At 74.7% G+C, this 57671-nt stretch carries 44 protein-coding genes (1 of these 44 running past the window's edge); 19 read left to right on the top strand and 25 right to left on the bottom strand.

From position 1 onward, the window contains the following. The first annotated feature begins 153 nt into the window (after positions 1-153). Together ACI2LW_RS18230 and ptsP are read left to right on the top strand one after the other, a co-directional pair. On the top strand, positions 154-603 hold the full coding sequence (locus tag ACI2LW_RS18230) for a PTS glucose transporter subunit IIA (protein ID WP_404732205.1): 450 nt from the start codon (positions 154-156) through the stop codon (positions 601-603). Positions 604-683: 80 nt separating this feature from the next. Then, positions 684-2354, top strand: coding sequence for a phosphoenolpyruvate--protein phosphotransferase (gene ptsP, locus ACI2LW_RS18225; RefSeq protein WP_404732204.1), 1671 nt, complete (start codon positions 684-686; stop codon positions 2352-2354). 122 nt (positions 2355-2476) lie between these two features. Here the strand turns inward: ptsP and ACI2LW_RS18220 are convergent, their stop codons facing one another. Together ACI2LW_RS18220 and ACI2LW_RS18215 are read right to left on the bottom strand one after the other, a co-directional pair. After that, a complete protein-coding gene (locus ACI2LW_RS18220; protein ID WP_404732203.1) occupies positions 2477-3376 on the bottom strand; it encodes a hypothetical protein in 900 nt (299 codons plus the stop codon). Positions 3377-3528: 152 nt separating this feature from the next. Continuing rightward, positions 3529-5496, bottom strand: a complete 1968-nt coding sequence (locus ACI2LW_RS18215) for an acetoacetate--CoA ligase (RefSeq protein WP_404732202.1) — start codon at positions 5494-5496, stop codon at positions 3529-3531. A gap of 212 nt (positions 5497-5708) precedes the next feature. Between ACI2LW_RS18215 and ACI2LW_RS18210 the strand changes: the two genes are divergently transcribed. Then, a complete protein-coding gene (locus ACI2LW_RS18210) occupies positions 5709-8075 on the top strand; it encodes a glycoside hydrolase family 31 protein (RefSeq protein ID WP_404732201.1) in 2367 nt (788 codons plus the stop codon). A 3-nt stretch (positions 8076-8078) separates the two neighbouring features. Here the strand turns inward: ACI2LW_RS18210 and ACI2LW_RS18205 are convergent, their stop codons facing one another. Then, a complete protein-coding gene (locus ACI2LW_RS18205; RefSeq protein WP_404732200.1) occupies positions 8079-8615 on the bottom strand; it encodes an NUDIX domain-containing protein in 537 nt (178 codons plus the stop codon). Positions 8616-8749: 134 nt separating this feature from the next. Then, positions 8750-9559: a M15 family metallopeptidase gene (locus ACI2LW_RS18200; protein WP_404732199.1), complete on the bottom strand. Its 810-nt coding sequence runs from the start codon at positions 9557-9559 to the stop codon at positions 8750-8752. A gap of 747 nt (positions 9560-10306) precedes the next feature. Here ACI2LW_RS18200 and glpK point away from each other — a divergent pair. Beyond that, positions 10307-11827 carry a glycerol kinase GlpK gene (gene glpK / locus ACI2LW_RS18195; RefSeq protein ID WP_404732198.1) on the top strand — a complete coding sequence of 507 codons (1521 nt, stop codon included), beginning with the start codon at positions 10307-10309 and terminating at the stop codon, positions 11825-11827. A gap of 95 nt (positions 11828-11922) precedes the next feature. Here the strand turns inward: glpK and ACI2LW_RS18190 are convergent, their stop codons facing one another. From ACI2LW_RS18190 to ACI2LW_RS18170, 5 genes are read right to left on the bottom strand one after another with little or no spacing between them, the layout of a single operon-like run. After that, a complete protein-coding gene (locus ACI2LW_RS18190; RefSeq protein WP_404732197.1) occupies positions 11923-12528 on the bottom strand; it encodes a GTP-binding protein in 606 nt (201 codons plus the stop codon). Then, positions 12509-16294: a hydantoinase B/oxoprolinase family protein gene (locus ACI2LW_RS18185; RefSeq protein WP_404732196.1), complete on the bottom strand. Its 3786-nt coding sequence runs from the start codon at positions 16292-16294 to the stop codon at positions 12509-12511. The genes ACI2LW_RS18190 and ACI2LW_RS18185 overlap by 20 nt, the downstream gene beginning before the upstream one ends. 24 nt (positions 16295-16318) lie before the next feature. After that, positions 16319-16714 (bottom strand): DUF742 domain-containing protein, encoded by a 396-nt coding sequence (locus ACI2LW_RS18180; RefSeq protein ID WP_404732195.1) that lies wholly within the window; start codon positions 16712-16714, stop codon positions 16319-16321. A gap of 9 nt (positions 16715-16723) precedes the next feature. After that, complete coding sequence (locus ACI2LW_RS18175) at positions 16724-17158, bottom strand: roadblock/LC7 domain-containing protein (protein WP_404732194.1); 435 nt, start codon at positions 17156-17158, stop codon at positions 16724-16726. Next, positions 17155-20121 carry a nitrate- and nitrite sensing domain-containing protein gene (locus ACI2LW_RS18170; protein ID WP_404732193.1) on the bottom strand — a complete coding sequence of 989 codons (2967 nt, stop codon included), beginning with the start codon at positions 20119-20121 and terminating at the stop codon, positions 17155-17157. Before ACI2LW_RS18170 ends, ACI2LW_RS18175 begins: the two co-directional genes overlap by 4 nt. A 418-nt stretch (positions 20122-20539) precedes the next feature. Between ACI2LW_RS18170 and ACI2LW_RS18165 the strand changes: the two genes are divergently transcribed. Beyond that, a complete protein-coding gene (locus tag ACI2LW_RS18165; RefSeq protein WP_404732211.1) occupies positions 20540-21013 on the top strand; it encodes a hypothetical protein in 474 nt (157 codons plus the stop codon). Between the two features lie 75 nt (positions 21014-21088). Next, entirely contained in the window at positions 21089-21922 is an 834-nt protein-coding gene (locus tag ACI2LW_RS18160; RefSeq protein WP_404732192.1) for an IclR family transcriptional regulator, read from the top strand. A 50-nt stretch (positions 21923-21972) separates the two neighbouring features. Here ACI2LW_RS18160 and ACI2LW_RS18155 read toward each other — a convergent pair whose 3' ends face one another. From ACI2LW_RS18155 to ACI2LW_RS18140, 4 genes are all read right to left on the bottom strand, one after another. Further along, the gene (locus ACI2LW_RS18155; RefSeq protein WP_404732191.1) at positions 21973-26811 is read right to left on the bottom strand and encodes a hypothetical protein; all 4839 of its coding nucleotides are present in this window, start codon (positions 26809-26811) and stop codon (positions 21973-21975) included. A 61-nt stretch (positions 26812-26872) separates the two neighbouring features. After that, positions 26873-27751, bottom strand: a complete 879-nt coding sequence (locus tag ACI2LW_RS18150) for a hypothetical protein (protein WP_404732190.1) — start codon at positions 27749-27751, stop codon at positions 26873-26875. A 160-nt stretch (positions 27752-27911) separates the two neighbouring features. Then, on the bottom strand, positions 27912-29438 hold the full coding sequence (locus ACI2LW_RS18145) for a hypothetical protein (RefSeq protein WP_404732189.1): 1527 nt from the start codon (positions 29436-29438) through the stop codon (positions 27912-27914). Positions 29439-30004: 566 nt separating this feature from the next. Next, the gene (locus tag ACI2LW_RS18140) at positions 30005-30700 is read right to left on the bottom strand and encodes a GntR family transcriptional regulator (protein ID WP_404732188.1); all 696 of its coding nucleotides are present in this window, start codon (positions 30698-30700) and stop codon (positions 30005-30007) included. A 149-nt stretch (positions 30701-30849) separates the two neighbouring features. On the opposite strand from ACI2LW_RS18140, the gene ACI2LW_RS18135 reads away from it, so the two are divergent. Genes ACI2LW_RS18135 through ACI2LW_RS18115 form a run of 5 tightly spaced genes read left to right on the top strand, consistent with a single transcriptional unit; the run spans position 30850 to position 35388 of the window. Then, entirely contained in the window at positions 30850-32169 is a 1320-nt protein-coding gene (locus ACI2LW_RS18135) for an MFS transporter (protein WP_404732187.1), read from the top strand. Continuing rightward, positions 32166-33119, top strand: coding sequence for a putative hydro-lyase (locus ACI2LW_RS18130; RefSeq protein ID WP_404732186.1), 954 nt, complete (start codon positions 32166-32168; stop codon positions 33117-33119). The genes ACI2LW_RS18135 and ACI2LW_RS18130 overlap by 4 nt, the downstream gene beginning before the upstream one ends. Positions 33120-33140: 21 nt before the next feature. Next, entirely contained in the window at positions 33141-33899 is a 759-nt protein-coding gene (locus ACI2LW_RS18125) for a LamB/YcsF family protein (RefSeq protein ID WP_404732185.1), read from the top strand. Further along, positions 33896-34522, top strand: coding sequence for a 5-oxoprolinase subunit PxpB (gene pxpB, locus ACI2LW_RS18120; protein ID WP_404732184.1), 627 nt, complete (start codon positions 33896-33898; stop codon positions 34520-34522). The genes ACI2LW_RS18125 and pxpB overlap by 4 nt, the downstream gene beginning before the upstream one ends. Continuing rightward, complete coding sequence (locus tag ACI2LW_RS18115; RefSeq protein ID WP_404732183.1) at positions 34519-35388, top strand: biotin-dependent carboxyltransferase family protein; 870 nt, start codon at positions 34519-34521, stop codon at positions 35386-35388. Before pxpB ends, ACI2LW_RS18115 begins: the two co-directional genes overlap by 4 nt. A gap of 976 nt (positions 35389-36364) precedes the next feature. Here ACI2LW_RS18115 and ACI2LW_RS18110 read toward each other — a convergent pair. Then, positions 36365-37783: a HEAT repeat domain-containing protein gene (locus ACI2LW_RS18110; RefSeq protein ID WP_404732182.1), complete on the bottom strand. Its 1419-nt coding sequence runs from the start codon at positions 37781-37783 to the stop codon at positions 36365-36367. A 323-nt stretch (positions 37784-38106) separates the two neighbouring features. Next, positions 38107-38499, bottom strand: a complete 393-nt coding sequence (locus tag ACI2LW_RS18105) for an ankyrin repeat domain-containing protein (RefSeq protein ID WP_404732181.1) — start codon at positions 38497-38499, stop codon at positions 38107-38109. A gap of 397 nt (positions 38500-38896) precedes the next feature. Here ACI2LW_RS18105 and ACI2LW_RS18100 point away from each other — a divergent pair, with 397 nt between their 5' ends. Beyond that, the gene (locus ACI2LW_RS18100; protein ID WP_313747043.1) at positions 38897-39091 is read left to right on the top strand and encodes a hypothetical protein; all 195 of its coding nucleotides are present in this window, start codon (positions 38897-38899) and stop codon (positions 39089-39091) included. 41 nt (positions 39092-39132) lie between these two features. Next, entirely contained in the window at positions 39133-40755 is a 1623-nt protein-coding gene (locus tag ACI2LW_RS18095) for a hypothetical protein (protein WP_404732180.1), read from the top strand. Positions 40756-41461: 706 nt separating this feature from the next. On the opposite strand, the gene ACI2LW_RS18090 is transcribed toward ACI2LW_RS18095, so the two are convergent. After that, a complete protein-coding gene (locus tag ACI2LW_RS18090) occupies positions 41462-42961 on the bottom strand; it encodes a PLP-dependent aminotransferase family protein (protein WP_404732179.1) in 1500 nt (499 codons plus the stop codon). Positions 42962-43061: 100 nt separating this feature from the next. Here ACI2LW_RS18090 and ACI2LW_RS18085 point away from each other — a divergent pair, with 100 nt between their 5' ends. The 4 genes from ACI2LW_RS18085 (at position 43062) to ACI2LW_RS18070 (ending at position 46569) form a co-directional block, all read left to right on the top strand. Further along, positions 43062-43715 (top strand): YitT family protein, encoded by a 654-nt coding sequence (locus ACI2LW_RS18085; protein ID WP_404732178.1) that lies wholly within the window; start codon positions 43062-43064, stop codon positions 43713-43715. Beyond that, positions 43712-44479, top strand: a complete 768-nt coding sequence (locus tag ACI2LW_RS18080) for a glycerophosphodiester phosphodiesterase (protein ID WP_404732177.1) — start codon at positions 43712-43714, stop codon at positions 44477-44479. Before ACI2LW_RS18085 ends, ACI2LW_RS18080 begins: the two co-directional genes overlap by 4 nt. Before the next feature lie 77 nt (positions 44480-44556). Next, positions 44557-45915, top strand: a complete 1359-nt coding sequence (locus ACI2LW_RS18075) for an MFS transporter (RefSeq protein WP_404732176.1) — start codon at positions 44557-44559, stop codon at positions 45913-45915. 279 nt (positions 45916-46194) lie between these two features. Further along, entirely contained in the window at positions 46195-46569 is a 375-nt protein-coding gene (locus ACI2LW_RS18070) for an RNA polymerase-binding protein RbpA (protein ID WP_003977404.1), read from the top strand. 94 nt (positions 46570-46663) lie between these two features. Here the strand turns inward: ACI2LW_RS18070 and fxsA are convergent, their stop codons facing one another. The 4 genes from fxsA to ACI2LW_RS18050 form a co-directional block, all read right to left on the bottom strand. Beyond that, positions 46664-47230: an FxsA family membrane protein gene (gene fxsA, locus ACI2LW_RS18065; protein WP_404732175.1), complete on the bottom strand. Its 567-nt coding sequence runs from the start codon at positions 47228-47230 to the stop codon at positions 46664-46666. A 98-nt stretch (positions 47231-47328) separates the two neighbouring features. Then, complete coding sequence (locus ACI2LW_RS18060) at positions 47329-48123, bottom strand: polyprenol monophosphomannose synthase (RefSeq protein ID WP_404732174.1); 795 nt, start codon at positions 48121-48123, stop codon at positions 47329-47331. A gap of 549 nt (positions 48124-48672) precedes the next feature. Next, entirely contained in the window at positions 48673-50277 is a 1605-nt protein-coding gene (locus tag ACI2LW_RS18055) for an amidohydrolase (RefSeq protein WP_404732173.1), read from the bottom strand. Between the two features lie 167 nt (positions 50278-50444). After that, positions 50445-50885 (bottom strand): Lrp/AsnC family transcriptional regulator, encoded by a 441-nt coding sequence (locus tag ACI2LW_RS18050; protein WP_404732172.1) that lies wholly within the window; start codon positions 50883-50885, stop codon positions 50445-50447. 268 nt (positions 50886-51153) lie between these two features. Between ACI2LW_RS18050 and ACI2LW_RS18045 the strand changes: the two genes are divergently transcribed. Both ACI2LW_RS18045 and ACI2LW_RS18040 read left to right on the top strand, forming a co-directional pair. Then, on the top strand, positions 51154-51588 hold the full coding sequence (locus tag ACI2LW_RS18045) for a hypothetical protein (RefSeq protein ID WP_404732171.1): 435 nt from the start codon (positions 51154-51156) through the stop codon (positions 51586-51588). Between the two features lie 224 nt (positions 51589-51812). Next, entirely contained in the window at positions 51813-52061 is a 249-nt protein-coding gene (locus ACI2LW_RS18040; protein ID WP_404732170.1) for a hypothetical protein, read from the top strand. On the opposite strand, the gene ACI2LW_RS18035 is transcribed toward ACI2LW_RS18040, so the two are convergent. From ACI2LW_RS18035 to ACI2LW_RS18015, 5 genes are all read right to left on the bottom strand, one after another. Beyond that, entirely contained in the window at positions 52024-53196 is a 1173-nt protein-coding gene (locus ACI2LW_RS18035) for an acyl-CoA dehydrogenase family protein (protein ID WP_404732169.1), read from the bottom strand. The genes ACI2LW_RS18040 and ACI2LW_RS18035 overlap by 38 nt on opposite strands. 508 nt (positions 53197-53704) lie before the next feature. Then, positions 53705-54391: a TetR/AcrR family transcriptional regulator gene (locus ACI2LW_RS18030; protein ID WP_404732168.1), complete on the bottom strand. Its 687-nt coding sequence runs from the start codon at positions 54389-54391 to the stop codon at positions 53705-53707. Between the two features lie 63 nt (positions 54392-54454). Further along, complete coding sequence (locus ACI2LW_RS18025; protein ID WP_404732167.1) at positions 54455-54595, bottom strand: SCO1431 family membrane protein; 141 nt, start codon at positions 54593-54595, stop codon at positions 54455-54457. Positions 54596-54766: 171 nt separating this feature from the next. Further along, complete coding sequence (locus ACI2LW_RS18020) at positions 54767-56149, bottom strand: peptidase C39 family protein (protein WP_404732166.1); 1383 nt, start codon at positions 56147-56149, stop codon at positions 54767-54769. 213 nt (positions 56150-56362) lie between these two features. After that, positions 56363-57671, bottom strand: partial view of an amino acid permease gene (locus tag ACI2LW_RS18015; protein WP_404732210.1) — the 3' portion only. It continues 146 nt past the right edge of the window; the window shows 1309 of its 1455 coding nt (coding positions 147-1455); its start codon lies off the right edge, out of view; it ends in the stop codon at positions 56363-56365.

The raw sequence follows: 57671 nt of genomic DNA, 5'->3' as shown, positions 1-57671 counted from the left end.
AATCACTTGCTTTGGTGGTCTAGACCACCAACGTGAGCTGTCGTAAGCTCTCGCCCGGAAGCGGTACTTACCGTTACATAACCTGCTGCCCAGTGCGCCGTCCCCGACAGCCGTGACGGCCCACATGGATCTCCACCCCTGGGAGGCTTTCCCATGACCACCGTGTCGTCCCCGCTCGCCGGACGTGCCATCGGCCTGGCGGCCGTGCCGGATCCGGTCTTCTCCGGCGCCATGGTCGGCCCCGGCACCGCGATCGACCCCGTGCGTGAGCCCTCCGAGGCCGTCGCTCCCGTGGACGGAGTCATCGTCTCGCTGCATCCGCACGCCTTCGTCGTCGTCGACGAGCAGGGGCACGGCGTCCTGACCCACCTGGGCATCGACACGGTGCAGCTCAACGGCGAGGGCTTCGACCTGCTCGTGAGCAAGGGCGACACGGTCACCCGCGGTCAGGCGGTGGTGCGCTGGAACCCCGCCGCCGTCGAGGCGGCCGGCAAGTCTCCCGTGTGCCCGGTCGTGGCCCTGGAGGCCACCGCGGAATCCCTGTCCGGGCTTCGCGTGGAGGGCGACGTGAAGGCCGGCGACAGTCTCTTCACCTGGAAGTGACAGCAACGCCGCCCGCGCCGGCGGCGACCGGAACGACCACCGCGGCGGCGGGACGCGCCGCACTATCGGAGACAGGTGAGATGGAGACAACGCTGCGAGGCGTCGGTGTGAGCCAAGGAGTGGCCATCGGCGAGGTTCGGCACATGGGAACGGCGGTGCTGGAACCGCCCGCCCGGCAGATCCCGGCGGAGGAGGCGGAGCGCGAGCAGAGCCGCGCCCGCCAGGCCGTGGAGGCCGTCGCGGCCGACCTGACGGCGCGCGGCAACCTGGCCGGCGGTGAGGCCCAGGCCGTGCTGGAGGCGCAGGCCCTGATGGCCCAGGATCCCGAGCTGATCGCGGACGTCGACCGGCGCATCGCCGTCGGCAGCACCGCGGAGCGCGCCGTGTACGACGCGTTCGCGGCCTACCGGGACCTGCTCGCGGGTGCGGGTGAGTACCTCGCGGGGCGGGTGGCCGACCTCGACGACGTACGGAACCGCATCGTCGCGCGTCTGCTCGGGGTTCCCATGCCGGGTGTTCCGGACAGCGACGAGCCGTACGTCCTGGTCGCCCGGGACCTCGCACCGGCCGACACCGCGCTGCTGGACCCGGCTCTGGTCCTGGGCTTCGTCACCGAGGAGGGCGGGCCGACCAGCCACAGCGCCATCCTGGCGCGGGCGCTGGGCGTGCCGGCCGTGGTGGCGCTGCCGGGTGCCAGTGAGCTGGCCGAGGGCACGGTGATCGCCGTGGACGGGAGCAGCGGCGAGGTCTTCGTGAATCCCAGTGACGAGAAGAAGGCGCAGCTGGCGGCCGCCGCGGCCGAGCGCAGGGCGGCGCTGGCCGCGGCGACGGGCCCGGGTGCCACCTCCGACGGTCACAAGGTGCCGTTGCTGGCGAACATCGGCGGTCCCGGGGACGTGGCGGCCGCGGTGGAGGCGGGTGCGGAGGGCGTCGGCCTGTTCCGGACCGAGTTCCTGTTCCTGGACGACAGCAAGAACGCTCCGTCCGAGGAGAAGCAGGTCGAGGCCTACCGCCCGGTGCTGGAGGCGTTCCCGGAGGGCCGGGTCGTGGTGCGCGTACTGGACGCGGGCGCGGACAAGCCGCTGGACTTCCTGACGCCGGCCGACGAGCCGAACCCGGCCCTGGGCGTACGCGGGCTGCGGACGCTGCTCGACCACCCCGAGGTGCTGCGCACTCAGCTGACGGCGCTGGCCCGGGCGGCGGAGGGGCTGCCGGTGCATCTCGAGGTCATGGCGCCGATGGTCGCCGACCGGGCGGACGCCAGGGCGTTCGCGGACGCGTGCCGTGCGGCGGGGCTGCGGGCGAAGTTCGGTGCGATGGTCGAGATTCCGTCGGCCGCGCTGCGTGCGCGCTCCATCCTTCAGGAGGTCGAGTTCCTGTCCCTGGGCACGAACGACCTGGCGCAGTACACCTTTGCCGCCGACCGGCAGGTGGGGGCGGTGTCGCGCCTGCAGGACCCGTGGCAGCCCGCGCTGCTCGACCTGGTGGCGATGGCGGCCGGGGCGGCGAAGGCCGAGGGCAAGAGCTGCGGGGTGTGCGGCGAGGCCGCGTCCGATCCGCTGCTGGCGTGTGTGCTGACGGGTCTGGGCGTCACCTCCCTGTCCATGGGCGCCGCGTCGCTGCCGTACGTCCGGGCGACGCTGGCGAAGTACACGCTGGCGCAGTGCGAGCGCGCTGCGGCCGCGGCCCGCGCCTCGGACAGCGCGGAGGGCGCGCGGGCCGCGGCCCGGGCGGTGCTGTCCGGCGAGTGACCGGCCACGGCCAGTGACCGGGCGCGGACGCGCGCCACACGGCTGACGCCGGCCCGCGAGGGGCGCCCCGCCTTCGTGTGGGGCGCCCCTCGCGGTTCCGGGTTGCCGGCCTGTGGGTGGTGTCAGTGCCGGTGGGGCGGCGGCGCGTCCTCTCCGAGGTCGGGCGGGGCCCCGTAGTCGACGCCGGACTCGGGTGGGACCAGGTCGCCGGACTCGACGTCGGTGCAGTAGGCGTCGAAGACCTCGCCGGCGGTGAGGGGATCGAGGCCGTCGCCGCGCAGGCGCCAGCCGTAGACGATGTCCGCGGTGCCGGGGGCGCTGGTGCGCATGACGAGTCCGCCGGGCCCGGAGGTGGCCAGGCCCAGGGCGAGGACCGTGGTGAATTCGAGGGCCTCGGTCTCGTCGAGCCGGGTGGCGCCGCCGTGCTCGTCGTCGGTGTCGTCCGCGTGCAGCACGGCGAGGAGGGTCTCCGGTGCGGCCGTGACGCTGCAGACCAGGTGCCGGTTGCCGGGCGGGGCGGTGTCGAGGACGCGGACGAGGAGGTCGGCCGCGCGGGCGAAGGCGGCGCGGCCGATGTCCTCGCCGCAGGAGGCGCAGGGGCCGAGCCCGGACAGCAGCGTGGAGGCGTACTCCCAGGTGGCCCGGCGGACGGCTTCGTCCACGAGGTCGGGCACGAGTTCGCTGAGGGGCCGGCCGTCGTAGGGCAGGGTGGGGCCGGTGGTGGCGATCTCGGCGGTGAAGCGGGCGCGGCTGGCCGGGGCGTCGGGATCGAGTCCGGTGCCGGCGCAGTACTCCGCGTATGCGACGGGGTCGAAGAGGGCCACCGCGGTGTGGCTGCCCTGGGCGGCCCGGACCTTGAGGAGTGCCTCCACCTGCTGGAGGTAGGCGGCGTGGTCGTCGAAGGCGAAGCTGCGGTAGCGCCGCATGGCACGGAAGTCGTGTTCGTCGGTGAGCAGGCCGATGGTGCCGGCGATCTCCCGGCGCAGTACGCGCCGCATGGTCCGGTGGTCGGTGTGCGCCATGTGTCCCCCTGTGTGCGCGGTCGATCAATGCTCACTGACAGTAACCGGGGGCACTGACAAGGGGGCCGGCGGGACGTTCCGCTCAGCGGCCCCGGACCGCGCCGGGGTGTCCGGCGGGTCCGGGGCCGCCACGGCGCCGGTTCCGGGCGGGGTCAGGCGCGCTTGCGCGCCAGGTCCTCGTAGAAGCGGAGCAGTTCGAGGTCGTCGATGGAGCCCGGGTTGACCGTCTTCTCCAGCGGGGTGCCCTGGAGGAGGCGCTTGACCGGGACCTCGATGCGCTTGCCGGTGAGGGTGTGCGGGATGCCGGGGACCTCGATGACCTCGTCGGGGACGTGGCGCGGGGAGAGCTGTTCGCGGATGGTCCGCCTGATGCGGTCCAGCAGGGCGTCGTCGAGGACGGCGCCCGGGATCAGGTGGACGAAGAGCGGCATCCAGTAGCCGCCGTCGGGCTGTTCGATGCCGACGACGAGGGTTTCCTTGATCTCCGGGAGGCGCTCGACGGCTTCGTAGATGTCGGCGGACCCCATGCGCACGCCCTGGCGGTTGAGCGTGGAGTCGGAGCGGCCGTGGATGATCACGGAGCCGCGGGAGGTGAGCGTGATCCAGTCGCCGTGCCGCCATACGCCGGGGTACATGGCGAAGTAGCTGTCGTGGTAGCGGCTGCCGTCGGGGTCGTTCCAGAAGTGGATCGGCATCGAGGGCATGGGGTTGGTGACGACGAGCTCGCCGACCTCGTCGACCAGCGGCGCACCGCTGGGGTCCCACGACTGCAGGTCGGTGCCGAGGCAGGGCGCCTGGAGCTCGCCGGTGTGGACGGGCAGGGTGGGCACGGCGCCGGCGAAGCAGGAGCACACGTCGGTGCCGCCGCTGACGGAGGCGATCCACAGGTCGTCGCGGACCTCGTCGTGCAGCCAGCGGAACCCGTCGGGCGGCAGCGGGGACCCGGTGGTGGCCACGCAGCGCACCGTGGACAGGTCGACGTCGCGGGCCGGGTGCACGTCCGCCTTGCGGCAGGCCATGACGTAAGCGGCGGAGGTGCCGAAGAAGGTGGCCCGGGTGCGTTCGGCGACCCGCCACTGGGCGCCCGTGTCGGGGTGTCCGGGGCTGCCGTCGTAGAGGATCACCGTGGTTCCGGTGAGCAGGCCGGAGACGAGGAAGTTCCACATCATCCAGCCGGTGGAGGTGTACCAGAAGAAGCGGTCGCCGGGGCCGAGGTCGCAGTGCAGTCCGAGCTGCTTGAGGTGTTCGACGAGGATGCCGCCCTGGGACTGCACGATGGCCTTGGGCAGGCCGGTGGTGCCGGAGGAGTACAGGACCCACAGGGGGTGGTCGAAGGGCACCTGTTCGAAGACCGGCTCGGCGTCGGCCGAGGTCAGGGCCTGCCACTCCAGTGCCCCCTCGGGGGCCGCGGTGCCCAGCAGCGGGATGTGGACGACGGCGCGCAGGGTGGGGAGCTCGCGGCGCAGTTCGGCGACGACTTCGCGCCGGTCGTGCTCCTTGCCCCCGTAGCGGTAGCCGTCGACGGTGAACAGCACGACCGGTTCGACCTGCTGGAAGCGGTCGAGGACGCTGCGCGCGCCGAAGTCGGGGGCGCAGGAGGTCCAGACGGCGCCGACGGCGGCGGTGGCGAGCAGGGCGACGACGGCCTGGGGGATGTTGGGGAGGTAGCCGCTGACGCGGTCTCCGGGGCGGACGCCGAGGGCGCGCAGTCCGGCGGCCAGGGAGCCGACCTGCCGGCGCAGCTCGGCCCAGGTCACGGGCCGTGGTTCGTGGGTCTCGTCGACGTGCAGGAGGGCGGGCTCGTCGGCGCGGCTGCCGGCCGCGCGCAGGGCGTGTTCGGCGTAGTTGAGGGTGGCTCCCGGGAACCACTGGGCCCCGGGCATCGAGCGGTCGCCGAGCACCTGGGTGTACGGCGTGCCGAACCGTACGTCGAACCACTCGGTGACGGCCTTCCAGAAGGTGTCGAGCTCCTGGACCGACCAGCGGTGCAGGGCCGGGTAGCCGCCCTCGGCGGGGGCTCCGTGGTGCTCGGCCGCCCAGGCCTGGAACTTCGTGATCTGTGCCTGGGCGATCCACTGGGGCTCGGGCTGCCACAGCGGCAGGGGGTTCACGGTCGACATGGTGGCTCCCGGACTGTGCGCGTCGTGTGCGTCGGTCCGCGCACGGGCTGGGGTGTGCGCGTGACGCGGCTGACACGGACGATGCCATGTGATCGACTTCTGCACCAGGGCGCACCCCACACAGTTGGTGCGGTGAAGATGTGGTCCGGACCCGGGTGAACGGCGGTTGAACGACACGTCCGGGAAGGCCCGGCAATGGCAGGGTGAGCAGCATGGACGGTCGTGACCTGGTGCGTTCGGTGAAGGCGATCGGTTCCGCGGGGGCTGCGCGGGGGGCGCGTACGGTGTGGGCCGCGTGGCGCAGGTGGCGTGCGGACGCCAAGGGGCTGGCGCCGCGCGGGGCCGAGCGGGCACGGGTGCCGGGCGTGGTGCGGGAGGCGGTCCCGGGGCCCGGGGGCGGTGTGGTGCGGTTCGACCGTTCGGAGCTGCGGATCTTGGTCGCGGTGAACGGGGCGGTGTTCTGGGGCTGGGACGGCGCCGGTCCCGAGCCGTCGTACGCGCTGGCGGGCCGCTGCCCGGAGCCGGACCCCCGCGCGGTGCTGGAGCCGGACAAGGACGGCGGCTGGCGGGTGGTGGCGGAGCGGGTGACGGTGGCCGTCTCGCGCAACGGCGCGATCGAGGTGTGCACGCCGGGGGGTGTGCCGTTGCGGCGCGATCTGCCGCCGCGGTGGTGGGAGCCGGCCGGCGGGGGCCCGGCTCGCTGGATGCAGCGCTCGGAGGTGGCGGCCGACGCGCGGTTCTTCGGGCTGGGCGGCCGACCGTCGGGGCCCCGGCTGCGCGACGGGGTGCACCGTCTGTGGAACACCGGCCCCGGGCGGGCGTCCGGGGCCGGGGAGGGGCCGCCGCACCTCACCATGCCGGTGCAGCTGGTGGTGGCCGACGCGGGCACGCACCTGGTGTTCCGGGACAACAGCTGGGACGGCGCGGTCACCCTCCGGGAGGGTGCGGAGGGGGCCGGGTCGGGTCACGACCGGCCGGGGGTGAGTGAGCTCCGGATGGAGGGCGGGCCGCTGCGCTGCTGGGTGGTCGTGGGCACTCCCGCGCGGGTGGCGCTCGTCTGGGCCTCGCTGACCGGGGCTCCGGCGGTGCCGCCGGCCTGGGCGCTGGGGCACCATCACGCGCGGTCGGCCTTCGGCAGCGAGCAGGAGGTGCGTGCCGTCGTCGCCGGCCACCACGAGCGCGGGCTGCCGCTGGACGCGGTGCACCTGGGCGCCGACCACTTCGAGGCGCACCAGGTGTTCACGGTCGACCGGGACCGTTTCCCGAAGCTTCCGGTGCTGGCCGAGGAGCTGCGCCGGGACGGGATACGGCTGGTGTCGGTCGTCGACCCGGCGGTGCGGGCGGCGGCGGGCCATGCCGTGTACGACGAGGGCACGGCGCGGGACGTGTTCGTGCGGGACGCCTCGGGGGCGGTCGTACGGGGTGTGGCGCGGCCCGGGGAGGTGGTGTTCCCGGACTTCACGGACGGGCGGGTGCGCGCGTGGTGGGGCCGGCTGTACGCGGAGCGGCTGGAGCAGGGGTTCGCCGGTTTCCGGCACGACATGGACGAGCCGACGTCCTTCGCCGCCTTCGGCGAGGCGACTCTGCCGCGTTCGGCACGGCACGCGCTGGAGGGCCGCGGTGGCGATCATCGTGAGGCGCACAATGTGTACGCGCTGTGCATGGCGCGGGCCGGCTACGAGGGGCTGCGGGCCCTGGCGCCGGAGGTGCGGCCGTTCCTGTTCTCCCGCTCGGGCTGGGCCGGCCTGCAGCGTTACGGCGGGACCTGGTCGGACGGCGTGGCCACCGGCTGGCCGGGCCTGCGGGCCTCGCTGTCGGTGGTGCTGGGGCTGGGGCTGTGCGGGGTGCCGTACTCGGGGCCGGACGTGGGCGGCTGCGACGGCACTCCCGCGCCGGAGCTGTATCTGCGCTGGTTCCAGCTGGCGTCGTATCTGCCGCTGTTCCGTACGCACGCCGCGCCGCGCGCGGGACGCCGGGAGCCGTGGGAGTTCGGGCCGGAGGTGCTCGCGCACGCGCGTGCGGCGCTGCTGGAGCGCCGGCGTCTGCTGCCGTACTTCGTGACGCTGGCGCACCTGGCGCGGCGCACCGGGGCTCCGTATGTGCGTCCGGTGTGGTGGGGCACGCCGGAGGACCGTGCGCTGCGGGACTGCGAGGACGCCTTCCTGCTGGGCGACGGCCTGCTGGTGGCGCCGGTGCTGGAGCCCGGGGCCGACCGGCGTGCGGTGCGGCTGCCGCCGGGACGCTGGTACGACACGGCGACGGAGCGGGCGTACCAGGGGCCGGGGCAGGTGGTGGTCGAGGCTCCCCTGTCCCGCATTCCGGTGCTGGCCCGGGGCGGTGCGGTGATCCCGGTCCGTGGTGACCAGGGCGGCCTGGAGCTGGAGGTGTGGGCGCCGGCCCGGGGACGTGCGGGCGGCGGGCTGGTGGTGCCGGACCCGGGCGACGGCTGGGAGGAGCCCGTGATCGAGCGCTGTGCCGTCCGGTGGCGGGACCGGCGGGTGGTCGTCGAGTGGGAGCGGGAGGGCGAGGCGGGCCATCCGCCGTACCCGGTGCGCGTACGCGGGCTGGAGCCGCGCTGAGGGTCAGACGTACCGGCCCTCGAACCAGGCGCGTGCGGCCAGTGTGTGCAGCGGGAAGGCGAGTTCCTGCGGCCGGCGCAGCAGGTGCCAGCCCTCCGTCTCGTCGGTGGCGGCGGAGGGCGGCAGGCTCTCGGCCGGGCGTTCGGGCAGCAGCCCGAAGAGCAGCAGGTGGCCGTCGGGCGAGCTCATGGCGTCGGCGAGCCGCACGTCGCGGGCCGCCGCGTCGATGCCCGTCTCCTCCTTGAGTTCGCGTACGACGGCCTGCCGCCAGTCCTCGCGGTGGTCCACATAGCCGCCGGGCAGGGCGGTCCCGCCGCGTGCGGGGGCGATGGTGCGGGTGACGACGACCAGGGCGGTGCCCTTCGTGTCGTACACCGGCTGGAGCGCCACCGCGACCGGGAGCGGGTTGCGGTAGGCCACGGTTCCGCAGGCGGGGCAGGTGCGCGGCCAGTCGGAGACGCCCTCCCCGTAGGGCGCTCCGCAACCCGAACAGTGCGAGTTCGCCACGGGGTTGGCGGCTGGGTGATGAATTTCGGACACGCGCGGACTGTATCCGATCAAAGGTGGGACGTCTTCCGTCAGACGTCCGGCGTCTGGCTCCCGGCGTCAGGGGGTCAGGCGGTCAGGCGGTCAGGCACCAAGCAGGAGGCAGCAGGCAGCAGGCAGCAGGCGGATCAGCGTCTCGCGGTGAGCGAGGCCCTGGAGACGGGGAAGTCGAAGTAGGTGTCGGGGGACGGCTCCGGCTTGAAGGTGTAGTGCCACCACTCCTCGGCCAGGTTGACGAAGCCGAGCCGCTCCAGGGTGTTCTTGAGCAGCAGGCGGTTGGCGCGCTGCCGGCCCTTGATCCTGGGGTCGAGGGTGTGGGCCAGGGTGTCGAAGCAGTCGTAGCCGGTGCCCATGTCGAGGGAGTTGTCCGGGAAGCGCTGTCCCCGGGGCGCGTAGCAGGGCACCAGGGGTTCGCCGGGCACGTAGGGGCGGGTCGGCACGGCCGGCAGCCGGACGATCGTGAGGTCCAGGGTGGAACCCCGGCTGTGGCCGGATTTCGCCGCGATGTAGCCGTCCTCGAAGAGCCGGGTCTTGTCGACGTCCGGGTAGAACTCGCCCTTCATGGACTGGTCGTCCAGGTCCCGCGCCCAGCGGACGAAGTGGTCGACGGCGCGCTGGGGGCGGTAGCAGTCGTAGACCTTCAGGGTGTAGCCCCGCCGCAGCAACTGCCGCTGCGCGCGGTGGAGGGCCTCGGCGGCGGGCCGGGTCAGGACGCACAGCGGTTCGCGGTAGCCGTCGACGCGCTCGCCGACGAAGTTGTGCGGGGTGTGGTAGCGGATCTCCTGGATGATCGTCGGGTCGACGGTGCCGAGGGCCACGAAGTCCGCCGGCGCCTTCGGCTCGGCGGCGGCCCGGGCACCGGCCGGGGCCGCGGTCACCGTCAGCAGGGTGGCGACCGTGGTGATCAGGGCGCGTACGGCATGGGGCAGACGTGTCATGGCCCCTACATGTACCGGGTACGCCCGCCGTCCGGGAAGCGGTTGCGCGAAGGCGGGCCGGACGTGGCGCGGCGGCGCGCGGCGCCGTGGGCCGGAGTCGCCCCTGCGGCTGTCACCGTTGGCGTCGGCGTCCTTGACGCTCCCTGTGCACGGGGGAACACTTCCCGTGTCGGTCGGCATCGCCGTCTCTCAGCGGCGTCACCAGGCTCGGCGTCGTGCGGCTCGTCCGCGCCCCGGCCTCTCCCCCACGGGCGATGCGGCCGTGACGGCACGCTCGTCACCGGTGCGGACAGGCACGCGGACCGCCCGTTCGGGCCGAGGACGCCGTCGTCGGCCCGGGTACGGGCGCCGGCACCGACGCCGGGGAAAGCGCACCTCGCAGGAGAACCGGGCGCACCGGCCCGGGCCGGGCCTAGGAGCCGCCATGAGCAACGCGCACACCGGCACCGGCGGGAGCACGGGTTCCGTTTCCGCTCCTGCCGTCCGGTCCGCGGTGGGCCCGGGCGGCGGTCTCCCGGCCGTTCATCTCGCGCCGGTTCAGTCCATTGTGGGCCAAACTGTTACCAGCAATGACACAACGGACACGATCGTTGCGAGTCCCGGTCCTGTCCCCGTCCCCCGGGAGTCCGGCAACGCGATCCACCCGACCCGCGACCCGGTCCCGCACCGCGCTCCGGCCGATCGGAGGGGCGCACGCGGGCGTCGACCACCACGCAGTCTTCCGACCCTCGCCAGCAAGGGGTAGCCATGACGGACAACGCCGACAAGTACGTGGCCGCAATCGACCAGGGCACCACCTCGAGCCGCTGCATCGTCTTCGACCACAGCGGCGCCATCGTCGCTGTCGACCAGCGGGAACACCGCCAGATCTTCCCCAAGCCCGGCTGGGTGGAGCACGACGCGACCGAGATCTGGTCGAAGGTGCAGGCGGTGGTGGCGGGCGCGATCGCCAAGGCCGGGCTGCGCGCCCACCAGATCAGCGCGCTCGGCATCACCAACCAGCGCGAGACGACGGTCCTGTGGGACCGCGCCACCGGCAAGCCCGTGCACAACGCGATCGTCTGGCAGGACACCCGCACCGCGGCGCTGTGCAACGAGCTGGGCGGCTCCGACGGGCAGGACCGCTTCCGTGAGCAGACCGGCCTGCCGCTGGCCAGCTACTTCTCCGGCCCCAAGGTGGCCTGGCTGCTCGACAACGTGCCCGGCCTCCGCGACCGGGCCGAGCGTGGCGAGATCGCCTTCGGCACCGTGGACTCCTGGCTCATCTGGAAGCTCACCGGCGGCACCGAGGGCGGGCAGCACGTCACCGACGTCACCAACGCCGGCCGGACCATGCTGATGAACCTCCAGACCCTCCAGTGGGACCCGTCCATCCTGTCCGCGATGAACATCCCCGAGGCCGTCCTGCCCGAGATCAAGTCCTCCTCCGAGGTGTACGGCACCGCCGTGGGCCAGCTCGCCGGCGTACCCGTGGCCTCCGCACTGGGCGACCAGCAGGCGGCCGTGTTCGGGCAGACCTGCTACGAGGTGGGCGACGCGAAGAACACCTACGGCACCGGCAGCTTCCTGCTGCTCAACACCGGCAACCGGCCGGTGCCCTCCAAGAGCGGCCTGCTCACCACCATGGGCTACAAGATCGGCGGCGAGCCCGCGGTCTACTGCCTGGAGGGCGCGATCGCCATCACCGGCGCGCTGGTGCAGTGGTTCCGCGACCAGCTCGGCATCATCCGCACCGCGGACGAGATCGAGCCGCTGGCGGCGAGCGTCCCGGACAACGGCGGCGCGTACATCGTGCCCGCGTTCTCCGGCCTGTTCGCACCGTACTGGCGTTCGGACGCGCGCGGCGTGGTCACCGGTCTGACCCGGTACGTCACCAAGGCGCACCTCGCCCGCGCGGTGCTGGAGGCGACGAGCTGGCAGACCCGCGAGGTCGTGGACGCCATGTACCAGGACTCCGGCGTGGAGCTGACGAGCCTGCGGGTCGACGGCGGCATGACCAAGAACAACCTGCTCATGCAGCACCAGGCCGATGTCCTCGGCGTGCCGGTGATCCGCCCCAAGGTGTCCGAGACCACCTGCCTGGGTGCCGCCTACGCGGCCGGGCTCGCCACGGGCGTGTGGAACGACCTCGACGAGCTCAAGGCGCACTGGCAGAAAGACGCCGAGTGGACCCCGGCCATGGAGCCCTCGGTGCGCGAACGCGAGTACCGCAACTGGCGCAAGGCCGTGGAGAAGAGCTTCGGCTGGCTGGAGGACGGCGAGGAGTAGCCGCTCGGGCGCGGCACGGCCGGGCACGGGCGGGGACGCGGCCGTGCCCGCCCCGTGCCGCGCGGCCGTCCGGTGGCGGCGGTGGAGTGCCGGCGTCAGGTGGTGACGGCCTCGCGGGGGCCGGCCGCCCGGGCCATCGCGTGCTGGACGACCCCGACGAGCACCTCCTTCACCGACTCGCGGTCGCGGGCGTCGCACAGCAGGACCGGTACGCCCTCGTCGAGGTCGAGGGCCTGCCGGACGTCCTCGGCCGGATAGCGGGCGGCGCCGTCGAAGCAGTTGACGCCGACCAGGAAGGGGATCGAGCGCCGCTCGAAGTAGTCGACCGCGGCGAAGCAGTCCTCCAGGCGGCGGGTGTCGGCCAGGACGACGGCGCCGAGCGCGCCCTCGGCCAGCTCGTCCCACATGAACCAGAACCGCTCCTGTCCGGGCGTGCCGAACAGGTACAGCACCAGGTCCTCGCGCAGCGTGATCCGGCCGAAGTCCATGGCCACCGTGGTGGTGTGCTTGCCCTCCACGCCGCTGAGGTCGTCGACCGGGCGTCCGGCCTCGGTCAGCAGTTCCTCGGTGCGCAGCGGCCTGATCTCGCTGACCGCGCCCACCAGCGTCGTCTTGCCCACGCCGAAGCCGCCGGCCACGAGGATCTTGAGCGTGACGGGCTCGACCGGGGGCTTGCCGCGCTCAGAACGCCCGAAGATCATCGGTCTTCTCTTCTCCTGCTCGATCGGGCCCTGCTTGATCGGGTCCCGCCTGGTCGGGTGGTGCTTGTCCGGGTTCTGCTCGATCGGGTCGCGGCGGCGCCGGTTCCGCACGATCGGGTCGCGGCGGTGCCGGTTCCGCTTGTCCCGGCCGTTCCCGCCCGGCTTCCGGGGGCTCGGGCGGCGGTGGGCCGTAGCCTCCGCCGCCGGGGGTCTCGACGACCAGGACGTCGCCGGGCGCGACCTCGGCGGAGTCGCTGCCACCCAGCTCGAGCACCGTGCCGTCCGCGCGCTCCACCCGGCCCGTGCCCAGGGCGCCCGGCTCGCCGCCCGCCATGCCGTACGGCGGCACCCTGCGGTGCTGGCACAGCGTGGAGACGGTCATGGCCTCGAGGAACCGGATGCGCCGCACGGCGCCGTCGCCGCCCCGCCACCGTCCGGCGCCGCCGCTGCCGCGGCGGACGGCGAACTCCTCCAGCCGCACCGGAAGCCGCCATTCGAGGACCTCGGGGTCCGTCAGCCGGGAGTTGGTCATGTGGGTCTGGACGACACTCGCGCCGCAGAAGCCGTCGCCCGCTCCCGAGCCGGAGGCGAGGGTCTCGTAGTACTGGTGGCGCTCGTTGCCGAAGGTGATGTTGTTCATCGTCCCCGAGCCCTCCGCCTGGACGCCGAGCGCCGCGTACAGGGCTCCGGTGATCGCCTGCGAGGTCTCCACGTTGCCCGCGACGACGGCGGCCGGCGGCCTCGGACTGAGCATGGAGCCGGGCGGCACGACGATCCTCAGAGGGCGCAGACAGCCGTCGTTGAGCGGGATGTCGTCGGCGACCAGGGTGCGGAAGACGTACAGCACGGCCGCGTTGACGACGGAGAACGGCGCGTTGAAGTTGGTCGGCAGCTGCGGTGAGGTGCCGGTGAAGTCGATCGTCGCCGAGCGGTGCGCGTGGTCCACCCGGACCCGGACCCGGATGACGGCGCCCGAGTCGGTCTCGTAGGCGTACTCGCCGTCCTCGAGCACGTCGATGACCCGCCGGACGGCCTCCTCGGCGTTGTCCTGGACGTGCTTCATGTAGGCCTGCACGACGTCGAGGCCGAATTCCTCGATCATGCGGGCGACCTCGTCGGCCCCCTTGCGGTTGGCGGCGATCTGGGCCCGCAGGTCGGCCAGGTTGGTGTCGGGGCTGCGCGAGGGGTACGGCGCCCCGGTGAGCAGCTCGCGGGTCTCCCGCTCGCGCAGCCGGCCGTTCTCGGCGAGCAGCCAGTTGTCGAAGAGGACGCCCTCCTCCTCGATGGTGCGGCTGCCCGCGGGCATGGAGCCCGGCGCGATGCCGCCGATCTCGGCGTGGTGGCCGCGGGAGGCGACGTAGAACAGGATGCGGTCGCCGTGGGTGCCGCTGGTGTCGAAGACGGGGGTGATGACGGTGACGTCCGGCAGGTGCGTGCCGCCGTGGTACGGGTCGTTGACGGCGTAGCTGTCGCCCGGCCGCATCGTGGCGCCGCGGCGGCGGATGACCTCCTTGACGCTGGTGCCCATGGAGCCCAGGTGCACGGGGATGTGCGGGGCGTTGGCCACCAGGTTCCCGTCCGGGTCGAACAGCGCGCAGGAGAAGTCCAGGCGCTCCTTGATGTTGACCGACTGCGCCGTGGACTCCAGCCGGGCGCCCATCTGCTCGGCGATGGACATGAAGAGGTTGTTGAAGACCTCCAGCAGGACCGGGTCCACTTCCGTGCCGACGTCGGAGCCCTCCGTGGTCGCCGCGCGTTCCATGAGGAGATGCCCGTCGTCGGTGGCCGCGGCCCGCCAGCCGTCGTCGACGACGGTCGTCGCGCCGGCCTCGGTGATGATCGCGGGGCCGGTGACGGCCGTGCCGGGGGGCAGGTCCTCCCGGCGGTGCAGCGGTACGTCGCGCCAGGCGCCGCCGGTGTGGAGGCGGACGGTCTCCGGCTCGGCGGGCCGGCCCGGGCGGGCGGCGTCGTACGGCGCGAGTGCGGACAGGTCGGGGGGATCGGTGACGCCGGTGGCCTCCACGGAGAGGGATTCGACGACGACCGGGCGGTCGAGGGTGAAGGAGTACGTGGCGCGGTGCCGTTCCTCGAACGCCTCCTTCATGGGGCCCGGGTCGGTCAGCTCGACGGTGAGGGTGGTGTCCGTGCCGTCGTAGCGGAGCTGGGCGCGGCGGGTGACGCGGATGCGTTCCGCGGGGACGTCCTCGGCGAGGAGTTCGGCGCGGGCCGCGGCCTCCAGTTCGTCGGCGGTCTTGCGGACGCCGGGCATGGCGTCCGGTTCCAGCGGGGCCTCGACGGAACGCTCGCGCATGGCGGTGGTGTCGGCGAGGCCGATGCCGAGCGCGGACAGGACGCCCGCCATCGGGGGGACGAGGACGGTGCGGATGCCGAGCGAGTCGGCGACCATGCAGGCGTGCTGGCCGCCGGCGCCGCCGAAGGTGGTCAGGGCGTAGCGGGTGACGTCGTGGCCCTTCTGCACGGAGATCCGCTTGACGGCGTTGGCGATGTTGGCGACGGCGATCCGCAGATAGCCCTCGGCGACCTGCTCGGGGGTGCGGTCGTCGCCCGTGGCGCGGTGGGTCTCGCGGGCCAGGGCGGTGAAGCGTTCCCTGACGAGGGCGTCGTCGAGCGGCTGGTCGCCGCCGGGGCCGAACACCGCGGGGAAGTGGGCGGGCTGGATGCGGCCGAGCATGACGTTGGCGTCGGTGACGGCGAGCGGGCCGCCGCCGCGGTAGCAGGCGGGCCCGGGGTCGGCGCCGGCCGAGTCGGGGCCGACGCGGTAGCGGGAGCCGTCGAAGTGCAGGACGGAGCCGCCGCCGGCGGCCACGGTGTGGATGTCCAGCATGGGCGCGCGCAGCCGCACCCCGGCGATCTGGGTGGTGAGGACGCGTTCGTAGCCGCCCGCGAAGTGGGACACGTCGGTGGAGGTGCCGCCCATGTCGAAGCCGATGACCCGGTCGAAGCCGGCGCGCTGCGACATGCGGGCCATGCCGACGATGCCGCCCGCCGGGCCGGACAGTACGGCGTCCTTGCCGCGGAACTTCCCGGCCTCGGCCAGCCCGCCGTTGGACTGCATGAACATCAGCCGCACGCCCCGGAGCTCGTCCGCGACGTGCCGTACGTAGCGGCGCAGCACGGGTGAGAGGTAGGCGTCGACGACCGCGGTGTCCCCGCGCGGCACCAGTTTCATCAGGGGGCTGACCTCGCTGGACAGCGAGATCTGCGGGAAGCCGATCCGGGCGGCCAGTTCTCCGACGGCCCGCTCGTGCGCGGGGTGCAGATGGCTGTGCAGACAGACCACGGCGACGGCGCGGATCCCGTCGTCGTACGCCTCCTGGAGCGGTCCGGCGAGCGCGTCGAGGTCGGGGGCGCGCAGCACGGTGCCGTCGGCGGCGATGCGCTCGTCGACCTCGACGACCCGCTCGTGGAGCAGTTCGGGCAGCCGGATGCGGCGGGCGAAGATGTGCGGGCGGTTCTGGTAGGCGATGCGCAGGGCGTCCCGGAAGCCGCGGGTGATCACGAGGAGGGTGCGTTCCCCCTTGCGTTCCAGCAGGGCGTTGGTGGCCACGGTGGTGCCCATGCGGACGGAGTCGATCGGGTCCGCGGCGCCGCCGAGGAGTTCGCGGACCGCGGCGACGGCCGCGTCGGCGTAGTGCGCGGGGTTGTCGGACAGCAGCTTGTGCGTGACCAGGCGACCGTCGGGACGGCGCGCCACGACGTCGGTGAAGGTGCCGCCCCGGTCGACCCAGAACTGCCAGCCTGTCATGTCACCACCCCGCTTCCGCGCCGCTCACAGCGCCCGCAGGCCGTTGATCACGTCGCGCAGGATGCTCTCGTCCGGCAGTTCGGCCGGGGGCACCGGGCGGTTGACGTGGACGTACTCCTCGTCCACGAGGTCGCCGACGAGGACGCGGACCACGCCGACGGGCAGGTCGAGTTCCGAGGCGAGTTCGGCGACGGACTGCGGGGTGTCGCGGCACAGCTCCACGATGTCCACGTGTTCCGGGGACAGCGCCGGGTCCTCCTCGGGGTCGTCCACCCGTGGTTCGGTGACGACGACCGCGATCAGGTCGAGTCGGTGCTGGGCCGCGTGGCTGGTACGGCCGCGCGTCATGGCGTACGGCCGGACCACGGGCCCGGCCTCGTCGTCGAACCAGTGGCTGCGTGCCTGACCGTCTGCGCTCATGTCATCTCACTACCCGCCGGAGGGCAGATCGGTGCGCGGAGCGGCGCCCAGATGTACGCCGACCCGCTTGACCAGGAGCGTCATCTCGTAGGCGACCTGGCCGACGTCGGAGTCGGCGTCCGACAGGACGGCGAGGCAGCTGCCGTCGCCGGCGGCCGTCACGAAGAGGAACGCCTCGTCCAGCTCGACGACCGTCTGCCGCACGGCGCCGGCCTCGAAGTGCCGGCCGACGCCCTTGGCGAGGCTGTGGAAGCCGGAGGCCACGGCGGCCAGGTGCTCGCTGTCCTCCCGGGTCAGGTCCTTGGACACGCCCGTGGGCAGCCCGTCCCCGGAGAGCACGATCGCCTTGCGGATGCTCGCCACCCGGTCCACGAGATCGTCGAGGAGCCAGTTGAGCTGGGCCTTGTCGGTGGTGGTGTGGCCGGTGGCCTTCGGTGCGGTCATCGACCGTCCCCCTTAGTCGTTCCTGGTGCTGTGCTGCCGTCCGGGGCGTCGTCGCCCGCGGCGTTCTCCTCGCGGCCGCGCTGCCAGCCGCGCTGGAGCGAGGCCATACGGCTGCGGACCTCGTCCGGGTCGCGCTCGGTGGGTCCTGTCCCGTCGTCGCCGCGCCGCTCGGGAGCCTTCTTCAGCTGCGGGGCGAGGCTGGCCTGCCGTACGCGCCGGGGCAGCCGGACGGTCTCGGAGGGACCCTCGTCGGCGCCGGGCGCCGCGCCGGGGTCGCGGCCTGGGCCGTCCGGGCCGTCCGCGCCGTCCGGGCCACGGCGACGGTCCGTTCCGCTGCGACGGTCCTGGCCGCTACGGCGGTCCTGGCCGCTGCGACGGTCCGGGCCGTCCCGGTCGTCCGGGCCCTCCCTGCCGTCCGGGACGCCCGCCGCGAGGGCGGGGCGGCGGGTGCGCTGCGGCAGGGCGGGGGCCTGCTCGGGTCCGTCGCCGGCGGCCGGGGGCCTCGGGTCGCGTCCGCCGGTGCGGCCGGCCGCGCGCCGCGCGGCCGTCTCGCCGCGGCGGCGGGCCGGCAGCGGTACGGCCGGCTCGGGGCCGGGGGCCCCGGCGGACGCGCCGGGCTCCTCGTCCGCCGCCCGGCGGCGGGAGCGGTGTTCCGTGACCGGGCGGCCGTGCGAGCTGACCAGCTTGGGGGCCCTGCGGCGGGGCAGCGGGACGGGGAGGTCCGCGTCCTCCTCGCCGTCGCCGGTCCGGGCCGCGGCGCCGGCCGCGGAGTCGTGCGGGTGCTCGGCCAGGTGCCGGGCCGCCGTCGGCGCCGGCGGTTCGGCCAGGGAGCGGCGGGGGCGGAACAGTCCGCCGCGTTCGCTGTCGTCGTCGCCGAGGGCGCCGGGGAAGTCCTCGACGGCGTCGAGGTCGACCGGGGCCTCGAGTTCCACCGGCCCGTCCAGCAGCGAGGCGGGCAGCCCGGGCAGGGGCGCGGAGGCCGGGGACAGGGCGGCCCGGCGGCTGTCCTCCCGTCCGGCCCTGGTGGCGGGCCGCTCGCGGTCGAGGCGGAAGCCGACGCCGTTGGTGTCGGGGACGTCGTCCGTGAGCAGTGCGTCGGGGATGAAGACGACGGCGGTGATGCCGCCGTACGGCGAGGGCTGGAGCGAGACCCGGACGTTCTGCCGCTGGGCGAGCCTGCTGATCACGAACAGCCCGAGCCGGTCGGTGTCGGTGAGTTCGAACTCCGGTGTCTCGGCCAGCCGCAGATTCGCGTCCAGCAGCGCCTCGGCGTTCATGCCGAGACCGCGGTCGTGGATCTCCAGGGTGAAGCCGTTGGCCACCCGTTCGCCCAGGACCTGCACCGCGGTGTGCGGCGGGGAGAAGACGGTGGCGTTCTCCAGGAGTTCGGCCACCAGGTGCGTGAGGTCGGCGACGGCCGGGCCGGTGACGGCCACCCGCGGCAGCCGGCGGACCTCGATGCGCTCGTAGTCCTCGACCTCGGCGACCGCGGCGCGCACGACGTCCATGAGCTGCACGGGCTTGCGCCACTGCCGGGAGGGCGCGGCGCCGGAGAGGATGACCAGGCCTTCGGCGTGCCGGCGCATGCGGGTGGTCAGGTGGTCCAGGCGGAACAGGTCGGCGAGTTCGTCGGTGTCCTCGGTGCGCCGCTCCATGGCGTCGAGGAGGGTGAGCTGCTTGTGCAGCAGGACCTGGCTGCGGCGGGCGAGGTTGACGAAGACCTCGGAGACGCCGGCCCTGAGCTCGGCCTGTTTGACGGCCGCCTCGACGGCGGCGCGCTGCAGGGTGTTGAGGGCCTGGCCGACCTCGCCGATCTCGGTCTTGTCGTACTCCAGGCGCGGGACCTCGGTCTCCACGTCGACCTGTTCGCCGGCGGAGAGGCGGCGCATCACGCTGGGCAGCCGGACCCCGCTGGCCTCGTGCGCCTCCAGGCGCAGCTTCCGCAGGTCCCGGATCAGGGCGCGGCCGACCCGCACGGACAGGAACAGGGAGACCAGTACGGCGATCAGACCGAGGACGCCCGCGACGGCCGCCCGGACGATGACGTCCATGGCGACGGGGCGGACCCGGTCCTGGTAGCGGTCGTTGGCCTGGTCGTCGAGGGTGGCGAGGTCGTCGAGGACGGTCGCCGCGGCGGTGTCCCAGCTCTTGGCGCTCACGCCGCGGGGTGTGCCGGAGGCGTCGGCGGCGGCCTTCTCGGCGGTGCGCAGGGGCGCGGTGGAGGCGTTCTGCCAGAAGCGTTCGTAGCGGGCGCGTTCGGCGGCGGGCAGGTACGGCAGGCTGACGCCGTACAGCAGGGTGCGCTGGGCCACGAGGTCGGAGATGTCGCGGCTCTCCTGGCGGGTGAGCCTGCCGACCACGAGGGAGGAGCCGAGCAGCGCGTCCTCGCGGGAGAGCAGTTCGCGGGCCCGGGCGAGGTTGACCAGGGCGCGGTACTGCTCGTCCAGTTCCACGTCGTCGAAGACGTGCAGGTCGGCGAGCAGGGCGTAGCAGGGGTCGATCAGGCGGTTGTAGAGGCCGAGTGCCTGGGCCCGGCCGACGGTGCCGTCCTCGACGCTGCGGCGCAGGGAGTTGATGCCGTCGAAGGTGTCCAGGGCGGCCGTCAGCCGTCCCGCGCTGCCGTTGTCGAGTGCGTCCCGGACGTCGGGGTCGCGCGCGTTCCGGCGGATGGTGGCGATGGTCCGGTCGGTGGCGGTCCGGCTGCGGCGCAGGGCGGCGAGCCCGTCGGAGGCGCGGGGGTCGGCGAGGTAGACCAGGGTCTGCCGGCGCTCCTGCTGCAGCACGCGGACGGTGTCCTCGGTGGGGTAGGCGATTCGTTCCACCATGGACGAGGCGTTGAACAGCCGGGTCGCCTGCTGTCCGGTGATCACCGCTGCGAAGGCCCAGATGGCGGTCAGCGACAGCAGCGGCACGAGCAGAAGCGCCACGATCTTCCTGCGGATGGACTTCCCGCGAAAGCGCATGGCCTCCCCCAGCTCGCCCCCGGACCGCGGGGGTACACATGTGCGTCAACAAACGGCGCGAGCCTACTACCGACTCACAGCCGACTCGAAGAGCCTTCCGGAGGCCGAACTTCCGTGACGGCGGCGAGAGATGCCGAGTTGTCCGGGCATTGCGGGAGATGGCGACCCGGAATGCACGCATGCCGGGCGGTGCGGAACAGGCCGATGAGCCGGGGCGTTTGGCCGATACTTTTCGCCGGGCGGGAATCTTCGGGATGCCTCGTTCGTCCAACTCCACGGGACATGGGGCGGAATGGGGCACTGGAGCCGTGTTCCGTACCCGTAGGGCGTAAAACAGCGCAAGCCGGGCAGGCCACTGGGGAGCCGGTTCTTCGGACACCGGGTGAGCGGTCTGCGGGCGGTGGGGAGTGACACGGTGATGGGCACGGCGGAGCGGCGTGAGACGGCCGGTGACGGCGGTACGGCCCGGCCGGCGGAGGGCGGACCGGCCGAGCGGCCCGTCCACCGGCCGCTGTGGGTCGAGGAACCGGCGCGGCGGCGACGGCTGCCCGACCCGGTGCGCGAGGCGGCCGTGCGTGCCGTACTGATCATCGCGGTCACGCTGATACAGGCGGTGGTGGCGTTCCTGTTCACCATGGCCGGTTCGTGGCTGGCCTTCCCCATGGTCCTCGGCAGCGTGGCCGGCACGGTCGTGGCCACCTGGGCGGCACTGGACGTGTGGGTGACGCGCCAGGTGTGGAACCAGCGCCACGGAGTGGTGTCGGCGCCGAGCAGTACGGCGCGGGCCCTGCGCCGGGAGCGGCGGCTGGCGCGGCGCGAGGAGCGGGCGGCCGAGCGCCGGCAGCGGCGCATACGCCGGCGGGGCGGTGCCGGACAGCTGTCGCACACCTAGCGCGGCGACCGGAAACAGCACGAGGGCCACACGCCCCGGTTCTCGCCGGCCGCGCCGGTTCGAGAGAGTGGGGGCATGACCCGCACGAAGAAGCAGCAGGGCCCGGGCGAGGAGCCGCCGGAGGGGAGAGCCGCGGGGCGAAGCGGTGCGAGTGGCGGCGGCGCGGTGCAGTCGGTGGACCGTGCCGTGAGCGTGCTGGAGATCCTCGCGCGGCGCGGCGAGGCCGGTGTCACCGAGATCGCCGGCGAGCTGGGCGTCCACAAGTCCACCGCGTTCCGGCTGCTCGGCGTCCTGGAGAACCGCGGCCTGGTGGCCCAGTCCAGGGACCGCGGCGAGTACTGCCTGGGGGCCGGGGTGCTGCGTCTGGCGGGGGCGGCCGCGATGCGGCTGGACATCTCCCAGGAGGGCGTTCCGGTCTGCCGGCGTCTGGCGGACGAGCTGGGCGAGACGGTGAACATCGCGGTCCCGGCGGAGGACGCGGCGGTCAACATCATGCAGGCCCGCGGCACCGCCTCCGTGGCCGCGCAGAACTGGCTGGGCCGGCGCACCCCGTTGCACGCCACCTCCAGCGGCAAGGTGCTGCTGGCGCACATGCCGCCCGCCCGGCGCGAGGAACTGCTCGCGGCTCCCCTGGCGCGGTTCACCGAGCACACGATCACCGACCCGCCGGCGCTGCGCGCTGAGCTGGAGGCCGTCGCCCTGCGGGGCTGCGGGACGACCGTGGAGGAGCTGGAGCCGGGGCTCGCCGCCGTGGCGGCGCCCGTGCGGGCGTACGACGGGGAGGTCATCGCCGCGATCAGCGTGTCCGGGCCGGTGTACCGGCTGGGGTGCGACCGGCTGGAGGAGCTGGCGGAGCGCACCAGGGCGGCCGGGGCCGAGCTGTCGCGCCGCATGGGCTACGGCTTCTGAACGGCGCCCCGGTCCGCGGGGCGGCGGGGCGCCGGGAGCGGCGGGGCGGCTCACGCCGGGCGCTTGAACATGCGTGTCGCCGTGATCTCGCTGTGCACCGCCTCGCCGGCCGGGGCCTGCTGGGGCAGTCCGGGCCGCAGGTGCTCCTCGACGCTGATGTACTTCAGCCCGGCCCTCAGGTCGGCGTCGTTGCGCAACCGGATGACCAGCGGGAACTCCGCGAGCGCGGTCGTGTCGAACAGGCCGGTGGTGTAGAGGAGCTGGACGCCGAGGGCGTCGGACACCGCCCGCTGGAGCTCCAGCAGATAGGTGGCGTTGGCCCGGCCGATGGGGTTGTCGAGGAACAGCGTGCCGGCGTGCCGGTGCTTGTCGCGGCCGCGGTCGTTGGACCGCAGGGCCGCCATGGTGCAGTACAGGGCGATGGCCGCGGTGAGCAGCTGGCCGCCGGAGAACACGTCGCCCATCTGTCCCACGGGGACGCGCTCGGCGCGCAGCACGGCGTCCGGCTTGAGGATCTCCACGGCCACGCCCCTGGGCTGCAGGGCGGCGGCGACCCCGCGCAGCAGCAGGGACATGCCGTCCCGGCGCAGGTCGGAGTTCTTCCGCACGGCGGCCCTGGTCGCCTCGTCGATGACGTCGCCGAGCCGTTCGGTCAGCGTGGCCTGGTCCGGTTCCTCGAAGCGGATGCGCAGGAACTCCTGCCCGGACCACTCGCCGAGGCCCTCCGGCAGCCGGGACAGGCGCTGGGCGGACCTGAGCGTGGCGAGCGCCGACTCGACCAGGCCGCGCAGCCGGTCCACGATCGAGTCGCGGTTGCGCTCCAGCTGCTCCAGTTCGTCGGTGAGGACGCGCAGCCGGGGCGCGAAGGCCTCGGCCCACCGCTGGGCGTGCTCGGGCAGGGCGGAGGCGGGCAGTTCGCGGATCTGCTGCCGGGCGGGGGTGCGGACCTGCTCGTAGCGGGTGGAGTTGGCGTGCCGTACCAGCACGTCGCTCGCCTCGCGCACGGCGGCCTCCGCGGCGGACAGGTCGGCGGCGCAGCCGCGCAGTGAGCGGCGCGACTCGGCGGCGGCCTGGCGGGCCGCGGCGGGACTGCCCGGGTAGGGCTCCGGCTCCTCCTGGTCCTCGTCGCCGGTGTGCTCGCGCAGCAGGTCGCGGAGCATGGCGGCGATCTCGTCGAAGCCGCCTGCCGCGTCCTCGGCGGCGCGGTGGCTCTCCAGCAGTTCGGTGTGCGCCTGCCGGGCCTGGGACAGCGCCTCGGTGCGGGAGGCGAGTTCGGCGGTGGCCGTGCGCAGCAGGGCCTGGGCGTGCTCGGCGTCCCGCGGCAGCATCTCCGCGGGCAGCTCGGTGTGGGCCTCGCCGTCCTCGGGCGCGTGCCGCTCGGCCTCGCCGCGCAGCCGTCCGAGCTGCTCGCTCGCGGACGACATCCGGGTCTCCAGGAGCTGCACCAGTTCCTCGGCGCGGGCGGCCGCGGCCTGCCGGGAGGGGCCGTCGGAGCCGTCGGGGGACCGCAGGAGCTGCTCGGCGCGGGTGCGGACCTTGTTGCTGAGGCGGTCCAGTTCCGCGCGGGCCGCGCTCTCGTCGCTCTCCGCGCGCGCCTGCTCGGCGCGCAGATCCGCGCCGACGCCGACCTTCTCGTACAGCTGGGAGGCGGCCCGGTAGGCCTCGCGGAGCGCGGGCAGGGACGCCGTCGGCGCGGAGTCGGCGCCGTCGGGCAGGTCGTCGGGTGCGCCGGCGATCTCGGAGCGCTCGGCGCGCAGCGCGCGGGCGGTGCGGCGGGCGTCGTCGGCGGCGCGCTGGGCGGCGCGCCGGTCCTCGTCGGCGGCCCGGGCGCGCTCCAGGCAGCTCTGGGCGCGGGCCTCCGACTCGGCCGCCTCGTCGGCGAGTTCGCGCAGCCGGGCCTGCCAGCCGGCTCGCTCGCGCAGCCGGAAGGCGAGTCCGGCGAGGGCGTCCGCGGCGCGCCGGGCCTTCTGCGCGGCCTCCTGCCGCTCGTCGCGTGCCTGGGCGGCCTCGGCGGCGGCCTCGTCGGCCTCCGCGCGGGCGGTGCGGGCCTCGGCCAGTTCGGCGTCGGTCTCCTCGGCGAAGGCGCGCGCGTCCCGCGCGGCCCGCGCCAGCTCGGTCAGGCGCCCGGCGGGGCAGCCGGTGCGCCAGGAGGCGAGCCGGGCGGCCAGTTCGCGGTCCTTGCCGAGCCGGGCGGCCAGCGCCCGGATCTCCTCGTCGCGCCGGGTCGCCCGCTCCCGCAGGGCGCGCCGCTCCTCGTCGGCGGCGTGCTCGTCGTGCATCGCCGGGTTCGGCGGCACCAGGAAGACCTGGCCGTCGCCGGGGGCGCCGGCGGCCGGGGTGGGGGCTAGCAGGGCGGCGGCCGTGCCGACGGCGACCGCGGACCGGGGCAGCAGGGCCGCGTCGGCGAGGGCCTCACGGGCGCGCGCGTGCGTGTCCGGGTCGGTGATGATCACACCGTCGACCAGTTCGGGGCGGGCGGCCAGCACGCGCGCGTGGTCGGCCGGGTCCACCGCCTGGGCGAGGTAGCGCCAGCCGGGCAGCGCGGGGATGCCGTGCTCGCCCAGGAACTCCACGGTGGCGAGCACGTCCGGGCCGGGCGGCAGCAGTCCGCCGTCGCCCAGCGCGCCGAGGATGCGGGAGTCGTCGGCGGCGGCGGTGCGCAGGTCGAACAGGTGCCGTTCGGCCGAGGAGACGGCCTCGTCGAGGAGTGCCCGCAGCTCGTCGGCGAAGCGGTCCAGGTCCTCGGGGCCCAAGGGGCCGTCGGCGGCGCGCCGGCCGGGCGCGTCGCCGGGGCCGGCCGCGGCGCCCCGGGCCGCACGGCCGCCGTCGCCGTGCGTCCGGTCGCCGCCCGTGAAGTCGCCGCCCGCGAGGTCCCCGTCCGTGAGACCGCCGGCCGCCGCGCCGGGGCCGGTTCCCGGGCCGCCGGCCGCTGTGCCCGCCTCGCCCCGGTGGCCGGGCGCGCCCGGAGCGCCCGCCGTACCGGGCGCGTCGTCCGGGCCGGTCCTGGGCGCGGGCACTCCGGGCCGTGCCGTGCCGCCGCCCGCCCCGGGCAGGCCCAGCAGCTCGGCCAGCCGCTCCTCGGCCGCCAGCGCCTCGGCGAGCCGTCGTTCGGCCTCGTAGGCCCGCTCGGCGGCGGTGGCCGCGTCCGCGGCGCGGGCCGCGGTGAGTTCGGCGCGGGACTCGGCCGAGGCCGCCTCGCGGGCGTGCTCGGCGGCCCTGCGGGCGGCCTCACGGGCCTCGTCCCAGGCGGCGACCGCCGTCTTCTCGGCGTCGCTCGCCGCCAGCGCGGCCCGCGCCGGATCGGCGTCGGGCGCGCTGTCGTCGAGCCAGCCGGCGCGGACCGCCTCGGCGGTCTCCTGCTCGACCTCGGCCAGCCGCTGGCGCAGATGGCCCGCCTCGCTGCGGGCGCGCTGGGCCTCGGTGGCCGCCGCGGTCTGGTCCCGGTAGGCCGACTCGCCGGCCTCCTGCAGCCGCGCGGAGCGCTCCTCCTCCTCGTTGGCCAGCGCCTCGGCGTTCTCCGCCGCCGCGTGCAGCGCCCGTACGAGATCGACGGCGGCCTTGGCGCGGGCGGCGAGCGCCGGGGCCGCGTCCCGTTCCGCCTCCTGGATCGCGGCCGAGACCCGGGCCACGCGGTCGGCGGCGGCGCGGTGCCGCAGCACGGCCTCGGCGGCCTGCCAGGCGGAGTGCAGGGTGCGCGCGTCGGCCAGTTCGCGCTTCTGCGCGGCGGCCGACCTCTCCGCGGCGGCCAGCGCCAGCGAGGCGTGCCGGTAGGCGAGTTCGGCGGCGATCAGCGCGCTGCGCTCGCGCGCGCCCTCGGCCTGGGTGACGGCGTGCGCGGCGGCCGTGACGCGCTGGGCGAGGTCGGCGGCCCGGGTCCGCTCCTGCGCCGCCCGGGCGGCGAGCCGGCGCGCCAGGGTGCGGGTGCGCCGCTCGGCGCCGGTGTGGATGTCACGCGCGCGGGTGCGGGCCTCGGCGGCCTCGACGATCCGGCCGAGCAGGTCCACCGAGCCGGCGGTGAAGTCGCGTTCGGCGATCAGCTCGGCACGCCGTCCCAGCTTGTTGCCGAAGCCGCTGACCAGGTCGGCGAGGCCGTCGGTGTCCCGGGTGTCGGTGACGGCGCGCAGCAGCAGGTCGGTGAAGTCGGAGTCCTTCTTCACCGCGAACAGGCCGGCCGCCTCGCCCTCGTCGGCGTTCATCTCCCGCTGGTAGCGGAAGAGTTCGGGGTCCAGCCCCAGGTCGCCGAGGTGCTCGATCCACCGGTCGTGGATCTCCTCCCAGTGCACTTCCAGGTGCGGATACGCCTTGCCCGCCTCGGTGATGGCGTCCCGGAAGCCCTTCATGGTGCGGCGGCGGCCCTGTGCGCCGGACTGGCCCTCGGCGGGGGGACGTACGGCGGTGGACTCGGCGACCGGCAGGTTGTCCAGGGTGAGTCCCGGGCCGGGCCGGAAGGAGTACCAGGCCTCGGCGAACTTGCGCGGGTCGCTGGAGACCTGGCGTCCGCGCCATTCGCTCACCTTGCCGACGACCACGCACTCGCCGGTCTGCACGTGCTGCCACTCCAGTGCCACGTGCCCGCAGTCGTCGGCGAGCAGGAACTTGCGCAGCACGCCGGAGCTCGCGCCGCCGAGGGTGTTGCGGTGCCCCGGCAGCATCACCGAGAAGATCAGTTTGAGCAGCACCGACTTGCCGCCGCCGTTCTCCAGGAACAGCACTCCGGCGGGGGCGGGCCGGCGCGGGGGTCCGGCCGGCTCCTCCGCGAAGAACTCGCCCTGGGTGGGCGCGGGGTCGGGCACCGGTTCGCCCACGCCCCGCAGGTCGAGCACGGTGTCGGCGTAGCGCGCACCGGCCGGCCCGATGGAGTAGAGGCGGACCCGGGACAGCTCGTACATGGCGGACTCTCGTCAGTCTTTTCGCAGGTTCGGCGGTGGGGGGCGCGGGGCGCCGGCGGCGTCAGGAGTGGAACGGCAGCCCGGCGTCGGCCACCAGATCCAGGTCGTCGGTGTCCTCGGCGGGCAGCAGGCTCGGCGTGCCGTCGGTGACCGGTACGACGCCCAGTTCGAGGAGTTCGGCCATGGCGGCGCTGCCCGCCATGTCGCGCACCTGGAGCTGGTAGCGGGCCGTGGTGCGGTAGGTGCCGCCGCTCTCCTCGCCGGTGCGCTGCAGGAACCCCGAGTCGGTGAGGAACGCCAGGGCCTTGGCCACGATGCCGGTGGTGGAGGCGGCCGGCCGGCGCGCGTCCTTGGTCGCGCCGGTCGCGCTGCGTCTGGTCCAGATCCGCCAGGCCGCCTCGAGCCCGGGGGCGTCGGTGGCGGGGTCGGTGTTCTCGCCCTGTTCCTCGGCGCGCTCCTCCAGCCGGCGGCAGGCCTGCCGTACGAACGCGTCGACGCCGTTGACCGTGACGCGGCCGATGTAGCCGTCGTCGGCGAGGTCCTCGGGCCGGGGGAAGGCCAGGGCGGCCACGGCGAGGTGGGCGAGCCCGTGCAGGAAGCGGTCGGCGGAGTCGGCGGCGGTACGCCGTGCGTAGTCGCCCATGCGGACGGCGAACACCGAGTCCTCGGCGGCGGTCACCGCCATGCCCGCGCGCGGGGACACCTCCAGCACGACCAGGCCGAGCCCGGCGGCGACGGCGTCCGCCAGGCGCGCGAACGCCGGGTCCTCGCGGTGGCGGCGCAGCAGTTCGGCGTACTCCTGGTCCCGGGCGGGCTGGAGCTTGGGCTGGAGCCCGAAGGCGACGAGCCGGGCCGCGTCGGCGGCGTCGGCGGGGGTGAGGGCGGCCGTGGCGGGCGCCGCGCCGGCTTCCGGCTCACTCCGGTCGGCGTGCTCGGTCACGGTCGGGGCTCCTCGGTGCGACGGTGGGGGTGCGTGGGGGTGGGGCCGGGGGGCGTGCCTTCCCCCTCCGGGCGGAGGGTCGTGCCTGCTCCCGCCGGGTGCGGGGTCGTGCCTGCCCCCGCCGGGCAGGGGATCGTGCCGTCTGTTGCCGGGGCGGGGGTCATGCCGCCTCCGTCCGGTCGGCGGCCATTCCGGCCGCGTCCAGCAGGGCGGTGCCGACGATGAGGTCGGCGCCGCCGAACTCGGGGTCGTCCAGCTCGGTCCCGTCGTCCACGGCGAACAGCAGCTTCTCCTCGCCCTGCCGGTAGGCGGTGCCCACGGGCGGGCTGGCGGCGTGCACGGCCAGCAGCGCCACCAGGTACGGCAGGTCGGCGTCCTTGCGGCGGGCCTCGGCGAGCAGCCCGGACAGCCGGCGCGGCGCGTCGGCCGGCAGGTCCAGCAGGTCCATGGCGGCGGCCAGTTGCTCCTCGCTGAACCGGCTGTCGTCCGGGGTGGCGATCAGGTCAGGTTCGGGCATCTCGGCGCCGAGGTGCTCGCGCTCCACGGGGGGCGTCAGCAGGAGGTCGACGAGGTCGCCGACCCGGACGGACACGGGTGTGCGCAGCCCGGTGCCGTGCGCGAAGAAGGCGTCCGTGACGCGGATCGCCCGCTCCAGCGGCAGGGGGAGCGTGGGGGCGAGCAGGTGGCCGTACAGGTCCGTCCCCGAGGTGGCGGCGGGGGCGGCGAAGGCCTGCCGGTCCTGTTCGGCGCGGAAGAGCGGGCCGGCCTCGAGCAGCCGGGACTGCAGCTGCGTGTGCCGCCGGATGCAGTCCTTGACGATGTCGACGAGTTCGGCCGCGCGCCGCTTGTGCTCGGGGTCCTCGCTCTCGTCGCGGGCCCTGCGGATGTTGGTGAGGATCGCGTTCTCGTGGCGGTAGCGGTCGGCGACGTGGTCGAGGGCCTCGGCGATCATGTCGGGCACGGCGTTCAGCCAGTCCACCGCGCGGACGTTGCGCCGGGTGGCCTCCAGGGCTCTGCGCAGGGTCTCCGAGTACTGCACGGTGCGGTAGCGGGCCTGCTCGGCGGCGAGCTGGGCGTCGGCGAGCCGGCCGCGGCTGATGAGCACCTCGAGCTTGACCTCGGCGGCGATCTGCGCGCTGGTGACGTCGGTGTCCAGGGCGCCCACGAGGACGTTGACCGCCTCGTCGGTCGTGCGCAGGTAGACGCCCCCGCCGGGGCCGGGCACCTCCTCGATCAGCTTGAAGTCGTAGTCCCGGCGGACGTACGTGCCGTCCGGGGCGAACGTGCCGTAGACCGCGCGGAAGCCGCGGTCCACGCTGCCGACGTTGATCAGGTTCTCCAGCACCCAGCGGGCGACGCGCTCGTGCTCGGCCACCGGCCGCCGCGGGGCCTGGGCGGCGACGCGCGGGATGAGCCGGGCCACGATCTGGTCGTGGTCGGCGCCGGTGTCGAAGTCCATGTTGAGCGTGACGAGGTCGATGGCGGCGAGGGCGACCTCCGCCATGCCGTACACCGAGTACTCACCGGCGAGGTTCGCCTTGCGGGCGTCGAGGTCGTGCAGCGGCGCGGTGCAGGCGAGCGCGCGCAGCCGCCGCGCCAGCCCCTCGTCGGCGGCCGGCCCCGGAGCGGGGCGCGGCCCCGCGCTGAGCTGGGGCGGAACGCTGTCCGTGGATGCGGGCGAAGTCACGGTGCACAGACTAGGTCCTCGGTACGACAACGGCCCAAACGGCACAGACGCACCCCCCGCGCCGCCGGGCCGCCACACGCCCCCGGCCGGCGCGCGGCGGCGTGCCGGGCCCGGCCGGCGCGGCGGCCCGGGCCGCGGGAGGGCGCGGCGGACGGGGCCGGCCCCGTCGAGGCCCGCCTCCCGCCGCCGCGAGACAACGGGGGGCGAGACAACGGGGGGCGAGACGACGGGGGGCGAGACGACGGGGGGCGAGACGGCGGGGGTGAGACGGCGGGGGCGAGACGGCGGGGGCGAGACGGCGGGGGTGAGACGGCGGAGGCGAAGCAGCAGGGCGACCTGGTCCGGCCGCGCATCCGCCACACCGTGCCGAGGGGCCTGGGGTGTGCGCCCGCCACACCGTGCCGAGGGGCCTCGGGGCGTGGGCCCGCCACATCGTGCCGAGGGGCCTCGGGGCGTGGGCCCGCCACATCGTGCCGGTGGGCCCGGCCGCCGTCCCCGCACCCGCCCGGGGCGAACCCCGCCCCGCCGGGCGCGCCCCGGCCGCGCCCGGCGCCTGGCGCGTCGCCCTACCCGTCCTCCCCCACCCGGCGCCGGTACACCTCCACGATCCGTTCCAGCGAGTCGTCCAGGTAGACCTCGAGCAGGTGCTCGGCCCCGGCCCGGTCGCCCGTGCCCAGGGCGCGCAGGATCCGCTCGTTGCGGGCGAGGTAGGGCTCGTGCAGCCGGCGGGGGTCGTCCACGACGTGGAAGGCGAGGCGGAGTTCGGCGAAGACGCTGCGCATCAGCTCGTCGGTGCGCTCGCTGCCCGCGAGCGCCACCAGCTCCCGGTGGAAGTGGATGTTGGCCGTACCCAGCCCTTTCCAGTCACCTTCGCGCGCGGCCCGGCGGCCCTCGGCCACGGCCTCGGCGAGGCGGTCGAGGGCGTACGGCGGCTCGCCCAGGCCGCGCACCACGGCGCACTCGACGAGGCGCCGGGTGCGGTAGATGTCCTCGACGTCCTCGACGGTCAGCACCCGGACGAAGACGCCGCGGTTCAGCTCGTGGACGAGCAGCCTCTCGTGGGTGAGCAGCCGGAACGCCTCGCGCAGCGTGTTGCGTGAGACGCCGAGCGCCCCGCCGATGCCGTCCTCAGACAGCCGGGTGCCGGGCGGGAAGTAGCCCTCGGCGATGCGGCTTCTGAGGATGTCCGAGACCCGCTCGGCCGTGCTGGTGCGGCCCAGCAGGGCGCGGTCGTCGGCCAGTGGCGTCAGCTGCTCTGCCATGCCCGGAATTCAACCGCAGTCAGGAGAACGAGACAACAGGGGTATTGAAGGATCGTTCAACGATCCTCTACCTTCTGGTCACCGCACGGCTCAGCACGGATCAGCACGGCTCAGTCCCAGCACCCTCCGTCCTCATCTGCGAGGTGCCCATGAGCACGACCCCTCCGCCCCAGGCCCTGACCTCCGGCCCCCGGTCCCCGCATGACGAACGCGCCGCGGGCGACGGCGCGTTCGGCTGGCTGCGGGCTCTCGACCCGCGCGGCCGCCGCGCCTTCGCGGGCGCGTTCGGCGGCTATGCGCTGGACTCGTACGACTACTTCACGCTCCCCCTGAGCATGGTGGCGCTGGCCGCGTACTTCGGCCTGGACAGCGGCCAGACCGGCCTGTTCACCACGGTCACCCTGGTCGTCTCCGCGATCGGCGGGGCCGTCGCCGGCGTGATCGCGGACCGGGTCGGCCGGGTCCGCGCCCTGATGATCACCGTGACCACGTACGCGGTCTTCACGGTCGCCTGCGGCTTCGCGCCCACCTACGAGACGCTGCTGGTCTTCCGCGCCCTGCAGGGCCTCGGGTTCGGCGGCGAGTGGGCGGTCGGCGCGATCCTGGTCGCCGAGTACGCGAGCGCGCGCCACCGCGGCCGTACGCTCGGGGCGGTCCAGAGCTCCTGGGCGGTCGGCTGGGCGCTGGCCGCGGTCGTCTACACGGTGGTGTTCTCCGTGGCCGGCGACGACCTGGCCTGGCGCGTGATGTTCTGGACCGGCGCGCTGCCCGCGCTGCTGGTGGTGTGGCTGCGGCGCCGCGTGCACGACGCGCCCGAGGCGACGGCGGCGCGGGAGCAGAGCGCCGAGCGGGGCTCCTTCGCGGCCATCTTCCGGCCGGGCAGGGCGGGTTCACCGGCTCTGCTGCGGACGACGCTCTTCGCGGGGCTGCTCTCCACCGGCGTGCAGGGCGGCTACTACACGCTGGCGACCTGGGTGCCGACGTACCTGAAGACGGAGCGGGGCCTGTCGGTCGTCGGGACCGGCTCCTATCTGACGCTGCTCATCTCCGGTGCCTTCGCGGGCTATCTGACGGGCGGCCACCTCACGGACCGGCTGGGCCGGCGGCGCAACATCTGGCTGTTCGCCCTGCTGTCGGCGGTCTGCATCCTGGCGTACGCCCACATCCCCAGCGGCGCCGACACCCTGCTGCTGGTCCTGGGCTTCCCGCTCGGGTTCTGCATGTCGGCCATCTTCAGCGGCTTCGGCTCCTACCTGAGCGAGCTGTACCCGACGCAGGTGCGCGGCACCGGCCAGGGCTTCACCTACAACACCGGCCGCGCGGTGGGCGCCGTGTTCCCGACCCTGGTGGGCTTCCTCGCCGACAGCTGGGGCGTGGGCGGCGCGCTGGTCTTCGGCGCGATCGGCTACGGCATCGCGGCCCTGGCGCTGCTCGGACTGCCGGAGACGCGCGGGAAGGAGCTCGCGTGAACCCCGCGGACACCACCGTGACCGCCGGCCGCAGGCCGTCCCGCCCCGACGGCCGCCCGTCCCGGCCCGGCGGCCGCCCCACGGCTGCCGCCTCCGACCGCCCCGCACCCGCCACGAACCGCCGTCCCGCTCTCCGTGGCGCGGACCGGCCGGTCCTCCTCGCCGACGAGCACGCGCACGCGTGGAGCCCCGGCGCGGCCCGGCGCCGCTTCCGGGACGGGCTGACCGGACCCACCGCCGGGGTCGCCGCCGGCCACACCCAGGCGAACCTCATCGCGGTCCCCGCCGACTGGGCGTACGACATGCTGCTGTTCTGCCAGCGCAACCCCAAGCCGTGTCCGGTCCTGGACGTCACGGACGCCGGCTGTGCGACCACCGTCCTCGCCGAGGGCGCGGACCTGCGCACCGACCTGCCGCGCTACCGGGTCTGGCGGGACGGCGAGCTGGTGGACGAGCCCACGGACGTGACGGGCCACTGGCGCGCGGACCTGGTGGCGTTCCTGATCGGCTGCAGCTTCACCTTCGAGTGGGCGCTGGCGTCGGCGGGGGTGCCGATCCGGCACCTGGAGCAGGGCCGCAACGTCCCGATGTACGTGACGGACCGTCAGTGCCGCCCGGCCGGACGGCTGCGCGGCCCGATGGTCGTGTCCATGCGTCCGGTGCCGCCGGAGCACCTGTCGGCGGCCATCCGGGAGAGCAGCCTGCTGCCGGCCGTGCACGGCAGCCCCGTGCACTGCGGCGACCCCGCCGGGCTGGGCATCGCCGACCTCGGCCGGCCCGACTTCGGCGACCCGGTGACCGCCGGGCCGGACGACATCCCGGTGTTCTGGGCGTGCGGGGTGACGCCGCAGGCGGCGGTGACGGCGTCCCGGCCGCCGTTCGCCATCACCCACGCACCGGGACAGATGTTCCTGACCGACGCCCGCGACGAGCAGTACCGCGTGGCCTGAGGCACGAGACGAAGGGAATCCATGAGCTCCATCGACCTGAACGCCGACCTCGGCGAGGGCTTCGGCCGCTGGCGGCTGACCGACGACGAGCAGCTGCTGTCCGTCGTCACCAGCGCCAACGTCGCCTGCGGCTTCCACGCCGGGGACGCGGTCACCATGCGCCGGGTGTGCGGGCTGGCCGCCGAGCGCGGGGTGCGGATCGGCGCACAGGTCTCCTACCGCGACCTCGCCGGGTTCGGGCGGCGCGCGATGGACGTGCCGCCCGCCGAGCTGGCCGCCGAAGTGGCCTACCAGATCGGCGCACTGGAGGTGTTCGCCCGGGCGGCGGGGACGCGCGTGTCGTACGTCAAGCCGCACGGCGCCCTCTACAACCGGGTGGTGCGCGACGAGGAGCAGGCGATGGGGGTCGTGGACGGCGTACTGCTGGCGGACGCCTCGCTGCCGGTGCTGGGGCTGCCCGGCTCGCGGCTGCTCGAGGTGGCCGCGAAGGCCGGACTGCCCACGGTCGCCGAGGCGTTCGCGGACCGCGCCTACACCGAGGAGGGCACGCTCGTGCCCCGCGACCGGGACGGCGCGGTGGTCACCGATCCGGTCGCGGTCGTGGAGCGCTCGGTGGCGCTGGCCCGCACGGGGACGGTCGTCTCGCACGGCGGGGAGATCCTCGAGGTGCGGGCCCGGTCGCTGTGCCTGCACGGCGACACCCCGGGCGCCGTGGAGCTGGCCCGGCGGGTGCGGGCGCGGCTGGTGGCGGCGGGCGTGCGGGTGGAGGCGTTCGCATGAGGACGCTGCCGGCCGGTGACGACGCGCTGCTCGTCGAGGTGTCGTCCGGGGAGGAGGCCCGGGCGCTGCACGCGGAACTGGTGCGGCGGCGCGCGCGGGGCCTGCTGACCGTCCGCGAGATCGTGCCGGCCGCCCGCACGGTCCTCCTCGACGGCCTGGCCGAACCGGACCGGGTGGCGCGCGAACTGGCCGCCGCCGGCCCGCCGCCCGCCCTTGCGCGCGCGGAGCGGGTCGTGGAACTGCCCGTGCGCTACGACGGCCCGGACCTCGCCGTGGTGGCCGCCCACTGGGGCGTTCCCGAGCGGGAGGTGGCCCGGGTCCACGCCGGCACCGACTTCCGTGTCGCCTTCTGCGGGTTCGCGCCCGGCTTCGGCTACCTCACCGGGCTGCCCGAGCGCTGCCACGTCCCGCGCCGGGCCACCCCGCGTACGGCGGTCCCGGCCGGCGCGGTGGCCCTGGCGGGCCCGTACACCGGGGTGTACCCGCGCTCGTCGCCGGGTGGCTGGCAGCTGATCGGTACGACGGAGGCGGTGCTGTGGGACGACGCGCGCGAACCGGCCGCGCTGCTGTCGCCGGGCACCCGCGTGCGCTTCGTTCCTGCCGGACCGGCGGGTGCGGCATGACCGACCGCGCGCTCGCCGTCGTACGGGCCGGGGCGCTGACCACCGTGCAGGACGGTGGCCGCCCCGGTCACGCGCATCTCGGCGTGCCCCGGTCCGGGGCGCTCGACGGGCCCGCCGCCGCGCTCGTCAACCGGCTGGTCGGCAATCCGCCCGGGGCGGCCGTGCTGGAGACCACCCTCGACGGCTGCGCGGTACGGCCGCGTTCGGCGGTGACCGTGGCGGTCGCGGGCGCGCCGTGCCCCGTCTCGGTGGACGGGCGGCCGGCCGCGTGGGGAGCACCGGTGCGGGTCCCGGCGGGGGCGCTGCTGGAGGTCGGCGCGGCGGTGCGCGGGGTGCGCGGCTACGTCGCCGTGTCCGGCGGGATCGCCGTCGAACCGGTGCTCGGCAGCCGCTCGACGGACCTGCTGTCCGGGCTCGGTCCGGCGCCGCTCACCGACGGCACGGTGCTCCCCCTGGGATCGCCGGCCGGCCCACCGGCCCGCGTGGACGCCGCCGCCCTGCCGATGCCCCCGGCGGAGCTGGTCCTGCGGGTGGTCCCCGGGCCGCGCGCGGACTGGTTCACACCGCGCGCGCTGCGGGACTTCGTGTCCCGCCCGTACCGGGTGTCGTCGGCGAGCAACCGCATCGGCCTGCGCACCGAGGGCCCCGCCCTGGAGCGGGCCCGTCCGGGCGAACTGCCCAGCGAGGGCATGGTGCTGGGCGCGGTGCAGGTCCCGCCCGACGGCCGCCCGGTCGTGTTCCTGGCCGACCACCCGACCACGGGGGGCTACCCGGTGATCGGGGTGGTCCGCGCCGCCGACCTCCCGGCGGCCGCCCAGGCCGCACCGGGCACACCGGTCCGCTTCGTGGCGGTACGGCGCCGCTGAGGCCGGCGCCCGGGCGGGCGGTCCGGGGGCGGCGCGCCGCCGGGCCGGCACAGGGCACGCCTCCGTGAGGGCGGACGGCGCGCCTCGGGGACGGCGGACGGCGCCGGGACCACGGACGGCGCCAGGACCGCGGACGGCGCCGGTCCTCCCGCCCACCAGCCGGGCCGCCTCGCGTACGCCGCTCCACCGCACTGCCCGGGCGGGCGCCCGCGCCGAGGGCTGCACCCGCGCCCGTGGCTGCGGCTGCCCCGGCGGCTGTGCCCCAGATTCACCGGCGCGAGTCGGGGGCGCCCCGACGGGGCTCGCGGTGCGGGCGGGAGCGGAGGCGGTGCGCCTCGGCATGGCGGCGGGTACCGGGGATCCACCGTGGACAGGGCGACCGGCGTCTCGGACACGGACTCGGGCGCCCGCAGGCCGAAGGTGCCGGGGCCGGGCTCCCGGTGGCGCGGCCCGCGGACGGCGGCCCGGCTGGCGCCCGGGTGGTGCGGGAGCGCGTCACCGCGGCGGATCGGCCCGGGGGCGCGTCACTGCGGCGGACGGGTGCCGGAGCGGTCGACGGCTGCAGCGGATCGGCGCGCGGCGCGCCACCCGGCCGGTGCCCGCCGTGGTGGACCCGGACCCCCTCGGGCTCGCCGCCGGGCGGCGCCGGGAACTCCGCTCCGGCCGAGCCTTCACCCGACCCCGGGCCGCGCACCGGCGGACGTGCGACCGGGGCCGCGCACGCGCCGACGTTTCACGCGACCGGCCCGCGCATCGGCGGATGTACGACCGACCGCGCACGGGCAGACGTTCCGGGCGACCGGCCCGCGCGTCGGCGCACTTACGACCGATCCGCGCACCGGCGGGCGTTCACGCGGCCAGCCCGCCGTGTCACCGGACTTCACGCGACCAGCCCGCCATATCACCGGACGTTCACGCGGCCGGTCCGCCATATCACCGGACGTTCACGCGGCCGGTCCGCCATATCACCGGACGTTCACGCGGCCGGTGTGTCGGGGCCGATGCGGCTGCGTACCGCGGTCTGGACCTCGGCCTCCTCCGCGGGGTCGGCGGCGAGCCGGCGCAGTCGGTCGACGACACGCGTGTCGCCGGTCTCGGCGTGGCGCGCGGCGAGTTCCCGGGTGGTCTCCTCGCAGTCCCACAGGCACTCGACGGCGAACCCCACGGCGAAGGAGGGGTCGGTGGCGGCCAGTGCGCCGGCGGCCCGGCCACGCAGGTGGGAGGAGGCGGTCTCGCGGTAGATGTGCCGCAGGACGGGTGCGGCGCAGGTGATGCCGAGCCGTCCGGCGCCGTCGACCAGGGTCCACAGGGTCGGCGCGTCGGGGCCGTCGGCGCGGACGGCCTCGCGCAGCGCGCCGAGGACGAGGTCGCGGTCCCGGGCCGCGCCGCGGCACGCGAGCACACGTCCGGCGGCGGCGCCCAGCGCGTCGGGGCGGCGGGCCCAGCCGCGGGCCCGGTCCACGGCGGCGACACTGCGCATGCGTTCGAAGGCGTCGACGGCGGCCTCGGCCACGGGCGCCGTGCCGTCGGACACGGCCGCCTCGATCAGGTCCAGGGCCTCGGGGTCGTTGCCGTCGGCGAGATAGCGCAGGGCGGTGCACCGGGCTCCCTCGGAGCCGGCCCGGGCGGCGCGCAGGATCTCGGGGCGGTCCTCCGGACCCGCCACCGCGCCCAGGCAGCGGGCGGCCGGCACGTGCAGGGCCGCGCCGCGCTCCACGCCCTGCTGGGCCCAGTCGAACACGGCCCGCACGCTCCAGCCGGGGCGGGGCCCGGTGGGGCTGAGCTGCCGCTGCCAGCGGTCGAAACAGCCCGTCTCGTGGGCGTTGCGCACCCGCGTGGCGATCGATTCGCGCGGGTCCTCGGCCCACAGGCGCCAGGGCCGCGGCTCGAAGGCGTCGCGCACGGCGGCGGCCAGCCGGGCCTCACCCTCGGCGTCGGCGGGGAAGCGCGCCAGGACGGGTGCGGCCAGCGCACGCAGTCCGGCATCGTCGTCGCGCAGCGCCAGCTCGTCCAGGGCCCAGGCCCAGTTGGAGCCCGTGGCGGCGTACCGGCGCAGCAGGGCGAGCGCGTCCCGCCTGCCGTAGGAGGCGAGGTGCCCGAGGACGGCGAGGGCCAGACCGGTGCGGGACTCGTCGGTGTCGAGGACGTCCTCGGGGTCGAAGAGGTGTGCCTCGATGGCGTCCAGCTCGCCGTTCAGGTCGAGGAAGAGCCGGGCGTAGTACAGCGAACGGTTCTCCACCTGCCAGTCGTGGCGAGGGTCGTGCAGCACGCACTGGTTCAGCGCCGCGAGCGCCTCGGCGCGGGGGGCGGTGAGCGCGTGCAGCGTGCCGTCGCCGCGGCCCCGCTGGAGCAGGCCGAGCAGCGTGCCACTGGGCGCTATGACCGGATCGAACATGGGAAACAGCCTCACATCAAGCGTCGACGCAACCGGGGACTCGCATTACCTGGCTGCGCGACAACGCGTCGGAGCGCCCGCCGTCTCTTGCTTGCCGAAGACCATGTTCCTCTGCCTCTCGTCGGTGGCCCATGCGGACCGCGTCACGGTCCGCGCGGTGCGGCAACACCTGCCCAGCCATCGCGTCCGTGAATCACGACGTCATGATGACCCGGCCCGTGAGCTGCCGCGACCGATATTTCGGGCGGTCCCCCACCGCCTCCCCCGTTTTCCGTGTCCTGCCTGGTCGAAGAGGGCCGCCCGGTCCGGGTGCGGCCCCGCGGTCAGCGCTCGCCGAACAGCTCCAGCAGCTCGGCCTTGCCGAACATCCGGGCCGTGTCCACGGCCGACGGCGTGCCCCCGGACGGGTCCGCGCCGCCTTCCAGCAGCGCCTTGATCACTTCCTGCTCCCCCTTGAAGACCGCGCCGGCCAGGGGCGTCTGGCCCCGGTCGTTGACACGGTCGGCGTCCGCGCCGCGGGCCAGCAGGGCGCGGACGGCGTCGGCGTGGCCGTGGTAGGCGGCGAGCATCACCAGGGAGTCGCCGCGGTCGTTGGTGAGGTCGGCCGGGACCCCGGCGTCGACGTACGCCACGAGTTCCTCGGTCCGCCCCTGCCGGGCCAGGTCGAAGATCCTGGTCGCCAGCTCCACGACCTCCGGGTCGGGGGCTTCACTCATCGGCCTGAACCGCCTCTCTGCGAGCGTGGGGGATCGCGGTGCCCGGGAACGGCGACCGCGGGGGCAAGCGTACGGGGGCGAGCGGCGCCTTCCCGTACGGGTGAATCGCCAGCGTACTGGCTCGTGCGGCACATGAGCCCGGGGTGCCCGAGGTAAAGATCACCGCGGGCCCGGCCGGAGGCGCCGCCGCGGCGTGCGTGCGGTTGGCCTGCGGCGCTCCTGCCGTGTCCCTGCGGTGTCCCTCCCGGCGGCGCGGCCTGCGCCGGAGCCCGCGCGGCTCCACCAGTCAGGGTAAAACACACAAAAATCACCCAGTTGCACCTTTTGTCATATGGATACATGCTGTGATGCTGGAAGAACTCAGGGTGACTGTCCCCTCGACACCAGGAGAACCCCCATGATTCTCTCCATCTCAGGCGTCGTCCTGTTCGGCATCATCGTCTTCGTGTTCTTCCGGAAGGACGGACTGAAGCCCTCGCACGCGTGCGTCTCGGTGATGTTCGGCTTCTACCTGGCGAGCACGGCCATCGCCCCGAGCATCAAAGCCGGTGGCGAGAGCCTCGCGAGCCTGCTGGGCGGCATGAGGTTCTGAAGCCGCCCGCCACCCCCGCACCGCACCGACAGGAGGCAGCAGTGGCCCGGCGCCCCCTCCCCCGCATTCTGAGCACAGGCAGCGCCCAGCTCGCCCGGAGCCGGGAGCTGGCCCGCACGGCGGCGGACAGCGCCACCGACATCCTCCACCCGCTGATCACCGTCGCCCGCGGCCTGCGCCGGCTGGCCTCGGCCGGACGGCGCAGGTGGGCGGAGACGCCGAAGGACCGGCGCGGGCCGCTGCTGTTCCTGGTGGGCTCGGTGATCCTGGTCGTGGCCCTGGTGCCGTACGGCCCGCTGCTCGCCGCGGTCGCGCTGATGGCGGCGGCGGCCTGGCAGGGCCGCGACCGCACCCCGCCCCGGCCCCAGGGCCCCGACGAGTCGCGCGTCCAGCGTCTGACCTCGCTCTACGAGGCCCTGGTCCCGTACTTCTCGGCCGCCGAGGACCCGGCGCCGCTGTACTCCCACGGCGGCGCCTGGGAGAAGGCGTTCCCCTCCTACGACTTCGACGACTCCGGCCGGGTGAGCCATCTGGTGATCCGCTACCCGGCGTACTTCACCGACGGCGAGCCGGAGGCCCGCGCCCGGATCGAGCACCTGCTCACCGCCAAGGCCGGCCGCGGCCGGGAGTACCTCTTCGGCTGGGACGAGGAGGGCAACCAGCTCACGGTCACCGCCCTGTCCCCGCTGCCCGCCGACATCCCCGCCCAGCGGTTCGTCACCGCACCCGGCGAGACCGTGCTCGGCTTCACCGACCCGAGCGAGGTCCAGCGCACGCTGCCGCTGGCCTTCGGCGAGGACAGGCGCGACGTCCCGCCGGTCGTCTGGCGCACCGGCCTGCGCTCCACCGAGCCGCACCTGCTCGCCCTCGGCCAGCCGGGCAGCGGTACCTCGACGCTGTTGCGCTCCATCGCCCTGCAGGCCCTCCAGCACGGCGACGTGGTGATCGTCGACGGCGGCGGCACCGGCGAGTACGCGTGCCTGACGGGGCGGGACGGGGTGCTGGCGGTGGAGTGCGGGCTGTCCGGGGTGCTGGCCAGTCTGGAGTGGGCGGCCACCGAGACCGAGCGCCGGCTGATCGCCGTCAACCGCGCGCGGCAGGCCGGGCATCCGCCGCCGGACGACACCAAGCGGCCGCTGTGGCTGCTGGTCGACCGGCCGGCCGCGTTCACCCATCTGGCCGCGGCGGACGGCCGCAAGGACCCGCAGGCACTCCTTCAGGTGCCGTTGCGGCACGGCCGCGCGGTCAATGTCACGGTGGTCGTGGCCGAGCAGTTCGACACCGCGGACACCCTGAGCGACGCCGTACGGCAGCACACGCGCGCGCGTGTCGTGCTCGGGCCGGCGACCGCGGAGCAGCTCAAGGCGGTGCTCGGGGCACCGCCGTGCACCACGCCGCTCGCCGTGGTGCCGCCCGGCCGGGGATACGCGCGGCTGGGGACGGGGGCCGTGCACCGGCTGCAGGTGCCCGCGACGCCGGATCCGTACGACGACTCGGCGAGTGAGGGGCACCGGGAGGCGGTGCGGTCGCTCCTGCCGGCGAAGACCACTCCGGCGGACGGCGAGACCGTACCCGAGCCGGCGCCGGGGCCGGCTCCCGCGCCGGTGAAGACGGTGCCGGAGGTGGAGACGGTGCCGGAGGCGGCCGTCGCCGAACCGTCGTGAGGCGCCGTCGCCGGACCGTCACGGGCGTCCCGGGGCGCCCTCGCCGGACCGTCGTGAGACGGCCTCACCGGACCGTCCGGGACCGTCACGGGGCGCCCGTCGCGGCCCGCCGGGAGGCGGCCGCCGCACGCCGCATCCAGGACCGACGTGAGACGGCCGTCACCGGACCGCGGTGAGGGGCCGCCCCCTCTCGGGCCGTCCGTCACCGGACCAGCGTGGGGGTGGTCCGTCACCGGACCAGCGTAGGAGCCGCCCCCTCACGGGCCGTCCGTGGCCGGACGGACGGGACCGCCCTCCGCTCCCGGGGCCTCCCGGGCAGGACCGGCCCGGGGCGGCCGGGGCAGGACCGACCGGCGCCTCGGGCATCCTGGCCGGGACGGCCGGGACGGCGGCGCCCGTGCCCCCGGCGGCCGTGTCCTCGGCCGCCGCCCCGGCACCGGCCGTGGCCCCCGCGATCACGTCACAGGCGCCGTCCGCCGGCCCGTCCGGCTGCTGCTCGAACTGGGTGCGGTACAGCTCGGCGTACCGGCCGCCCGCCGGGACGGCCGGGACCGCCGGGACAGCCCGGAAAAGCCGGGGCCTCGAGGCCCTGGCCAACACGGCCGGTACGGCCGAGACACCCGGGACGGTCCGGACCAGCCGGGACCGCCGGGACGGCCCCGACCTCCGACGTCGGCTCGGGCCGGCCCGGGGTGGACGGGGCCGGTCAGGCGACGAAGGTCCGCGGCGGCTCGGTGGGGGTCGTGGCTCCCGTCCGGAGCAGGCGGGCGGCGGCCGCCAGGCGGGTCGCGGCCTCGTCGGCCACCGCTCCCCCGACGGTGAACGGCAGCCGGACGTAGCCCTCGAAGGCGCCGTCGACGCCGAAGCGCGGCCCGGACGGGACGCGTACGCCCACGCCCTCGCCCACCTCGGCCAGCCGGGAGCCCGACAGACCGCCGGTGCGCACCCACAGCGTCAGGCCGCCCTGGGGAATCTCGAACTCCCAGTCGGGCAGCTCCCGCCGGACGGCCGCGACCAGGGCGTCGCGGTTGTCGCGGGCCTGGGCGCGGCGGATCTGCACGGCCTCCTCCCAGCCGCCCGTGCTGAACAGCCAGCTCACCGCCAGCTGCTCCACCACGGGGGTGCCCAGGTCGGCGTAGGCCCGCGCGGCGACCAGGCTGCGAATCACGTCGGGCGCGGCGCGCACCCAGCCGATGCGCATCCCGGCCCAGAAGGCCTTGCTGGCCGAGCCGACGGTGACGACCGTGGAGCCGGCCGGGTCGAACCCGCACACCGGCCGCGGCATGCGGAGGTCCGGTTCCAGGTGGAGCTCGCTCATGGTCTCGTCGACGACGAGGACCGTGCCGGCCGAGCGGGCCGCGTCCACCAGCCGGCGCCGCTGGTCGTCGTCGGCGAGCGCGCCGGTCGGGTTGTGGAAGTCGGCGACGACGTAGGCGATGCGGGGCGCGGCCTCGCGCAGCACCTGGCGCCAGCGGTCCAGGTCCCATCCGGCCAGTCCCTCGGCCATCGCGACGGGCACCAGCCGGGCGCCCGCCTCGCGCATCAGCTGGAGGATGTTGGCGTAGCTCGGCGACTCCACGGCGATGCGCTCGCCGCGGCCGCCGAAGAGATGGCAGATGGCGTCGATGGCGCCCATCGCGCCGGTCGTCACCATGATCTGCTCGGGCATGGTCGGGATGCCGCGCGCGGTGTACCGCTCGGCGATCATCGCGCGCAGCGCGGGCAGGCCGGCCGGGTAGTCGCCGTGGGTGTGCGCGTACGGCGGCAGTTCCTCCAGCGCGCCCTGCACGGCGCGGGTGAGCCACGGCTCGGGCGCCGGGAGGGCCGCGCAGCCGAGGTCGATCATCGAGCCGAGCGCCTCGGGCGGCAGGGGTTCCAGGCCCCGCGCGGGCAGCGGGTTGCCGGCGGGCACCGCGGTCCAGCTGCCCGCTCCGCGCCGTGACTCCAGGAAGCCCTCGGTGCGCAGCGCCTCGTAGGCGGCGGCGACCGTGGTGCGGCTGACGGACAGGGCGAGGGCCAGCTCACGCTCGGCGGGCAGCCGGGCGGCCACCGGGACGCGGCCCTCCAGGACCAGCAGCCGGATGCCGTCGGCGAGCGCGCGGTAGGCGGGCGGGCGGCGCGTGCCCGGGCCCGCCGGGCGCTCCTGCTGGGAGTTGAGCAGCCGGGCGAGCTGCGCGGCGCCCACCGCGGAGGTCCACTGCGCCATGACTACCAGTCCACCTTCCTCGAATTGGCCATGGATGGGTTGTCTCCCCGAGCCACAGAGTGTCACGCACCAGGCCACTTTCACCACCCAGGGGGGACATGTGTCCACGCAGGCCCGTCTCGGACGCCGGCTGATCCAGCTCGGCGCCGGTCTCGCGCTGTACGGCGCGAGCTCCGCGCTTCTCGTCCGCGCCGGTCTCGGCCTCGAGCCGTGGAACGTGCTCCACCAGGGGCTGGCGGAGCGCACCGGTCTGACCATCGGCGAGGTGTCGGTGGTCGTGGGCGCGGCGGTGCTGCTGCTGTGGATCCCGCTGCGCCAGCGCCCGGGGTTCGGCACGGTCGCCAATGTGTTCGTGGTGGGCCTGGCCATGGACGGCACGCTGGCCGTGGTGCCCGAGGTCCGTACAGCGGCCGTGCGCGGGTGCCTGCTGCTCGCGGGGGTGGTGCTCAACGGGGTGGCCACCGGTCTCTACATCGCCGCCCGCTTCGGGCCCGGCCCCCGCGACGGCCTGATGACCGGACTGCACCGCCGCACCGGCCGCTCGGTGCGTCTGATGCGCACGGCGGTGGAGGTGGCGGTGGTGGCCGGCGGTTTCGCGCTCGGCGGCACCGTCGGCGTCGGCACACTGCTGTACGCGGTGGCCATCGGCCCGCTGGCGCAGTTCTTCCTGCGCGCGTTCGCCGTTCCCGCGGCATCCGGCGGCAGCACCGTGGTTGCCGCCGGGACACCGGCACGCGCGATACTGCGACCGTGACCACGCTCGTACGCCACCCGTACCTCGACCACCCGGGCCCCATCCCGTTCGCCCACCGCGGCGGCGCCGCCGACGGCCTGGAGAACACCGTGGCGCAGTTCCGGCGGGCGGCCGCACTCGGCTACCGCTACATGGAGACCGACGTCCACGCCACGGCGGACGGACGGCTGGTGGCGTTCCACGACACGACCCTGGACCGGGTGACCGACGGTTCGGGCCGGATAGCGGACCTGCCCTGGCGGGACGTGGCGCAGGCGCGCGTGGGGGGCCGGGAGCCGGTGCCGCTCTTCGAGGAGTTGCTGGAGACCTTCCCCGGGGTGCGCTGGAACGTCGACGTCAAGGCGGAGCCCGCCCTGCGCCCCCTGCTGGAGCTGATCGAGCGCACCGGCGCGTGGGGGCGCGTGTGCGTGGGCTCGTTCTCCGAGGCCCGGCTGGTCCGGGCGCAGCGGCTGGCCGGTCCGCGCCTGGCGACGTCGTACGGCACGCGCGGGGTGCTGGGGCTGCGGCTGCGCTCCTGGGGGGTGCCGGCCGCGCTGCGCCGGTCCGCGGTCGCCGCGCAGGTCCCCGTCTCGCACTCCGGCGTCCCGGTGGTCGATCCGCTGTTCCTGCGGGCCGCCCACGCGCGCGGGCTGCAGGTGCACGTGTGGACGGTCAACGAGCCCGGGCGGATGCACCGGCTCCTGGACCTCGGTGTCGATGGCATCATGACCGATCACATCGACACGTTGCGCGAGGTCATGGAGGACCGGGGCGTCTGGGTCTGAGACCTCGGTGGGTCTGAGACCCCGGCCGGCCTCTCCGGTGCCCCGCGGGTGACACGGCGGGGAAGCGAGGGCACGGGGTGGACACCGAGACCGACACCGGCACCGTGCGGGCGGGAGCGGCCGGCGAGGCCGCCGCACGACGGCGCGAACAGCACGGCTGGTACGTCTACGACTGGGCGTGCTCCGTCTACTCGACCAGCGTGCTGACCGTGTTCGCCGGCCCCTATCTGACGTCGGTCGCCCGGGCGGCGGCCGATGCGCGGGGGTTCGTGCATCCCCTCGGGATCCCCGTGCGGGCCGGGTCGTTCTTCGCCTACTGCGTGTCGGCGTCCGTGATCGTCGCGATCCTGGTGATGCCGGTCGCGGGCGCCGCGGCCGACCGCACCGGCCGCAGGAAGCCCCTGCTCGCGGCCGCCGCCTACCTGGGCGCAGCGTCCACGGCCGGACTGTTCTTCCTGGAGGGCCACCGCTATCTGCTGGGCGGGGTGCTGCTGATCCTCGCCAACGCCTCGCTCGCCGTCTCGATGGTCCTGTACAACTCCTATCTGCCGCAGATCGCTCCGCCCGAGGAGCGGGACGCGGTCTCCTCGCGCGGCTGGGCCCTCGGCTACGCGGCCGGCTCCCTGGTGCTGGTGGCGAACCTGGTCCTGTTCACCGCGCACGACTCCTTCGGCGTGTCCGAGGGGATGGCGGTGCGCATCTGCCTGGGCTCGGCCGGTCTGTGGTGGGGCGCCTTCACGCTGGTCCCGCTCAGACGGCTGCGCGACCGCCGTACGGCCCTCGCGACGCCGGCGGTGCACGGCTGGCGCCAACTCGCGGCCACCCTGCGGGACATGCGGGGCAAACCGCTCACCCTGGGCTTCCTGCTCGCCTACCTCGTCTACAACGACGGCATCCAGACGGTGATCTCCCAGGCGTCGGTGTACGGGTCGGAGGAGCTGGGACTGGGCCAGTCGACGCTGATCACGGCGGTGCTGATGGTGCAGGTGCTGGCGGTGGCCGGGGCGCTGGGCATGGGCCGGCTGGCGCGGGCGTACGGCGCCAAGCGGACCGTGCTGGGCTCGCTGGCGGCCTGGACGCTCACGCTGGCCGCCGGGTACTTCCTGCCGGCCAAGGCGCCGGTGTGGTTCTTCGTGCTGGCGGCGGGGATCGGGCTGGTGCTCGGCGGCAGCCAGGCGCTGTCGCGTTCGCTGTTCTCGCACCTGGTGCCGCCCGGCAGGGAGGCCGAGTACTTCTCGGCCTACGAGATGAGCGACCGGGGCATGAGCTGGCTGGGGCCGCTGCTGTTCGGGATCACCTATCAGCTGACGGGGAGCTACCGGGACGCCATCGTCTCGCTGGTGGCGTTCTTCGTGCTCGGTTTCGCGCTGCTCGCCCGCGTCCCGCTGCGGCGGGCGATCCAGGACGCGGGCAATCCGGTTCCCGACCGGATTTAGCACTGGAGGCGAAAGGGCTGTAGTGTACGCGTTTGGCCTGCCAGGCGTACCGTTACTGCGCGTCAAAGATGCCGAAACGCTGGGTGACATCTCCGAGCAGATGTGACAAACCGGGCGCCGGTGGGTACTGCACTGGTTGACAAGGCTGCGGCTACGACGGCGACGCATGACCCGGAACGTAACCTCGGAACGGGAATCTTTACCGCCGACCGGACGTTGACCGGATGACGACGACAGCGACACCTGTCCTGTGGGCGACAAGCCCGGGAGGCACGATTCATGAGTGAGCGAGCTCTTCGCGGCACGCGCCTCGTGGTGACCAGCTACGAGACCGACCGCGGTATCGACCTGGCCCCGCGCCAGGCCGTGGAGTACGCATGCGAGAAGGGGCACCGCTTCGAGATGCCCTTCTCGGTCGAGGCGGAGATCCCGCCGGAGTGGGAGTGCAAGGTCTGCGGGGCCCAGGCACTCCTGGTGGATGGCGACGGTCCGGAAGAGAAGAAGGCCAAGCCCGCTCGTACGCACTGGGACATGCTGATGGAGCGGCGCACCCGTGAGGAGCTCGAAGAGGTCCTCGAGGAGCGTCTCGCCGTTCTGCGTTCCGGTGCGATGAACATCGCGGTGCATCCGCGGGACAGCCGCAAGAGCGCGTAGTCCCCGCGGGAGCGCCGGACCACAGTGCACACAAGTCGCCGCGGGCGCCGTACGTATCGACGTACGGCGCCCGCGGCGTTTGTTTTGTGCCGCGCTACCGAGTGAGGGGCGGGCGCTGCTCGCCGGGTCCGTCCTGGGGCTCGTCCCGGACGACCTCGCCCTGGACCACCTTGCCGTCCGGCTGGTGGATGCGGACCTGCTGGAAGGCGTCGCCCAGAGTTCCCGGCGCCGCGGCGCGCAGGGTGCGGTCCACGGTCCGCTCCGCGAACCGGCCGGCGGCCCGCTGCACGGGCGGGAGCAGCAGAAGCAGTCCCACCGCGTCCGAGATCACGCCGGGGATCATCAGGAGCAGCCCGGCCAGCATCAGCCAGCCGTTGCCGCCGCCGCGCGAGGCGGGGGCGGAGCCGCGCTGCAGCGCCTCGTTCAGGTTCCGGAAGGCGCGCCGGCCCGCGCGCTTGATCACCACGGCGCCGAGCACGAAGGCGGCGACCAGCAGCAGCAGAACGGTGAGGCCGCCCGCCGCGCCCGCGACCATCGTCAGCAGCCAGATCTCCAGCACCAGCCACAGCGCGACGCCCAGCGGCAGCCACCTGCGCGGCCGGGAGCGGCGGGGCCGGGCGGACCGGTCCGGGTACGAAGAGGTCGGAACGCCAGTCGTCATGCTCCCAGTGTGCCTGGGGTCCGCTCAGCGCGGGACAAGTGCCAGGACCTGCCGGTGCGGGACGAGCCCACCCGGCACCCGCCCGTGCGGGACGAACGCTAGGACCTGCGGCCGCGGCCTGCGAGCTTGGTCACCCGTTCCCCGACGCCCCAGGCCGTGACCCGCCACAGCGCCTCGACGACGATGTCCCGGCTCATCTTCGAGTCGCCCAGCTCCCGCTCCACGAAGGTGATCGGCACCTCGACGACGTGGTAGCCGGCGCGGATCGCGCGCCGGGCCAGGTCGACCTGGAAGCAGTACCCCTGGGAGGCGACATGCTCGAGGCCGAGGCCCTCCAGCGTCTCGCGGCGGAAGGCGCGGTAGCCGCCGGTGACGTCGCGGATCGGCACGTCGAGCATGAGCCGTGAGTAGGTGCTGCCGCCGCGCGAGAGGAACTCGCGGGACTTGGGCCAGTTCACCACGCGCCCGCCCGGCACCCATCGGGAGCCGAGCACCAGGTCGGCCCCCTTGAGGGCGGTGAGCAGCCGGGGCAGCTCCTCGGGCTGGTGGGAGCCGTCGGCGTCCATCTCGACCAGGACGCCGTAGCCGTTGTCCAGGCCCCAGCGGAACCCGGCGAGGTACGCGGCGCCCAGGCCCTCCTTGCCCTTGCGGTGCAGGACGTGCACCTGCTCGTCCTCGGCGGCCAGCTCGTCGGCGAGCTTGCCCGTGCCGTCGGGGCTGTTGTCGTCGGCCACGAGGACGTGCGCCTCGGGGACGGCCTTGCGGACCCGGCCGACGATGGCCTTGACGTTCTCCGCCTCGTTGTAGGTCGGAATGATCACCAAAGCCGTGCCGAGCGGGCCGTACCGCCTCTCCTGGGCCCCAGCCGAGAGGGTGCCGTCGCCGTCGTTCACTGCTGCCCCTTCATGTCCGTACGCAGAACACCACCATAGTGGCCACGGCCTGCACGGACGTGACGCCACGGCCGTACGGGGGTGTCGCACGGGCAAGAGCGGGGTAAGAATGCTGGATTTGGCGTCTTTTCGGCAGCCCTCCGCCCTGCGGAGGGGGGCCCGGCGCGCCCTTCGGTCCGACCTGGGACCCGCTGGCTGCGGATCGACCGAAAGCCGTTGTCTACTGAGCGCCCGGGCCCCACCCGGGTCACACCTAGCCGGCCGTCCGGAACATTCCCCCGCCGACGCGGGCGCTGAGCCTGGCTCCCAGTGACGGTGACCCGGTGCGGCACACCGTCCCTGACCCAGCGGCGCTGCGACGCGGGTACGGAGGTTCCCCGGCCGAGCGTCCGGTGGTGGACCCGGCAGAACCTACCGGCCCTCCGCCGTCGGCTGTCAAACAGCGGTTTCACCAGCGCAGAGACCTTCCGCCGCCCGCTCGGCCCGGAGGATGCGCAGGTCGCGCGACGCGGCGGCGGGCGACGGCGGCCGCCACGCCGCCCGGGGAGATCACTCGCCCGGCCGTACGAACACCGTTCGTCCGCCCACCACCGTCCGCAGGCAGACCGGCAGGTCACGGCCCGGGCTGAGGTCGGGCAGCCCGGGGGTGCCCGACCGCGGGTCGGTCGACCAGCGCGCCACCCGGTCGTCGGGCGCCTGCACGACGAGCTCGTCGGTGCGCCACACTGCGTAGTCCGCGGGCGCGCCGGGCACCAGGACGCCCGCGTCGTCCCGTCCGGTCGCCCGCCAGCCGCCCCGGGTGTGCGCGGTGAACGCGGCGCGGACGGAGACGCGGTGCTCGGGAGTGCGGTGGAAGGCGGCGGCCCGGACCGTGCCCCAGGGGTCCAGCGGGGTCACGGGGCTGTCGGAGCCGAGGGCGAGCGGTACGCCGGCCCGCAGCAGGGCCGCGAAGGGGTTCAGCGTGCGGGCCCGCTCGGCGCCCAGGCGGCGGGCGTACATGCCGTCCTCGCCGCCCCACAGGGCGTCGAAGGCGGGCTGCACCGAGGCGGTCAGGCCCAGCTCGGCGAAGGCGGCGATGGTCTGCGGGGTGAGCATCTCGGCGTGTTCCACGCGGTGCCGGGCGGCCCGTACCCGGGCGAGGCCCAGCTTCTCGGCGGCGGCCCGCACCCCGTCGACGACGGCGGTGACGGCGGCGTCGCCGATGGCGTGGAAGCCCGCCTGCAGGCCCGCCTCGGTGCAGGCGGTGACATGGGCGGCGACCGCGGCCGCGTCCAGGTGGGCGGTACCGGTGTGGGCGGCGTCGGCGTACGGGGCGTGCAGGCAGGCGGTGTGCGAGCCGATGGAGCCGTCGGCGAAGAGGTCCCCGGCCGCGCCCAGCGCTCCCAGCCGGCGGGCCTTGTCGACGTCCTGCTCCGCCCAGTAGCCGACGACCCGGGGGCCGGGCTCCTCGGCGGCCAGCCGCAGCAGGCCGGTGAAGTCGTCCTCGGAGGAGATGTCCGGCCCGCCGCACTCGTGCACGGAACCGATGCCGAGGGAGGCGGCGCGGGCGAGCGCGGCGCGCTGCGCCTCGGTGCGCTGGGCGGGGGTGACGGCACCCAGCGCGGCGGCCCGCACGGCATGGTGGGCGTCCCCGGTCAGCGGGCCGTCCACCGGGCCGGGGACACCGCCCGCCAGGTCCAGCAGGGCGGTGGTGACGACCGCGGAGTGCACGTCGATCCGGCTGAGGTACAGCGGGCGGCCGCCGGTGGCCTCGTCGAGCTCCGCGCGGGTGGGCGGGCGGCCGCCGGGCCAGCGGGCGGCGTCCCAGCCGTGGCCGAGCAGCACGCGGTCGGCGGGACGGGCGGCGGCGAAGTCCCGCACGCGGGCGAGGGCGGCCTCCAGGGTGGGCGCGTCGGACAGGTCCAGGCCGGTCAGCGCCAGTCCGGTCGCGGTGGTGTGCACATGGGCGTCGGTGAACGCCGGGGTGACCAGGGCGCCGTCCAGGTCGATCACCTCGTCGACGCCGCCCGCGAAGGCGTCGGCCGCCCCCTCGGAGCCGACCCAGGCGACCCGGCCCGCCTCGACGACCATGGCGGTCGCGAACGGGTCGGCGGGGCTGTGCACCTCGCCGCGGCGAAGAAGGACGGTCCGGGACTCGGCAGTGCGCTCACTCATGACCACCAGTCTCCCGCCTCGCGGCGGCCGGCCCGCAGGCAGGTGGGCCGAAGCGGCGCCGGTCCGCGGGGCGGACGCGGGTCCCGCCCGGGCGCCGGGCGCCCGCCCGAGAGGCCGTGGGCGCCCCTCCGGGGTGACGCGGGCGCCCGTCCGGGATGCCGCGGGGGTCAGATACGGGGAGGACGGGCCTCGTACGGCGTCGACAGGACCACCGTCGTGCGGGTGGACACACCGGCCAGGGTCCGCACCCGGGCGAGCAGTTCCTCCAGCTCGTGCGGGGTGGCGACGCGGACCTTCAGGATGTAGTTCTCGTCGCCCGCGACGCTGTGGCAGGCCTCGATCTCCGGGACGCCGGCCAGCCGGTCGGCGATGTCGTCGGGGGCGCTGGGGTCGAACGGCTTGACCGAGATGAAGGCGGTCATGGGCAGCCCCACGGACTCCGGGTCCACGACGGCGGCGTACCCGCGGATGACGCCACGCTGCTCCAGCCGCCGCACCCGCTGGTGCACGGCCGACGTGGACAGGCCCGTGGCCTTGCCCAGGTCGGTGTAGCTCATCCGCCCGTCCTTGACGAGCAGCTGCACGATCTGTCGGTCCAGCTCCTCCATGGCGCAAGAACCTACAGTGCGGCTGATCTCCGCGGACACCTGGGCGGCCCGGGTCGCGCACGGTTCGCGACGCGGGGGCCGTCGGTGCGTGACCCACCTGGGGGGCCGGGACCGTACGCCGGGCACCTGCGCGCGGCATGTGACGAACGCCACATGAACGGGACGGCCTTCGTGATGTCCCCGCGATTACCCCGCGGGGCGCCGGGGAAGTGCTTGCTGTGGTCGAGGCCGCAGCGCCTTCACGGCCCAGCCTTAGGGGGAGAATCCCATGCAGAGTGTCAAGCGCCCTGGTCGTTCCGTGCCCAAGCGGCAGCAGCCGGTCGTCGAGCCCGTCCCGGAGGGCGTCGAACCCGACGCCGCCGACGAGGGGACCGACGCCTACGACACCTTCGAGATGTACCGGGTGATCTGCCCGGAGTGCGCCCAGCCCATCGCCCTGCTCGCGGACGAGGAGGTGCTGCCGGAGCACGCCCTGTGCGCCTCGCCGTGGAACCCGTTCGGGCTCACGGTCTGCGCCGGCACCGGCCGCCGGGCCTCCGACGCCCGCGCCGCCGACGAGACGGCGAAGCCGCAGGAGCAGGACACCGCCCTCCTGCTGACGCTGCCGCAGGGACTCGACTGGCGGATGCAGCCGTTCTCGCACGTCGGCGGCCCGGGCTCGCGTCCGATGCGGGTGGCGGAGATGCGCCGCGACGCGGCCTGAGTGTCCCGCCCGGCCCCCTGGACAGTGCGGCGCCAGTCCCCTGGAAGGTGCGGCGGGCCGGGGCGCGGATCACTCCCGGGTGGTCCGGGAGTGATGCCGGGTGTTCCGGGAGACATGCCGGGTCGCGCCGGAACACGCCCTGGTACGGGAGTACGGACGGGCGTGAACTCACGCTCGAATCCCCCGGGCGGTGACCTGCCGGCCCGGGGCCGCGTTGCCCAGGTATGACCGCCACCAAGCCGACAGCCGCGCGCCGGCGGCGCATCCTGGTGCCGACGCCCGCGGAACCGGTTCCCCCCGCGCCGCCGCAGCCGGCGGACCCGCCGATCTACCGCGACATGATGCGCACCTGGGCCGACCGCGGCCGCACCCTGCCCGGGCGCCACGACCCCGAGTGGGTACGGCTCGCGGCGCCCTTCCTCGGCCTGGGACAGTTCAGCGGGTCTCGGGACCCGCGACGTGACGGGCGATGACCATGCGCTGGATCTGGTTGGTGCCCTCGACGATCTGCAGCACCTTGGCCTCGCGCATGTAGCGCTCCACCGGGAAGTCCGCGGTGTAGCCGTATCCGCCGAGCACCTGGACGGCGTCCGTGGTCACCTTCATGGCCGTGTCCGTGCAGAACAGCTTGGCCATGGCCGCCTCCCGGGCGAACGGCCGCCCGGCGTCCCGCAGCCGGGCCGCCGCCAGGTACAGGGAACGGCCCGCCTCTATCTGGGTCGCCATGTCGGCGAGCATGAAGCGCAGGCCCTGGAAGTCGGCGATCGGCCGGCCGAACTGCGTGCGCCCGCCCGCGTAGGCGACCGCCTCGTCCAGCGCCGCCTGGGCGACGCCGATGGCACAGGCGGCGATGCCGAGCCGGCCGGAGTCGAGCGCGGACAGGGCGATGGCGAAGCCCTGACCCTCCTCGCCCAGGCGCCGGTCGTCCGCGACCCGCACCCCGTCGAGGTGGATCTGCGCGGTCGGCGAGCCCTTCAGGCCCATCTTCTTCTCCGGGGCCGCGGCGCTCAGGCCCTCGGCGTCGGCGGGCACGAGGAAGGCGGTGATCCCGCGCGGGCCCTCCCCGCCGGTGCGGGCCATCACCGTGTAGAAGTCGGCGACCCCGCCGTGCGTGATCCACGCCTTGGTCCCCGTGATCACCCACTCGTCGCCGTCCCGGACCGCCTTGGTGCGCAGGGAGGCGGCGTCGGAGCCGGAGGCGGGCTCGGACAGCGCGTAGGCGCCGAGCAGGCCGCCGCCGAGCATCGCGGGCAGGTGCTCGACCTGCTGCTCCTTGGTGCCGTAGGTGGCGAGCGCGTGGCAGGCCAGGGTGTGCACGCTCAGGCCCAGGCCGACGGTGAGGCGGGCCGCGGCCAGCTCCTCGAGGACCTGGAGGTAGACCTCGTACGGCTGCTCGCCGCCGCCGTACTCGCCGTCGTAGGGCAGACCGAGCAGCCCCGACCGGGACAGCAGGGTGAAGACCTCGCGGGGGAAGCGTCCGGCGTCCTCCTCCTCGGCCGCTTTCGGGGCGATCTCGTGCTGGGCGATGTCGCGAACGAGCGAGATCAGGTCCCGGGCCTCGTCCGTGGGCAGTTGCCGGTCCACCGGCTGCGGGGCGCGGTCGGGCATGGCGACGCTCTCCTCCCTTTCGGGCGCATCGGCGGACGTGCGCCTTGGGTGGGGCGGCGCCGCCGGAGTCTTCCTCGGGGCCAGCCGAAGCCCGGCAGTCCCGGGTCACGGAAGCTGCTGACCAGCGGCTGTGCGCTGTGAGTATGCCCGATCGGAGGCATGGCGTCACCGGTTAACGACCGCTTACTTCAAGAAAGGGCCGGAACCCCTTGGGACGGTGGCCGGAGGGGGCGGCGGGGGTGCGCACGACCGTGCGGCGATGGCCGCCCGGCGGCCGCCGCGGACTCGCACGCTCCGCACGCCGATCCGCACGCCGGCGCACGCCAGCCCTCGGCCGGCCCGCGCGCCAGTCCTCGGCCCGTCCGGGGCCGGTCCCCAGCGGGGCCGGGCAGTCACGGCGGCGGGGTGGCGGCAGTGGGGTGCGATGTCGGCGGCGAGGGCGCGCTCAACGGCAGTGGGTGCACGGCCGTGGGTGGTCGGCCGCCGCCGGTGTTCGGGGGCTCGGGTGTCAGGCGTCGCGGCGGGCCGGGGCGGGGGCCGGGTGGGCCGGGTCCAGTTCCTCGATGGCGCGCAGCGCCCCGCCCAGGGTCTTGACCAGCAGCTCGCGCATGGCGTCGCGGGCCAGTTCCGGGCGGTCGATCCAGTCCAGGGTGGCGCCCTCCACGCCGCACACCCAGGCGAGCAGGCCCATGCGGGCCACCGGCGCGATGGCGGTACGGCCGTACGCGCCCTCGGCGATGGTCGAGACGATCGCCTCGCGCACCCGGTCCCGGATGGCGTGCACCTCGGTGTCGAAGCCGACGCCGCCGCCCACGATGGTGCGGTAGGCGGCCTGGTTGTGCTCGGCGTAGCGCAGGTAGCCCTCGATGGTGCGGTGCACGCGGTCCACCGCGGGCAGCTCCCGGCCGCCGGCCGCGCTCACCACCAGGTCGGCGACCGAGTCCTCGACGATCGCCAGGTAGTAGCCGCGCTTGGACCGGAAGTAGTAGTAGATCAGGCCCTTGGCGACATGGGCCTGCCGGGCTATGTCGTCCATGGAGAGGGCGTCGTAGGAGGTGTCGGCGAACAGCCTGCGTCCGATGGCGATGAGTTCGGCGCGACGGGCCGCCGAGCGTTCGGTGCCGCGCACCCGGCCGGGGACGGAGGCGGACGGGGGCGGCGGACCGGCGCTCTCGCGCCGTTGACTCGTCTTCAATTCGGCCCTGGCTCCAACTGGCGGTGGGACAACCGCAGTATGGCAGGTCGGGTATGCGTCAGGTCACAGCAGGCCGAGCTGGGTGACGAGCATCGCGATCACGACGACGAGGGTCCAGCCGAGGACGTTCTCGAGCACCTTGGGGCCGTCGTCCTTGGGACCGCCGGTGCGGACCCGGGCGGCGGTGGCTGAGTGTGCGGTCATGGCTGCTCGCAAGGGGTGGCGTCGTGCGGGTGGAATGGGGGGTGCTGCGGTGGAGTGGGGCTTTCGCGCCCCGTCGTCCACCCTGCCACCCGGGGCGGCGCCCCGGACCGAGACGTTGGTCACAGAAGGCCCCGGAGGCCGGGGCCTTCCGCGCGTACGCCCACCGTCCGGTCAGCGCACGCCCACCGCGGCCAGCGCCCGGCACTGCTGGGGCGTGGGACGCTCCGGGAAGTACAGGTAGCAGACGCCGCCGGTGCCGGAGACGACCTTGCCGGAGGCGTTGTAGCGCTTGGTGCGCAGCCAGATGTTCTCGAACTCCCGGCGCAGGTAGACCCGGCGCACCGCCTCGTCGCTCGGCGATGCCGGGTCGTTCGCGATCACGTCTCCCCCGGCGGTGAAGCCGATGACCGTCATCAGATGGCCGGAGGTGCCGTAACCGGCGCCGGTGAGTTCGGACTTGAGGAACGACTGCGACGTTATGGCCGGGATGCCGGCCGCGATCAGGGTCTCCAGGTCGGTGAGCGAGCCGAGCCGGGTCACCACGCCCTGCAGACCCTCGAAGGTCGCGGCGTAGGCGACGTTGAAGGGCCAGTTGCCGCAGCCGGCGTACTGGTGGTCGTACGTGTACCGGGCCGCGTGGCAGACCTGCGGGTCGGCGTAGGACGGGTCCACCCAGGAGAGCTGGCCGGGGGTGAGGCGGCCGCCCCAGTACTCGACGATCATCTGGGAGGAGGTGGGGCTGCACCAGGCCTCGCCGCCGTTGTCGTACTCCGGGTACTGGCCGGCGTGGATCTCCTGCGAGTAGCGGGGTACGGCCAGCTCCCTGGCCGGGTGGGCGGGCGTGCTGGCCGGGACGGTGAAGCGGTCGGGGACGTCGGACCCCATGGCACCGGCCCGCCGGACGCTGGGGGTGAGCCGGGTGCCGGGGCGGCGGTACAGGGTCAGGCGCAGGCGGTACGAGGTCAGCCGCAGGCCGGAGGCCGGGTCGTCGACGGAGAAGGTGTCCGTCCAGATCGTGCTCCTGCCGTCGGTCTGGTCGTCGACGGAGGTCCGCCTGATGTCCTGTTCCCCGGCGGCCCACCGGCCCATCACGTACCAGGGGGTGTCCGTGCCGTCGGAGTACGTCCCCCGGAGCTCGGTCTGGAGCCAGGTGCCGGCCGGGGTGTGCGCGTTCCAGGAGGCGATCACCTCGGTGGCGGGGACGGTGAGGCGGTGGACGGGCGAGGTCCAGGTCCCGTACTCCCAGGTGGCGGTGGTGCCGGTGTGCGGGTCGGTGTAGTCGGTGGTGCCGGCGGGGGTGGCGATCTCGACGGCCGGCCGCGGGCCCGCGACGGCGCGGGTGCCGTGGAAGGCGCCGCCGCGCCAGTCCGTGTAGGTGGTCCAGGCGTGGTTGTCGACGGGGCGGGCGGGGGCGTGCCGGGTGGGCGTGGCCGCGGCGGGCGTGGCGGGCGTGGCCGCGGCGGCCGTCGCCGGGGCGGTCGCGGCGCCCGCCACGGCGGTGGCCACCGCGGCGGCCAGGACGGATCTGCGGGAGGGCTGTTCGGCTCCGGTCATGGGTGGGAGACCCCCAGGTGTCCGAGTCGGGGCTGACGGCGGGTCCGTGCACGGCGATGCGGCCCCCACTATGACCGCGGGGGCCGCCTCCTGCCAGCACTTCGGCGCGTGCCGCCGGAACCAATATTGGTCTCTACCAGTGGCGTGACCTGCGGGTGACCGGGCGGGTGACCGGGCGGGCGGCCCCGCGGATGCGGGGCCGTGACGGAGGGGTCAGACGAGGTCCATAGCCGCCACCTCGTCCGGATGGCCGTAGCTGACGGGGCCCCGGAAGTGGCGGCGGGCGGTGGCGAACCACCAGAGGGTGGCGACGAGGAGCACCACGGCCAGGGCGACGGGGGCGTAGTTGAAGGAGCCGGCGCTGATCGGGGACGCCTGGGGCAGCATGAACAGCACGCTGCTCAGGGCGATCCAGGTGACGGCGACGACGCCGACCGGGCGGCCCCAGCGGCCCAGGTTCCAGGGGCCGGGCCGGAACTCCGCGCCGAGGCGCAGGCGCAGCAGGATCGGGACAGCGTAGGCGAGGAAGAGGCCCACGACGTTGACGCTGACGATGGCGGTGAAGGCCGTGTGGGACCACCATCCGGGCAGGACGAGGGCCAGTGAGCAGGCGACCGCCAGCCAGACCGCCTTGACGGGTGTGCGGGTGCGCGGGGAGACCGAGTGCCACCAGCGGGAGCCGGGCATGGCGCCGTCCCGGGAGAAGGCGAAGATCTGCCGGGTGTTGCTGGTGAGGTTGGCCAGGCCGCAGAACAGCATGGACCCGATGACGATCAGCAGGAGCGCCTTGGCGGTGCCGGTGCCGAGGGAGTCCAGGAGGATCTGCACGGGCGGTGCGGCGGCGCCCGCCACATGGCCGTAGTCGCGGATGCTCAGGACCAGGGCGAGCATCAGGACCAGACCGGTGACGGCCGAGCAGCCGATGGCCCGGACGATGCCCTTGGGCGCGTTGACGGTCGCCCGGACGGTTTCCTCGGACATGTGGAAGCTGCCGTCGAAGCCGGTGAAGGTCCAGCTGGTGACGAGCAGGCCGAGCATGCCGCCGTAAAGGCCGTTGGTGAAACCGGTGTTGTTCACGAAATGCGTGACGAAGGACGCCGGGCGGTGCTGGCCGGGAACGGCCACCAGAGCGGTCACGATGACCACGAGCCCGATCAGCAGCCACCACACCGAGATCCGGTTCAGTACGGCGACCAGCTGGACGGTGTAGGTGTTGGCCAGTCCCTGGAGCACGATGATCAGCGCGGTGATCAGCACGGTCTGGTGGGCGGTCGGCCGGTAGGACGGCCACTGGAGGGCGATGAAGGCCTGGATGAAGGTGGCCGCGGCGTACCCGGTGGCGGCGGTGCCGCCGATCTGGCCGACGAAGTTCAGCCAGCCGGTGAACCAGGACCAGGCGCCCTTGTGCCGTCTGGCGAGTTTTCCGGCGGAGAAGTAGAGCGCGCCGCTCGTCGGATAGGCGGACGCCACCTCGGCCATGGCCGCGCCGACGAAGAGGACCATGACGGAAACCCCGATCCAG

Source organism: Streptomyces sp. NPDC004065 (assembly GCF_044903565.1).
In the GTDB taxonomy this organism is placed as follows: Bacteria; Actinomycetota; Actinomycetes; order Streptomycetales; family Streptomycetaceae; genus Streptomyces.
Note: the sequence above shows the minus strand (reverse complement) of the source record. Positions and strands in the feature narration are given on the sequence as shown.

Coding starts and splice junctions, on each gene's coding strand:
- ACI2LW_RS18230 (WP_404732205.1), top strand. CDS start 154: ATGACCACCGTGTCGTCCCCGCTCGCCGGACGTGCCATCGGCCTGGCG.
- ptsP (WP_404732204.1), top strand. CDS start 684: ATGGAGACAACGCTGCGAGGCGTCGGTGTGAGCCAAGGAGTGGCCATC.
- ACI2LW_RS18220 (WP_404732203.1), bottom strand. CDS start 3,376: ATGGCGCACACCGACCACCGGACCATGCGGCGCGTACTGCGCCGGGAG.
- ACI2LW_RS18215 (WP_404732202.1), bottom strand. CDS start 5,496: ATGTCGACCGTGAACCCCCTGCCGCTGTGGCAGCCCGAGCCCCAGTGG.
- ACI2LW_RS18210 (WP_404732201.1), top strand. CDS start 5,709: ATGGACGGTCGTGACCTGGTGCGTTCGGTGAAGGCGATCGGTTCCGCG.
- ACI2LW_RS18200 (WP_404732199.1), bottom strand. CDS start 9,559: ATGACACGTCTGCCCCATGCCGTACGCGCCCTGATCACCACGGTCGCC.
- glpK (WP_404732198.1), top strand. CDS start 10,307: ATGACGGACAACGCCGACAAGTACGTGGCCGCAATCGACCAGGGCACC.
- ACI2LW_RS18190 (WP_404732197.1), bottom strand. CDS start 12,528: ATGATCTTCGGGCGTTCTGAGCGCGGCAAGCCCCCGGTCGAGCCCGTC.
- ACI2LW_RS18185 (WP_404732196.1), bottom strand. CDS start 16,294: ATGACAGGCTGGCAGTTCTGGGTCGACCGGGGCGGCACCTTCACCGAC.
- ACI2LW_RS18180 (WP_404732195.1), bottom strand. CDS start 16,714: ATGAGCGCAGACGGTCAGGCACGCAGCCACTGGTTCGACGACGAGGCC.
- ACI2LW_RS18175 (WP_404732194.1), bottom strand. CDS start 17,158: ATGACCGCACCGAAGGCCACCGGCCACACCACCACCGACAAGGCCCAG.
- ACI2LW_RS18170 (WP_404732193.1), bottom strand. CDS start 20,121: ATGCGCTTTCGCGGGAAGTCCATCCGCAGGAAGATCGTGGCGCTTCTG.
- ACI2LW_RS18165 (WP_404732211.1), top strand. CDS start 20,540: ATGGGCACGGCGGAGCGGCGTGAGACGGCCGGTGACGGCGGTACGGCC.
- ACI2LW_RS18160 (WP_404732192.1), top strand. CDS start 21,089: ATGACCCGCACGAAGAAGCAGCAGGGCCCGGGCGAGGAGCCGCCGGAG.
- ACI2LW_RS18155 (WP_404732191.1), bottom strand. CDS start 26,811: ATGTACGAGCTGTCCCGGGTCCGCCTCTACTCCATCGGGCCGGCCGGT.
- ACI2LW_RS18140 (WP_404732188.1), bottom strand. CDS start 30,700: ATGGCAGAGCAGCTGACGCCACTGGCCGACGACCGCGCCCTGCTGGGC.
- ACI2LW_RS18135 (WP_404732187.1), top strand. CDS start 30,850: ATGAGCACGACCCCTCCGCCCCAGGCCCTGACCTCCGGCCCCCGGTCC.
- ACI2LW_RS18125 (WP_404732185.1), top strand. CDS start 33,141: ATGAGCTCCATCGACCTGAACGCCGACCTCGGCGAGGGCTTCGGCCGC.
- pxpB (WP_404732184.1), top strand. CDS start 33,896: ATGAGGACGCTGCCGGCCGGTGACGACGCGCTGCTCGTCGAGGTGTCG.
- ACI2LW_RS18115 (WP_404732183.1), top strand. CDS start 34,519: ATGACCGACCGCGCGCTCGCCGTCGTACGGGCCGGGGCGCTGACCACC.
- ACI2LW_RS18110 (WP_404732182.1), bottom strand. CDS start 37,783: ATGTTCGATCCGGTCATAGCGCCCAGTGGCACGCTGCTCGGCCTGCTC.
- ACI2LW_RS18105 (WP_404732181.1), bottom strand. CDS start 38,499: ATGAGTGAAGCCCCCGACCCGGAGGTCGTGGAGCTGGCGACCAGGATC.
- ACI2LW_RS18100 (WP_313747043.1), top strand. CDS start 38,897: ATGATTCTCTCCATCTCAGGCGTCGTCCTGTTCGGCATCATCGTCTTC.
- ACI2LW_RS18090 (WP_404732179.1), bottom strand. CDS start 42,961: ATGGCGCAGTGGACCTCCGCGGTGGGCGCCGCGCAGCTCGCCCGGCTG.
- ACI2LW_RS18070 (WP_003977404.1), top strand. CDS start 46,195: ATGAGTGAGCGAGCTCTTCGCGGCACGCGCCTCGTGGTGACCAGCTAC.
- fxsA (WP_404732175.1), bottom strand. CDS start 47,230: ATGACGACTGGCGTTCCGACCTCTTCGTACCCGGACCGGTCCGCCCGG.
- ACI2LW_RS18055 (WP_404732173.1), bottom strand. CDS start 50,277: ATGAGTGAGCGCACTGCCGAGTCCCGGACCGTCCTTCTTCGCCGCGGC.
- ACI2LW_RS18050 (WP_404732172.1), bottom strand. CDS start 50,885: ATGGAGGAGCTGGACCGACAGATCGTGCAGCTGCTCGTCAAGGACGGG.
- ACI2LW_RS18045 (WP_404732171.1), top strand. CDS start 51,154: ATGCAGAGTGTCAAGCGCCCTGGTCGTTCCGTGCCCAAGCGGCAGCAG.
- ACI2LW_RS18040 (WP_404732170.1), top strand. CDS start 51,813: ATGACCGCCACCAAGCCGACAGCCGCGCGCCGGCGGCGCATCCTGGTG.
- ACI2LW_RS18035 (WP_404732169.1), bottom strand. CDS start 53,196: ATGCCCGACCGCGCCCCGCAGCCGGTGGACCGGCAACTGCCCACGGAC.
- ACI2LW_RS18025 (WP_404732167.1), bottom strand. CDS start 54,595: ATGACCGCACACTCAGCCACCGCCGCCCGGGTCCGCACCGGCGGTCCC.
- ACI2LW_RS18020 (WP_404732166.1), bottom strand. CDS start 56,149: ATGACCGGAGCCGAACAGCCCTCCCGCAGATCCGTCCTGGCCGCCGCG.